We start from the raw sequence: 56,244 nt of genomic DNA, 5'->3' as shown, positions 1-56,244 counted from the left end.
CAGGGTGGCGAGCCCGCTGCCGCCGACCCCCTTGTCGGTGAGCAGCAGCGGACGGCGTGCCCCCAGCGCCATCAGCTCGTCCGGAAGTTGCTCCAGCGCCTGCTCCCCCGCCATCAACCTGACCGGACAGAAGAAATCGTAATAACGGCTCATGGTGTTCATCCTTCTCTTCAACCGGTCAGCAGACCCAGGTAGATGTGGCAGGCTCGCGTCAGCTTGTGGCGCGGGCTCGGGTAGTGGCGCAGCAGGGGCCGTGCGATGAAGGCCGGCAGGATCAGGGCTTGCAACTGCTCCAGCGCCCGCACCAGGTGCATGGCTGCACTGAGATCCCCCTCCACCAGCAGCCGGTTCTCGCAGAAGGCCTGATTGATGCCGAGGCGAAAGCTGAGGGCGCGAAAGGCGATGGCGGGGTGCTTGAAGCAGACGCGCAGCAGATGAGGGCTTGTTGCCCCCCGGGGCGCGGGGCCGCAGCGCCAGCGCCCGGCCCTCTTGTGCAGGGTCAGGCCATGAGGCAGCCCGTGAACCTCCAGCCGGATGCAGAGCCCCTCCGGCAGGGGGGCCAGCTCCCGGCGCACCGCCTCGTCGACCCGGGCGGCGCGGCACAGGGTGCGGCCGATGACCCAGAGCAGGCTCCCTATCCAGAGGCGCCTGCCGGTGGCGAGCAGGGGATCAAGCGTCATGAGGGCCTCCCGCTATGGCGGACCAGAAGAGGGCGAAGGCGCTGGCCTGCCAGTGGGGATCCTCCCCGAGCTCGGGTTGGTCCACAAAGAGGGAGGCGCAGGCCAGAAACTGGCTCTGGCACACCTCCAGCATCAGGACGGGGGGCGCCTGCATCAGCTCGCCGCTGGCCTGGCCCTGGCTCAGCAGGCGCGGCAGGAAGCGCAGTGTCTCCCCCAGGATCTGGCTGCGCAGGGATCTGGCCAGCAAGGGGGAGTGGAAGAACCCCAGCACGAACTTGAGTTCGTGGGGATGGGCCTGCATCCAGCTCATCGCCTGATGCCAGTAGTGGCGCGCCTGCTCCCTGAGGGGCAGGGCCGGATCCGCCTCGCTGATGGCGGCGCCAAGGCGCAGCTTGACGTCCTGATAGAGGCATTGGATCAACAGCTCCTTGCTGGGAAAGTGGTGAAACAGGGTGCCGTTGGCCACCCCGGCCGCCCGGGCGATGCGGGCGGTGGCGGCCCCCTGCAGGCCATCCTCGGCGCAGAGGGCAAGGGCGGCATCCAGGATCTGGCGGCGTTTGTCTGTCATGGGATCGCTCATGCTGCCTCCTAGCGCAGGAACAGGGCCATCATCAGCCGCTGGTACCAGCGCCGATAAGGGGGATGGATCAGGGTTCCGGCGCTGAAACGGCCGCGGCGCAGCACGGTTTTCGCCTTGGAGAAGGTGAGAAAGCCCTCGTGGCCGTGGTAGTGACCCATGCCGGAGGGGCCTATGCCGCCGAAGGGGGCGTCGTCCGCCGCCACCTGGAACAGGCACTCGTTGATGGCCATGCCACCGGCGTGGGTCTCCCGGATGAGGCGGCTCTGCAGCGCCGGATCCAGGCTCATCAGGTAGCAGGCGAGGGGGCGCGGGCGCGCCGCTATGTAGGCGAGGGCCTCGTCGATGCTGTCATAGGGCACCAGGGGCAGCAATGGGCCGAAGATCTCCTGCTGCATCAGCTGGCAGTGGCCGGGTACCTCGGTCAGCAGGTGGGGCACCAGGCGGCGGGCGCCGTCATCCCGGGCCGGCGAGGCGCAAGGGTGCACCTGGGCGCCCGCCTGCTTCGCCTCCGCCAGCCAGGCGGTGAGCCGCTCGTACTGGGCCCTGTTGATGATGGAGCCGTAATCCGGGCTATCCAGCCCCTTGGGATAGAGACGGCGAAAGTGCGCCTGATAGGCCTCGATAAAGGCCTGCTCCTGCCCCCGTGGCAGCAGCACATAGTCCGGGGCCACGCAGATCTGGCCGGCATTGAGGCTCTTGCCGAAGATCATCCGCTCCACCGCCAGGGCCAGCGGCATGTCGGGGGCGATGAGGCAGGGGCTCTTGCCACCGAGCTCCAGGGTGAGGGGGGTGAGCTGGGGGGCGGCGGCGGCCATCACCAGCCTGCCCACCGCAGTGGAGCCGGTGAACAGCAGATGATCGAAGGGGAGGGGGCTGAAGGCGGCCGCGAGTCCCGCGTCCCCCTCGATGACCACCACCTCGTCATCCCCAAACACCTGGGCCAGCAGGGTGCGCAATACGGCATTGGTATGGGGGGTGAACTCGGAGAGCTTGATCATGGCTCTGTTGCCGGCGGCGATGGCGCCGATGAGGGGCCCCAGGCTCAGCATCACAGGGAAGTTCCAGGGCACCATGATGCCGATGACGCCCAGAGGCTGATAGTGCACCTCGACCCTGGCGGGGGCCAGCAGCAGGCCGGGGTGGCGCCGTGCTGGCCTCATCCAGCCCTTGAGCCGTTTCAGGCTGTAGTTGATCTGCATGACGCAGGGCAGTATGTCGGCGACCAGGCTGTCGTAGTCGCTGCGCTGGCCATAGTCCAGGGCCAGGGCGTCGCACAGGGGTTGCTTGTGGGCGAGCAGGGCCCCCTTGAGTGCGCTCAGCCGGTTGCGGCGTTGCTCCAGGCTCGGCATGGGATGGGCCTGACAGGCCTGCTTGAGGCGGTTCACCTGCTCGGGCAGGGAGAACTTGTCTGGGGACTCTGTTCGTATGGCTTCCATGACATGCTCCGCACAAATATTGACCGACTGATTAGTCGGTCTAAGCCTACCGCCTTGTTGCCAGCTTGTAAACAAGGGCGTGCCAGAGCAAGGGCGGATGAGTGGGTTCTCCGATGGAACTGTGCTCGGCCACACAGTTTGGGGGTATCTCGATTGGTGAATTATCCAATAAGAGGTAGTTTTCAATCATCAACTCAAATGGAGAGCAGCACATGACCAGGGAATTGCACAGCCTGCTGGCCCGGCTGGACGATGTGATCGAGCGCATGCCGGACAGTTTCAACACCTATGAATTTGCCCAGAAGCTGGCGCTGCAACATCAGCGCGAGTATTTCGCCGCGGGGCACTCCCTGGCGGAGCAGGACAAAAACCTGCTGCGGCTGCTCCACGAGAAGATTGCCGAGGCGCTGGCAGCAAGCGATGGGCTGATCGAAGGGGCACTGCTGCCCTGCGTGACCCCCTGGGGCGAGCGGGCCACCTCGCCCCGCTGGCACCGCAAGCACTGAGCCTCTGCGCGTCACACAAAGAAGAAGGCCCCTCGGGGCCTTTTTGGTGTTCGTTGGTGGCGGCTACTGGGTCAGGCGGCGGGCCTGCCAGTAGCGGCTGTTCCAGTAGACGTTGTCGAGGCGCGAGCGGATCACCCCCTTGCTGGTGGAGGCGTGAATGAACTCCCCGGCACCGGTATAGACGCCGACGTGGTACTGCTGCCAGCCGGTCTTGAAGAACACCAGATCCCCGTGCTGCAGGCGGTATCTGTCCACCGGGCGGCCGAGGCTGGCCTGGGATTCAGTGGTGCGGGGCAGGGTGAAGCCCAGCACCTGCTGGTAGGCAAGCTGGGTGAAGGCGGAGCAGTCGAGGCCGGCGCGATTGGTGCCGCCCATGCGATAGGGGACGCCGCGCCACTGCTGATAGAAGCCGTCGAAGGCACTGGCCTGGCGGGCAGGAGGGGGCGGCTCCGGGGTGCTGGAGCAGGCGACGACAAGCAGGGCCAGCAGGGGCGGAAGCAAGGTGCGAAACATCTCAACTCCTTGATAGGGCACGGGATTCATCATAGACGATGTTCCTGCCTGGAACCTGAACAGCGATAGCATAAAAACTTGCCGAGGGCAGAGAAAGGGCCCCCGGCGAGCCAGTCGTCAGTCCGCCGCCTTGGGACTTATCAGCGGCGTGAGCAGCTCGGCAATCTTGTAGAAGGTCTGCACCCGGGTGGTGCTGGGGCGCCACACCAGGCCAATCTCGCGATAGGGCTTCTCCCCGGGCAGGGGGATGGCCACCAGATCCGAGTTGTCGAGGATGCCTGCATCTATGGCCATCTGGGGCAGGAAGGTGGTGCCAAGGCCGGCGCCCACCATCTGCACCAGGGTGTGCAAACTGGTGGCGGCGAAGGGGTTGATCTTGCTCTTGTCCCGCAGCCGGCAGGCACTCACCGCGTGCTCGGTCAGGCAGTGCTCCCGCTCCAGCAGGAAGATGCTCTGATTGGGCAGCTCCTTGTAGTCGAATGGCATGTGCAAAGTGGCAGCCATATCTGACGGCATCACCATATGGAAGGGATCCAGCCCCACCGTCTTGCTGTGAAAGCCGCCTATCTCCACCGGCAGCGCCAGGATCAGCAAGTCGAGCTGCCCCTGCTCCAGCTGCTTGAGCAGATTGGTGGTGGTGTCTTCCCGCAGCAGCAGCTCCAGCTCCGGATAGGCCTTGCCGCACACCTGCAGCAGCTTGCTGAGCAGGAAGGGGGCTATGGTGGGGATGCAACCCAGGCGGACTGTGCCGTGCATGACGCCCCCCTGCTGCTGGCCGAGCTCCATCAGATCCCGGGCATCGGAGAGCAGGTTGCGCGCTCGCGCCACTATCTCCATGCCGACCGGCGTCATGATGAAGCTCTTGTGGTCACGCTCCACCAGTTGCAGGTTCATCATGTCCTCCAGGGTCTGGATCCCGGTACTCAGGGTGGACTGGCTGACATGACAGGCCTTGGCGGCGCGATTGAAATTCTTGTGCTCGTCCAGAGCGACCAGATACTGCAGCTGTTTCAGGCTGGGCCAACGTTGCATAGGGGAAACCCGATCGATGCTATCTATTTGATTTGATTAATCTACCATCGAGAGACTGCTTTGTCGCCGAGATTAGGCGCCCTCCTGGCAGGGTCTGTGCATTGCGGGGCAAGCGGATGGGGATAAGCCCGCCATCCACCTGCCCGTCGCGGCAACTGCTGCCATGGGAGCTTATCCCCTTGTGCCAGCCCGTTGAAGGGGGGTTGCCATGGGATGTGACGGGGATCGGCCTTCCCCGGCATCTTGCGGGGCCGCCCATGGCCGGCCATAAAAAAACGCGCCTATTGGCGCGTTTTTGCAGGTGTGAGGGCAGGCTATTCGTCGAAGATACCGAAGTGATCCTTGGCGAAGTTGACCCGCTGCTCCACGTTCATCTTGACCTGACCCAGCTTCTCTATGGTCTTGAGGTTGGGCACCAGGCCGCGACCGTTGGCGATCTGGATGGCGAGACCGGGACGGGCGTTGAGCTCCAGCAGCATGGGGCCGCGGAACTTGTCGAGCACCATGTCGGTGCCGATGTAGCCCAGACCCGACATCTCGTAGCAGGAGGCGGCCAGGGTCAGCAGGGTATCCCAGTGGGGCACCTTGAGATCGTAGAGATCCAGGCCTGTGTCCGGGTGGTGGCGCAGCGGGTTGCCAAATTGCACCGCCCGCAGGGCGCGACCGGTGCGCAGGCACAGACCCACCCCCACGGCGCCCTGGTGCAGGTTCGCCTTGCCGTCCGAGGCGGCGGTGGAGAGGCGCATCATGGCCATCACGGGGAAGCCCTTGAAGATGATCACCCGGGCATCGGGGACCCCTTCGAAGGAGTAGCCGTCGAACACGTCATCGAAGTTGATGAGGCCTTCCACCAGCGCCACGTCGGGCTTGCCGCCCAGGGAATAGAGCCCCGCCAGTATGTTGGAGACATGGCGCTCCAGATCCTGACCGGTGGAGGCGCTGCCGTTGGGCTTGTAGAAGCTGCCCTCTTGCTGGCGCAGGATCACCAGTATCCCCTTGCCCCCCGAGCCGCGGGCCGGCTTGATGCAGAAGCCCGGCCAATCCTTCACCAGCTCGGTGATGCGGGTCACGTCGTGCTGCTCGCGTATGGTGCCGATGAGTTCCGGCACAGTCACCCCCGCATCCAGCGCTATGCGCTTGGTCTTGAGCTTGTCATCCACCAGCGGGTAGAGACGACGCGGGTTGTAGCGGCTGATGTAGGAGTGGTTGCGTTTGTTCATGCCGAGGATGCCTGCTTGGGACAGGCTCCACGGACTGGTGTATTTCTGCCAGAACCACATCTGTTACTTGTCCTTACCCGGGGTGGCACCGGACTTCATCTCGTCCACCAGCGGCTTGAAGCGCTTGAGCTCGCTCAGCTTGTAGCCGGTGTAGTTACCCATCACCAGCACGGTCGCCATCAGCACCAGTTGCAGGCCGAGGAAGTTGAAGGTGAGGTGACGAATGAGCTCGTTATCCATGGCCAGGTAGGCGATGACCGCCACCAGCAGGGAGCCGCCACCCTGACGGAACACCTCTTTGGGGCCCTCTTCTTCCCATAGGATGGACATCCGCTCTATGGTCCAGGAGAGGATGATCATCGGGAAGAAGGTGATCTTCATGCCGTCGGTCAGCCCCAGCTTGAAGGCAAAGGCCGAGAAGATGCCGATCATCGAGATCACCATGATGATGATCGCCGATATTCGGGCCACCAGCAGCAGGTTGAGCCTTGAGAGGTAGGAGCGGATCACCAGGCCGGTGCCGACGATCAGCAGGAAGCCGATGAGACCGGTGACCAGGGAAGTCTGGATGAAGGCGACCGCGATCAGCACCGGCATGAAGGTGCCCGAGGTCTTGATCCCCACCAGAACCCGCAGGAACACCACCATCAGCACACCGATCGGGATCAGCAGCAGCCCCTTGAACAGGGCCTGCTCTTCCAGCGGCAGGCTGTGGATGGAGAAGTTCATCATCTCTGATTTTTCGAACTTCTGCGCCAGGGCCACGTTCACCGGTTGCTCCTGCTCGATCATCGAGAAGGTGACGCGGGAGTTGTGACCGCCGGTGACGTCCAGCAGGGCGCCGGAGTTGTATTCCCACAGCAGCAGGTTGCCCGGTTGCCCCTGTTCGCCGGTTTGCGGGTTGAACAGCTTGTAGTCGGTCGGGCTGTTGAACACCTGCAGGTAGTCCACCAGCTCCTGACGACGGCGACCGTCTTCCAGGCTCAGGGCGTGCACCACGCGCGCCGGCACCTCGGCGTTGTTGAGCAGCTCGGCGATCAGGCTGGCGCGGCTCTTGTGAGATTTGAGCAGCTCGGCGTTCTGTTCCTGCTTCTCGATCTCCTTGATGATCTCGCGGGTCAGGGTGTAGCCGTCGGCGGAACGCTCCTGGGCGCGCTCGAGGATCTGCTTCATCGCGGTGGCGTAAGGCTCACTCTCGATCTGCTTCTCGATGGCGGGCGGCAGGGGGTTGGCGGCGGGCTTGGCATGGGCATCCGCCATCATGTCGACCCGGTAGTAGAGCTCCTGGCGGCCGGAGGCGCTGCGAATGGACCACTCGGCGCGGGCATCCCCGTCTTTTTCCACGAACGACAGGCCGTAGCCCGGGCTCGCGGCATTCTCGTTCATCAGGGTGAAGCCGGGCTGGGTGCCCGGAATGGCCAGGGAGGCGATCACCGGCTCGCCTGTCGCCTCGAACTCGAGCTTGGCTTCGATAGACCAGATCTGACGTTTTTCACCCGGCGTGAGGGGCACGTCCAGGGCGACATGGTGATAAAACGTCATTCCCAGGCCGACAATGAACAGCAGGGCGACCAGCAGATAGAACGGCTTACGGGAAACCATGGATTATTTTACATCCTTGAGCTTGGGTTTTGGTTGGATATACTCGCGGGCCACGTCGACCACGGCGATGTCTTTCAAGAATTCACGGCCCAGCAGCACGGGGAAGGTCATGTCGCTGCGATCTTTGAGGGTAAACTCGGCCTTCTCGGTCATGTCGCCGATGCGCACTGTGAGGCGCACCACGGGACGGCGGTCGAGGTCGTCGGCAGAAGCCTGACGCACCCGCACGTGACGCACCAGGGGCGCCTCGATCTGGATCTTGTCGTCCATCTCCTGGTGGCTCAGGAAGAAGCGCACCCAGTTCTTGCCGTTGCGCTCGAAGATGGTGATCTCCTGGGCGCTGATGGAGGAGGTGGTGGCGCCGGTATCGACCCGTGCCTGGAAGGCATCGTTGGCGGCATCGACCCAGATCCACTCGGCTTCACCCACCAGCAGCTTGCCGTCGACCGTGTGGCCCTGGCTCGGGGCCGGGCACTTCTCGGTCGGGATGGCCATGGGTTTGGGGGGCTCGGGTGGCAGGGTAGCCAGCTTGCTGTCGACTTTCTTCACGGACTCTTTCATGTTGGTGACATCGGTGTTGAGCTGAACCAGCAGGTGCTGTTGCTGCACATACTGCTTCTGTTGCTGTTCCATGGATGTTTGCAGGCGTTGCTCGCTCAAGCTTATCTCGTTGCGAAGCTCCGCCAGCGTCAGGGTCGGGACAGGGGGCGCTTTTTCCATACTGACACACCCGCCGAGACTGAGCAGGGAGAGCAGGGTCATTCCTTTTAATTTGCTTTTCATGTCATTCATTTAACTGTGCTTCCTGGAATTGGGTCAGTGTAACTTCCACAGCCGCCATCGGCTAGTCTTTGGCCTTTCTGGCGATCAGTACGGCACGCTTGGGTGCCGGGTATCCTTCGACCGTGAGTGCGGGATCATCGGGATCCAGATAGTCACTCAGGGACTCGTTAATCATCCAGTCGGTACGACGCTGTTCGTCGGTGCTGGTCATATTCTCGTCCACTATCCGCACGTCGCTGAAGCCGCAGCGCTCGACCCAGAGTTTGAGGGCCGCGCTGGAGGGGATGAACCAGACGTTGCGCATCTTGCCGTAGCGATCGGTGGGCACCAGCACTTCCCGCTCGTCGCCATCTATCACCAGCGTCTCCAGCACCAGCTCCCCATCGTCTTTGAGCTGGTTGCGCAGCTGTTCGATGTGTTCGATGGGGGACTTGCGATGATAGAGCACTCCCATGGAGAAGACGGTGTCAAAGGCACGCAGCTCCGGCAGCTCCTGGATGCCGAGCGGCAACAAGTGCGCCCGTTGATCGTTGCCGGCGAAGTGGCGAATGGCCTCGAACTGGCAGAGGAAGAGGGGGCTCGGGTCTATGCCGACCGCGAGCCTGGCCCCTTCCCCCACCATGCGCCAGAGGTGGTAGCCGCTGCCGCAGCCCACATCCAGCACGTAACGGCCTTCGAGGGGGCTGATGTGGGGCAGCACCCGATCCCACTTCCAGTCGGAGCGCCACTCGGTGTCGATGTGGATGCCGTGCACGGTAAAAGGCCCCTTGCGCCAGGGCATGAAGTGGCGCAGCAGGCTCTCGGTCTTCTTGCGCTCCCCCTCGTTCATGCTCTCAAGGCTGCCGATCTCGACCCGGCTTTTCAGCTCGACCTGGCCTGGGGCGACCGTGGGCAGCTTGTTGAGGGCACGGTTCCAGCGCGGCAGATCCCCGTGCAGGTTGTCGTGCTGCCAGGCGTGCAGCTGGGCGGGCAGGGTATGCAGCCAGTGGCTCAGCCGGTTCTTGGCGATCAGTTGATAAAAGTTGGCGAAATCGATCATGGCTGGGCGTCGCTTGATTTGATGGCAATCATGGAGCCGAAGTTGAAGCACTGGAACCAGAGATCCTGGTGAGTGAAACCGGCGTCTCGCAGGCGGGCGCGGTGGGTCTCCAGGCTGTCGGTGCGCATCACGTTTTCCAGCGCCGTGCGCTTCTGGCTGATCTCCAGCTCGCTATAGCCGTTGGCCCGCTTGAAGTCCAGATGTAAGTCGATGAGCAGTTCGTTGACCTGGGCATCCTCGAAGCGGAACTTCTCGCTCAGGATCAGGATGCCACCGGGGCGCAGGCCGTCATGGATGCGCTGGATGAGGGCGGCCCGTTTCTCGGGGGCGACGAACTGCAGGGTGAAGTTGAGCACCACCACTGAGGCGTTCTCGATGGCGATGTCGCAGATGTCCGCCTCCACCAGCTCCACCGGCACCTCGGACTTGAAGCCCGAAAGATGGGCGCGGGCGCGCTCTATCATGGGGTGGGAGAGATCCACCGCCGTGATCTGGCAGCCGGGCTGGTTGACATGGCGGCGCATCGCCTGGGTCGCGGCGCCAAGGGAGCAGCCAAGATCGTACAGGCGGCTCTGGGGCTGGGCGTAGCGGGCGGCCATCATGCCGATGGCGGAGATGATGTTGCTGTAACCCGGCACAGAGCGCTGGATCATGTCGGGGAAGACATCGACGACCTGTTCGTCAAAGCAAAAATCCCCCAATTGGGCGATGGGGGCGGCAAAAATCTGATCGTGCATGCTGGCGCAACCTGACAGCCGGTGCGCGAACCGACTGTGTGTTCAATGGAGTCGTTGGGTGACGCCCGTCCGGGTCGTCACCGGTTTACGAACGGGGTGGCTGGCCTTGAGATCCTTCGGGCCCGCCCCGTTCGCAATGGACCATCATCCTGGTCCTTTATGGGGATGAGCCGTCTGCGGCAGGTGTTGCCATGGACAGCGGTCAGAGCCCTTTACCGGGAGCCGGACGGTCGCCTGCAACACTATGCAATGGCGGGCGTCCGGGTCCTTACTTGGGGCGGTAGTGTAGAGGAAAGGTGGGCGTTTGTCTTGACGCCGAGCCCCGTGGGGCCACAAAAAAACGGCTTTTTTTAGCGGTGAAACAGGGGCGGGGAAGGGAGCGGCTAAAAGGGCAGCAGGCCCTGGCGCGCGCGATCGTTTTCCCCCGGCCAGGGAGCCATCTCCTGACCGAGCAGCCGACTGACCTGACGGGCCAATTCGGGGGCCCGGGCGTTGTCGGCGGTATGGATAAAGAGGTAGAGATCCTTCCCCTCTGCCAGCCATTGTTTCCAATGGGGCAACCAGGAGGGCAAAAAGGGGTGATTGTCCTCGGGATGAGGAAGGCCGATGAGGCGCACCACAGGGCTGTTGGCCGTGGCGAGCAGGTGCACCGGCAGGCGCGGCTTCTTGCCCTGGGCATCGACGAGGGCCGCATTTTTTGCGGCGAGGCTGGCGGGCACCGAGAACAGCGGCCGGCTGTCGAGCATGATGCGGTTGATGCCCTTGTCCATCAGCAGCCGGTTCAGGGCGCGCTCGGCTTCCCCCTTGGCGAAGAAGTCGGGGTGGCGCACCTCGAGGGCATAGGTGAAATCCGGCGGCAAGCCCTCGAAGAAGGCGGCGAGGCGCGGCAGGCCGGCGGGGCCGAAGCGGGCGGGCAGTTGCAGCTTGAGCAGCCCCAGCTTTTCGTGCAGGGGCGCCAGCAGGCTGATGAAGTCCGCCACCTGCTTGCCTGCGCTCACCAGATCGCTCTGGTGGCTGATGGCCTGCGGGAACTTGAAACTGAAGCGAAACTGGGGCGGTACCGCATCGGCCCAGCGGCGCACCGTTTCCGGGGTGGGGGAGGCGTAGAAGGTGGTGTTGCCCTCCACCGTATTGAACACCCGGGCATAGTGGGCGAGGTGTTCGGCAGGCTTGGCGCCCACCCCCAGCAGCTGGCCGGGCCAGGCCGGGTGTGACCACTGGGGCAGACCCAAATAGAGGCTCATGTTGGTTCCTGTCTGCGGATTTATGCTGTTTTGCTCCCCTTTTTGCGCCAGGACAACAAAAAACAGGGCAAAGGAGGCTGCGGGCCATTTTACCCAAATGGGGGTTTTCCTCTATAATGCCAGCCCTTTTGTTTGCCAAATCGTTGTGACTCACGGGGTTGTGCGCCTAAGGTGGCGATGACCGGGGTCACAAGGTTGCCAGACAACGACGCTTGCCGATGTTCTCGCCTCGCGCGTCGACCCCTCAAGGGGCCACTCGGCGCGAGCCGGCATTGGCGGCAAGTATCCGGCTCGGGGAGCCGGATGATATGAGACTGATTTCAAACCGGGTAAGAACCAGGATCTGGCCAGCTGTGAGACAGACGGTGCTTGCCAGTCGTGCCCGGCGACCCAAGGTGAACCGTCTCTCTACCATTTCGAAGGAAGAAGTCCATGCGCTCTATCTATTGCGGACAGGTCAATGAGGCCCATGCCGGGCAGACCATTACATTGTGCGGTTGGGTCCACCGTCGTCGCGATCTCGGCGGCCTCATCTTTATCGACATGCGCGACCGGGAAGGGATCGTGCAAGTCTTCTTCGACCCGGACAAGCCGGACGCCTTCGCCCTGGCCTCCGAGCTGCGCGGCGAGTTCTGCATCCAGGTGACCGGCGTGGTGCGTACCCGTCCGGACTCCCAGCGCAACAGCGACATGGCCACAGGTGCCATCGAAGTGTTCGCCCACGAGCTCACCATCATCAACCGTGCCGAGCCGCTGCCGCTGGACTTCAACCAGGTCAACAGCGAAGAGGTCAGCCTCAAGTATCGCTACCTGGACCTGCGTCGCCCCGAGATGGCCAAGTACCTGAAGACCCGTGCCAAGGCCAGCGCCTTCGTGCGTCGCTTCATGGACGAGCAGGGCTTCCTCGACATCGAGACCCCCATGCTGACCAAGGCGACTCCGGAAGGGGCCCGTGACTACCTGGTGCCGAGCCGGGTGCACAAGGGCAAGTTCTACGCCCTGCCGCAGTCCCCGCAGCTGTTCAAGCAGTTGCTGATGATGTCCGGCTTCGATCGCTACTACCAGATCGTCAAGTGCTTCCGCGACGAGGACCTGCGTGCCGACCGCCAGCCAGAATTCACCCAGATTGACGTGGAAACCTCCTTCATGACTGCGCCACAAGTGCGCGAAATCATGGAAGAGATGATCCGCAAGCTGTGGATGCACATCCTGAACGTGGATCTCGGCGACTTCCCCATCATGACCTTCGACGAGGCCATGCGCCGCTTCGGCTCCGACAAGCCGGACCTGCGCCTGCCCATGGAGCTGGTGGATGTGGCCGATCTGCTGACCGCCGTTGAGTTTGCCGTGTTCGCCGGCCCCGCCAACGACCCCAAAGGCCGCGTGGCTGCCTTGAAAGTCCCGGGCGGCGCCGAGCTGTCTCGCAAGCAGATCGACGAATACACCAAGTTCGTCGGCATCTACGGTGCCAAGGGTCTGGCCTGGATGAAGGTCAACGCCGCCGCCAACGGCCTCGAGGGCGTCCAGTCCCCGGTGGCCAAGTTCCTGTCCGACGAGATAGTGCGCGAGATCCTGGCCCGTACCGGTGCCGCCGACGGCGACATCCTGTTCTTCGGCGCCGACAGCAAGAAGGTGGTGTGCGACGCCATGGGCGCCCTGCGCCTGAAGGTGGGCCGCGATCTGGGTCTGGTGGAGAACGTCTGGAAGCCGCTCTGGGTCATCGACTTCCCCATGTTCGAGGAAGATGGCGAAGGTGGCCTGGCTGCCATGCACCACCCCTTCACCGCCCCGAGCAACCTGGGCCCGGCCGAGCTGAAAGCCAACCCGGTGAGTGCTTATGCCAACGCCTACGACATGGTGATCAACGGCTACGAAGTGGGCGGCGGTTCTGTGCGTATCCACAACAGCGAGATGCAGTCCACCGTGTTCGACATCCTGGGCATCACCCCGGACGAGCAGCGCCTGAAGTTCGGCTTCCTGCTGGATGCCCTGAAATACGGCACCCCGCCCCACGCCGGTCTGGCCTTCGGTCTGGACCGCCTCAGCATGCTGCTGACCGGTACCGACAACATCCGGGACGTGATCGCCTTCCCGAAAACCACGGCAGCGGCCTGCCTGATGACGGATGCTCCCAGCTTCGCCAACCAGGCCCAGCTGACCGAGCTGGCCATCGCCACCGTTGCCAAGGCCGATGCCAAGGCTGACGCCTGAGAAGATTGAAGAACGGGTCGCCATGCGACCCGTATCCCATTGATTTCAAAATTATAACGGAGAGTTTTTATGGCAGGTCACAGCAAATGGGCCAACATCAAACACCGCAAGGCGGCGCAAGACGCCAAGCGTGGCAAGATCTTCACCAAGCTGATCCGCGAAATCACCACCTCGGCTCGCCTCGGTGATGCTGATCCCGCCAACAACCCGCGCCTGCGCGCGGCGGTAGCGGCTGCCCTGACCGGCAACATGACCCGTGACACCATCAACCGTGCCATCCAGCGCGGCGCCGGTGGTGGCGATGGCGAGCAGCTCGAGACCATCGTTTATGAAGGTTACGGCCCGGCGGGCTCCGCCGTCATGGTGGAGTGCCTGACCGACAACCGTAACCGCACCGTGGCCGAAGTGCGTCACGCCTTCAGCAAGTGCGGCGGCAACCTGGGCACCGACGGCTCGGTGGCCTACCTGTTCAGCAAGAAGGGTCTGCTGACCTTCGTGGGCGTGGACGAAGATGCCCTGATGGACGCGGCCCTGGAAGCGGGCGCCGATGATGTTGTCACCGAAGAGGATGGCTCCATCGAGGTCTACACCACCCCGAACGATTTCGGCACAGTGCTCGATGGCCTGGAAGCCGCCGGCTTCAAGCCCCAGAGCGCCGAAGTGACCATGATCGCTTCCACCGAAGCCGAGCTGGACGCCGATACCGCCCCCAAGCTGATGCGTCTGATCGACATGCTGGAAGACCTGGACGACGTTCAGGAGGTCTACCACAACGGCTCCATCTCCGACGAAGTGGCTGCGCTGCTCTGATCGCACAGCCTCTAGCCCCTGACTGGGGATAAATACCAGACGGCAGCCTCAGGCTGCCGTTTTTTTATCTTACTGACTCTCCTCTGGCCCCATTTCCTTCGCTTTGCCTCCCTTAATGCCCGCTTAAGTTTGCCTTTCTAGGATCAAATTGCATCCGGGCCGCAGTGCCCATCACCGCGTTGTCTGCTCGGGAAGAGAGACGGGTGAAAGGGATGCCCACAACGGAGCCCCCATGCAGGGTCTCCAGATCATTGGTTTGTCGGAGTCTTCTTATGCGCCTCACTCTGGGAGTGATGAAGGTCAATCTGTTGCTGGTGCTGCTGTTTGCACTGGTGTTCAACTGGCCCATTTTCCTGCACTTTTACCGTATTCTCAGCGCCCTCGAGCACGTCAAGGCGGGGTTTGCCCTCTCTATCCCCCTGGTGCTGGTCGCCGCCCTCAATGCGGTCTTCCTGCCGTTCACCTTCCGCTATCTGCTCAAGCCTTTCTTCACCTTCCTGATCGTCACCGCCTCCCTGGTCAGCTACGCCATGCTCAAATACGGCATCATCTTCGATGTGGGCATGGTGCAGAACATACTCGAAACCAACAGCGGGGAGGCAAGCTCCTACCTCAATGGTTCAGTGGTGCTCTGGTTCCTGCTGACCGCCGTGCTGCCGGTGCTTGGCCTCTTGTGGCTGAAGATCGAATACCCAACCCCCTGGTACAAGGGGCTGGCCCAGCGTCTGGCGGGGATCGCCCTCTCCCTGCTGTTCCTGGTCGGCGTCGCCGCCCTCTATTACCAGGATTACGCCTCGGTTGGGCGCAACAACCATACCATCGTCAAAGAGATAGTCCCCTCCAACTACGTGCGCGGTCTCTATCGCTACGCCCGGGATATTCTCTTCGCCACCCCTGTCCCTTATCAGCCGATAGGCACAGATGCCAGGGTGGTGGATAAGGGCGGCAAGCCGACCCTGATGTTCCTGGTGGTGGGGGAGACTGCCCGCAGCCAGAACTACTCCCTCAACGGCTACCAGAAGCAGACCAACGGCTTCACCATGAAGGAGCCGGATCTCGTCTCCTTCAGGGACGTGCGATCCTGTGGCACCGCCACCGCGGTCTCGGTGCCCTGCATGTTCTCCAACCTCACGCGCCGTGGTTATGACGAGACCCTGGCCAAGTCCAGGGACGGCCTGCTGGACGTGCTGCAACACGCCGGTGTCTCTGTGCTGTGGAAGGAGAACGACGGCGGCTGCAAGGGGGTATGCAATAACGTGCCCACCCTGGAGATCGAGCCCAAGGCCTTCCCCGAATACTGTGAAGGGGACTCCTGCTATGACGAGGTCTTGCTGCAGGGGCTGGATCGGCAGATCGCCGGGATGAAGGGCAAGCAGGGCAGCAAGCTGGTGGCCTTCCACCTGATGGGCAGCCATGGCCCGACCTACTATCGCCGCTACCCGGCCGGGGATCGCGTCTTCCTGCCGGACTGCCCGCGCAGCGACATCGAGAACTGCAGCAACGAGGAGCTGGTCAACACCTATGACAACACCATCCGCTACACCGACAAGGTGCTGTCCCAGCTTATCGCCAAGCTCAAGACCCTGGAGAGCCAGTACAACGTGGGGTTGGTCTACCTGTCGGATCACGGGGAATCTCTGGGGGCGCTGGGGCTCTACCTGCACGGCACTCCCTACAAGTTTGCCCCGGACGATCAGACCCGGGTGCCCCTGCTGACCTGGCTCTCTCCCCAGTTGCAGCGGGATCGCGGGCTCAATCAGGATTGCCTGCGCCAGGAGGCGGGCAGCAAGCGCTTCTCCCACGACAACCTGTTCCACTCGATGCTCGGTATCATGGACGTGCAGACCCAGGTCTATGACGGCAAGCTTGATCTGTTCAAGCCCTGTAGGGCGGGGTGAGTCAGGCTAACCGAACGCGACAACCTGTTGCCCCGCACCATGCTCGGCATCATGGACGTGCAGACCCAGGTCTATGATGGCAAGCTTGATCTGTTCAAGCCCTGTAGGGCGGGGTAAACCGGCGAAAACAGACCATAAAAAACGGCAGCCACTGGCTGCCGTTTTTATTGATGCAAGGCGCGGCCTTACTTCTGCTCCATGATGATCTGCAGCAGATCCCCCTCCAGCAGGGAGCGCTTCACCAGGGCGAAGCCGCCTATGGTGGGCTGGTTCTGGAAGCGGGCCTTCACTATGGGCAGGCCACGGTGGAAGCTTGGCAGGGACTGGTGCTCGACGCAGCGACGGATGGCCGGGATCAGGATCTCTTCGGCGGCGGTGATTTCACCGGCGATCAGCACCTTCTGGGGGTTGAACAGGTTGACCGTGATGGCGATGGCCCGGCCCAGGTGTTCTCCCACGTTCTCGATCACGCTGCGGGCCAGTTCGTCACCGGCCACGGCGGCCTTGCACACCTCCTGGATAGTGATGTGCTTCTCCTGCAGCGAGCTCAGGTGACCGCGGCTGATGAGCTCCTTCACCTTGTCGACGATGGCCTCGTTGGAGGCTATGGTCTCGAGGCAGCCGAAGTTGCCGCAGTGGCAGCGCTTGCCGAGGGGCTCGACCTGGATGTGGCCTATCTCGCCGACGTTGCGGTTATGACCGAGGAATACCTGCCCCTTGGTGATGATGCCGGAGCCGGTGCCCTGGTGCACGCTCACCAGGATGGAGTCCATGCAGTCGCGGGACTCGCCGAAGAAGTGCTCCGCCAGCGCCAGGGAGCGGGTGTCGTTGCCCACGTAGCAGGGGAGGTTGAAATGGTGCTCCAGCAGCTTGGCGAGCCCCAGGTTGCGGATCTGGTAGGTGGGGGTATAGATGACCATGCCGGATTCCGGATTGACCAGGCCCGGCATGGTGAGCGCTATGCTGATGAGGTTGCGGCTGCGCTCGGTATTGGCGTCGATGAAGGCGCCAATCTCCCGCAGCAGCATGTCGACCACGGGCTGTTGCTCTATCTCTGTCACCTGGGTGATGTGCTGATCGAGCTCCTTGCCGTCGAGATCATACAGGGAGAGCTGCAGATAGCCGCGGCCAAGCTTGGCGGAGACAAACTGAAAGCGATGCTTGATGGTGGTCAGGGAGATGGCGCGTCGTCCGCCGGTTGACGCCTGGGGCGACGTCTCCCTGATCAGCCCATGCTCGATCAGTTGCCGGGTTATCTTGGTCACGCTGGCCGGGGCCAGCTGACTCAACTCGGCAATTTTGACCCGCGAGATGGGCCCCTGCAGGTCAATGAGTCGATAGACGACGGCACTGTTCACCTGCTTGATAAGATCTACGTTTGCTATTTGTCCGCCAGTCATAGTGTCACTGTGTTGTGTAGTGTCCGTTAACCACGGTCCCGCAGACCGTGAAGGCCTGATCAAAGACGGTGAGGTTGGCAATTTTTCCGACCTGGATACTACCGAGACGTGAGTCCCATCCAATGGCGCGAGCGGGGTAAAGGGTGGCCATTCTCAGTGCTTCATCGAGCGGTAATCCGACCTGTTTGACCAGATTCTCCACCCCTTCAATCATGGTGAGGGCGGAGCCGCCGAGTGTACCATTCTCATCGACGCACTGACCATCGCGGAAATAGACGGTTGCGCCACAAAAATCAAACTGCTCAAAGCCTTCCGGTGCACCGGCCGCGGCGGTGGCATCGGTGACCAGCACCAGTTTCTCGCCGAGGATCTTGTGTGCCAGGCGCACGTTGGCCCAGTGCACGTGGTGACCGTCGACGATGACACCGGCATAGACATCCTTGCGATCATAGATGGCGCCCACCACGCCAGGCTCGCGACCGTTGAGGGTCGGGGTCATGGCGTTGTAGAGGTGGGTGGCAAAGCGCATGCCGTTGTCAAACCCGGCCATGGCCTGGTCATAGCTGGCAGCGGTGTGACCGGCTGAGACCAGGATGCCGGCCTCCACCAGGCGACGGATGTGCTCCGGCTTGTTGCGCTCCGGCGCCAGGGTGATCTTGGCGATGGCGTCGCTGTTGGCGCAGAAGAAATCGATCATCTCGTCGACGGGCTGACGGATCTGCTCGGCCGGGTGTATGCCCTTGCGCTTGAGGTTGGTGTAGGGCCCTTCCAGATGGACCCCCAGCACCTCGTTCGGACGGGCGGCCATGTAGTCGCGGGTCACCGCCACCGCCAGCTTCATGTCGGCATCCGGACTGGTGATCAGGGTCGGCAGGAAGCTGGTGGTACCGGACTTGAGATTGGCCGCCTGCATGGTGGCCAGGGTCTCTATGGTGATGTGACCATTGAACATGACGCCACCGCAGCCGTTGAGCTGGACATCGATGAAGCCGGCGCTGAGGTTGGCGCCCTTGAGATCAATCTGCTCAATGCCCGCTGGCAGTTCGGCCAGGTGGGAGATGGCGACAATCTTGTCGCCTTCGATCAGTACGCCGTGGCCGGTCAGCACGCAGCTGCCGGTATAGAGGGTGCAATTAGTCAGTGCGTACATGACGGCTCCTTACAGGCGGTCGATGTTGGCGGCTTCCAACTGCTGGAAGTAACGGACCGTCTTGACTTTCAGCTCCATGGTGGAGGGCTCGTCGCACACCATCATGCCCTTGGGATGCAGTTGCAGGGTGGAGATGGTCCACATGTGGTTGACGCAGCCTTCCACCGCGGCCTGCAGGGCCAGGGCCTTGGCGTGGCCAGTCACCAGGATCATGATCTCCTCGGCATCCATCAGGGTGCCTACGCCCACGGTCAGCGCCAGCTTGGGCACCTGCTCCATGTCGCCACCGAAGAAGCGGGAGTTGGCGATGCGGGTGTCCTCGGTCAGGGTCTTGACCCGGGTACGGGAGGCCAGGGAAGAGGCCGGCTCGTTGAAGGCGATGTGGCCGTCGTTGCCGACGCCGCCCATGAAGAGGTTGATCCTGCCGTAGGACTTGATCTTGTCCTCGTAGCGCTTGCACTCGGCCACCAGATCCTCGGCATTGCCGTTGAGGATGTTGATGTTTTCCGGGCGAATGTCGACGTGATTGAAGAAGTTGTTGTACATGAAGCTGTGGTAGCTCTCCGGGTGCTCCTTGGGCAGACCCACGTACTCATCCATGTTGAAGGTCACCACGTGCTCGAAGCTCACCTCGCCGGCCTTGTGCAGCTCGATCAGGCGCTTGTAGGTCGTCAGCGGCGTGCCGCCGGTGGGCAGGCCCAGCACGAAGGGGCGGTCGGCTGTCGGTTTGAACGCATTGATGCGGTCAACGATGTAACGGGCAGACCAGAGACCCACCTGGCTGGCAGACTTCAACGGGATCAGGCGCATTTTCTATACCTCAGTACTGTTGCCGCACAGGATTGACGGCAAGGGACCAAACACGGATTCAAGTTGTTTTATAGCGTAAATAAAGATTGCGAACTAAGCCACATCTATCCGCTACCTTTATCTCTGTTGAGTGATAATGATCACGAAAGCCGGTTTATTAATTTGCGCAGCGAAATAAAACACATAGACTGCCAATCAAGCCTTGATGGCTTATGCGTCGAACGTGATAAGCACTTAATTTCTAGAAAAACATCAACTAAGGAGAGGAACCGTGAACATTCTCGGTTATTTGCAAAAGATCGGCCGTGCCCTGATGGTGCCGGTAGCGGTATTGCCTGCCGCAGCGATCCTGATGGGGATTGGCTATTGGATTGACCCGAACGGCTGGGGTGGTGGAAGTCCGGTCGCAGCTTTCCTGATCAAGGCGGGTGCCGCCATCATCGACAGCATGCCCGTGCTGTTTGCCGTGGGTGTTGCCTATGGCATGTCCAAGGATAAAGACGGTTCCGCCGCGCTGGCCGGTCTGGTCGGCTTCCTGGTGGTCACCACATTGCTGAGCCCGGGCGCCGTTGCCCAGATCAAGGGTATCCCGGCCGACCAGGTGCCGGCAGCCTTTGCCAAGATCAGCAACCAGTTCGTCGGCATCCTCTGCGGTGTCATCGCGGCTGAGCTGTACAACCGCTTCAGCAGCGTCGAGCTGCACAAGGCGCTGGCCTTCTTCTCCGGCCGTCGTCTGGTGCCGATCGTGACCTCCGTTGTCATGATCGTTGTCTCCTTCATCCTGATGGCCGTCTGGCCGGTTATCTATGGTGGCCTGGTGAACTTCGGTGAATCCATCGTCAGCATGGGCTCCACCGGTGCCGGCATCTACGCCTTCTTCAACCGTCTGCTGATCCCGGTCGGTCTGCACCACGCCCTGAACTCGGTGTTCTGGTTCGACGTGGCCGGCATCAACGACATCCCGAACTTCCTGGGTGGCCAATCCTCCATCGACGCCGGCAAGGCTGTCGTGGGCGTGACCGGCATGTACCAGGCTGGCTTCTTCCCCATCATGATGTTCGGTCTGCCGGGTGCAGCACTGGCCATCTACCACAGCGCGAAGAAAGAGCACAAAGAGAAAGTTGCCTCCATCATGATCGCAGCCGCCTTTGCCGCCTTCTTCACCGGGGTGACCGAGCCGCTCGAGTTCTCCTTCATGTTCGTGGCGCCTGTGCTCTACGTCATCCACGCATTGCTGACCGGCCTGTCCGTGTTCATCGCCTCCAGCATGCACTGGATCGCCGGTTTCGGTTTCAGTGCCGGTCTGGTGGATATGGTGCTCTCCAGCCGCAACCCGCTGGCGACCCAGTGGTACATGCTGCTGGTACAAGGCCTGGTGTTCTTCGGTCTCTACTACGCCATCTTCCGTGCCGTTATCGTCAAGTTCAACCTGAAAACCCCGGGTCGTGAAGATGACGAAGCCGTGCCGGTACAGGCCCAGACCACCGACCGCACCGAGCTGGCTCGCCAGTATCTGGAAGTGCTGGGTGGCCAGGACAACCTGGTGACCATAGATGCCTGCATCACCCGTCTGCGTCTGACCCTGAAGGATCGCAGCATCGTCGATGAGCGCAAGCTCAAAGCCCTGGGCGCGGCCGGTGTGGTCAAGCTCGGTGAGCAGAACCTGCAGGTGATTCTGGGCCCCTTGGCCGAAATCATCGCCGGTGAGATGAAAGCCCTGCGTTAATCGAGCGACTCGCTCACCTCAAGTCTAAGTCCATTGTTGACATAACTAAGGGCCCCGTTCCCGGGGCCCCATATAAAAAAAGCCAAGAAAATCCAACCTTTACTTCAAATGAGAGCAGCAGTTATGAACTTGAAACATTCTCTGTTAGCCATTGCCATGTCTACCGTTTTCGTCAGCCAAGTGCAGGCAGCCGATGCCGCCAAGCAAGCCGTGGTCGATTCCCTCGCCAGCAATCTGGTCGTCAAGTACGAAGTCGTCACCAATGACGGTGCCGGCGCCGGCCTCGACTGCCAGGCCCTGGGCTCCGAGTGGGCGAGCTGTGGTGTTGCCAAGCTGCACCTGACCAATACCGGTGCCGACGTCACCTCCAAGGACTGGAGCATCTATGTCTCCTCCATCCGCCGCATCCAGCGGGTGGACAACGACCAGTTCACCATCACCCACCTGACCGGCGACCTCTATCGTTTGACGCCAACCGAGAAGTTCCAGGGCTTTGCCAAGGACGCCACGGTCGAAGTGCCCCTGGTGGTGGAGTACTGGGTATTGTTCGAATCTGACATCATGCCGAACTGGTATGTCGCCAGCGAAGGGGCCGAGCCGAAAGTGCTGGCCAGCATGAGCAACATCGACGATGCCACCACCTATGAGAAGCCGATGCCGGCCGACGGCTGGAAGCGCACCAAGGATGACAACAACATCCTGATGAACAGCGAGACCCGTTTTGCCGCCAACCAGACCAGCACCCTGCTGCCTGCCGGCAAGATTGACGACCAGATACTGCCGACCCCGATGAAACAGGTGGTCAAGGCCGGTCCCCAGGTCGACTTCTCCACCATCAAGCTCAATGCCCTGGACCTGCCAAGCGATCGCGCCGAGGCCATCAAGGCTCAACTGACCAAGCTGGGTGTTACCCTCTCCGACACCGGCTACCCGGTCACCATCAAGCTCGGCAGCAAGCTCAAGCAGGCCGAAGGCTATGACATGACCATAGGCGCCAAAGGCACAGTGGTGCAGGGTCATGACATCGACGGGGCCTTCTGGGGCGCCCAGTCCCTGATCTCCCTCTTGGGGGTCAACGACAAGCTGGTGAGCCAGATGAGCGTTGAGGATGCACCGCGCTTCGAATACCGCGGCATGCAGACCGACGTGGCCCGCCACTTCAGAAGCACTGAGACCATGAAGAAGCTGGTTGACCAGATGTCTGCCATGAAGCTCAACGTGCTGCACCTTGGCCTGACCAACGATGAAGGCTGGCGCATCGAGATCCCGGGCCTGCCGGAGCTGACCGACGTCGGCAGCCAGCGTTGCCACGATCTCTCCGAGACCCAGTGCCTGATGCCGCAGCTCGGCTCAGGCCCGACCAGCGACAACATGGGCTCCGGCTTCTACAGCAAGTCCGACTACATCGACCTGGTGCGTTACGCCAAGGCTCGCGGCGTGACCGTGATCCCCGAGATCAACATGCCGGCTCACGCCCGTGCCGCCGTGGTCTCCATGGAGGCGCGCTACAAGCGTCTGCTGGCGGAAGGCAAGGAAGCGGAAGCGAACCAGTTCCGTCTGACTGACCCGGATGACACCTCCAACGTCACCTCGGTGCAGTTCTACGACAAGATGTCCTTCATCAACCCCTGCCAGCCGGGTGCTGCCACCTTCGTGGCCAAGGTGATGGATGAAGTGGCCCAGATGCACCAGGCCGCCGGTCAGCCCCTGACCGCCTGGCACTACGGTGGTGACGAGGCGAAGAACATCATGCAGGGCGGCGGCTATCAGGATCCGGCCGTCACCCAGAAAGCCGATCTGGTCGCCTGGAAGGGCAACGTCGACTCCAGCAAGCAGGACAAACCGTTCGGCAAGTCCCCGATGTGCCAGAAGATGATCGACGATGGCAAGATCAAGGACGTGGCCGAGCTGCCAGTTCATTTCGCCAAGGAAGTGAGCGAGATGGTCAAGGGCCACGGCTTCTCCACCCTGCAGGCGTGGGAAGATGGTCTGAAGTACGCCACGGACGCCAGCGTGTTCGCCACCGACAAGACCCGGGTCAACTTCTGGGAAACCCTCTACTGGGGTGGCTTCAACGAGGCGATGAAGTGGGCGCACAAGGGCTATGACGTGGTGCTCTCCAACCCCGACTACCTCTACTTCGACTTCCCGAACGAGGTACACCCGGCCGAGCGTGGCTACTACTGGGCGACCCGCTTCAACGACACTCGCAAGGTGTTCGCCTTCGCCCCGGAAAACCTGCCGCAGAACGCCGAGACCTCGGTTGACCGCGACGGCAACGCCTTCGTGGCCAAGGGTGACCAGGATCCGGTCAAGTTCAAGGGGATCTCCGGTCAGCAGTGGAGCGAAACCGTGCGCACCGACGCCCAGTACGAGTACATGGTCTACCCGCGGATCTTCTCCGTGGCCGAGCGTGCCTGGCACAAGGGCGGCTTCGAGCTGGATTACGTGAAGGGCCGCGAGTTCTCCGGTACCTCCAAGCACGTCAACAAGGCCACCCTGAACAAGGAGTGGAACCAGTTCGCCAACCTGCTGGGTCAGCGCGTGCTGCCGAAGCTGGATCAGGCCGGTGTTGAATACCGCCTCTCCGTGCCAGGCGCCAAGGTGGTGAACGGCAAGCTGGAAGCAAACGTGGATCTGCCGGGTCTGCCCATCCAGTACAGCCTGGACGGCACCACCTGGACCGCCTATGACGCCGCGGCCAAGCCGACCGTCAATGGCAAGGTCTGGCTGCGTACCACCAGCTTCGACGGCAAGCGCGCCAGCCGCGTCACCGAGCTGAACTGATAGCTTATCGTCACTGACACAGGGCGGGTCGCAAGACCCGTCTTTCCCAAGGCCGATATGTCATCGGATTTGGGAAAGGTTGACTGTGCGTGTGAACCTTTGTTGTGTGTGTATTGTCTGTTTTTCATCACTTGTGACCCCGCCTAGTGCGGGGCTTTTTTTGTCCGGCGATCAGGCAGGTCGCAGGCGGCATAGGGTGGGGAGGCAGGAACGGGGAGAGGTGGGTCGGACGGGCTGGCGGCTCAGAGCGGATCCTCTGGCCAGTCGATGTCTTGCACGCAGCCGGGATCGTCCAGTGACAGGGTGCGCAGGCGCCCCTGATGACGCAGCAATACGCCTTGCGCTCCCTGTTCCCCCTCCAGGCTCGCCAGCTCGGGGAGCAGATCGGCGGGGATGCTGACGGGATGGCCCGGCTGCCCCTGATGGAGGGGGCGCACTATCTCCCTGCCCGTCTGGGCGGCTTGCAGCGCCCGCAGGCTGGCGGGGGAGAGGTGGGGCATGTCGGCCAGGGTGATGAGCAGGCTGTGGATGGGGCGGCCGCTCGCCAGCAGAGTGCGCACTCCGTGGGCCAGGCTGTCTCCCAGACCGCCGTCCCGTGGCACCTGGGTCAGCTCGGCCCCGGAGTCCGCCAGCAGGCGGCGCAGTGTCTCGTCTCGCTGCCTGAGCACCACCAGCACGCTGTCATGACAGGGGAGCAGGGTGGCCAGAGTGCGCAGGATCAGGGGCGGGGAGCCCGCGAGGCGCTTGTCACTGCCGTAGCGACGGGAGAAGCCGGCCGCCAGCAGCAGGGCGACGCGCTCAGGCTGCATCTGTGGCGTCTCGCAATCTGATGCCCTGGCGCACGGCGATCACCTCGGCCAGCACGGCGATGGCGATCTCTATGGGGGTCTTGCTGCCGATGGGCAGCCCTATGGGGGCGTGGACCCGCGCAAGCTGGGTCTGACTCGCCTCGGCAATTCGCTGCAGCCGCTCCAGCCGACGGGCGCTGGTGCGCACCGAGCCCATGGCGCCGAGGTAGAAGGCGTCGGATTCGAGCCCCGCCATCAGCCCGGCATCGTCGATCCTGGGGTCGTGGGCCAGTGCCAGCACGGCGCTCCGGGCCGTGGCATGGCGCTCGACGAAGCGCTCGGGATCGCACCACTCCACGGCTATTCCTCCTTGCTCCGGCCCCCAGTGCCAGTCGCGGCGGTACGGCTCACGGGTATCGCACAGCCGCACCTCGAAACCGGCGGCCTGACCGAGCCGCGCTACCTGCTCGCTCACCTGGCTGATGCCGAGCAGCAGCAGGCGCCAGCGCTGGGCATAGCTCAGGCGTACCCGGCCTGGCGCCTCTTGCTCGCAGGGATCCGTCGTCTCTTCGTCCAGATAGCGGCGTTTCCCCTGCTCGAGCAGCACCTCCCGCACGAAGGGGTGGCCCCCTTGCAGTCTGGTGAGCCACTCATCGAGATCCGCGCTGGCCGCGTCCCCTTCGAGGCGCTCCACCAGCAGCCGGATGCGGCCGCCGCACGGCAGCTCGAACGCACTGCCATCGGGGGCCAGATGGGAGCCATAGTCCAGCAGGCTCAGGGGGGCGTCATGCTCCCCCCTGGCCAGCATGGCGACGAAGGCATCCTCGATGCAGCCGCCAGAGATGGAGCCGCTGCGGTGGAGGCCATCGGTGGCGAACAGGGCACCCTTGGGGCGGGGGGCCGAGCCGTAGGTCGCGACTATGCTGCACAGCCAGATGCCTTTCCCCTGGGCCAGCCAGGCGAGGCTCTGACGCAGCACCTCCAGCTGAGCGTCACTCATCGTGCGCCTCGACGATCTCCTTCTTGAGCGTCTTGATGTCGTCGGCACTCAGGGCGGAGGGCTGATGGGCCCAGGTCTGGCGCAGGAAGTTCACCAGATCCGCCAGTTGCTGGTCGTTGAGCTCTTTGGCGTAGCTGGGCATGGGGGCGAAGCGCTCGGTCTGGCTGTAGCTCTGGGCCGGGATCCCACGCAGCAGCACCGCCAGGGTGTTGGTCGCGCTCGCCTGATCCAGGGTGGCGTTGGTGTACATGGAAGGGGTCACGTTCGGCTTGCCCTGACCCTCCTGGCCGTGACAGCCGGCGCAGTAGTCCCGGTAGAGCCCGTAACCCGGGTGCGATGCGTCCATAGTGACCGGCTTGGGTGCAGGCTCCGGCAACGGGGTGTCGCTGCCCAGCAGGTAGCTGGTGACGGCATGCATGTCCTCGTCGGTCAGGTAGGCGAAGCTCTTCTCGACCACGGGATACATGCCGGCGAAGACGCCGCCCTTGACCGAGTAGCCCTTGCGCAGCAGCCGGGTCAGGGAGTCATGGGTCCAGCCCTGGCGCCTGAGCTCGGTGGCGGTGATCTCCGGGGCCATCACCCCCTCTATCATGGCCCCTTTCAGGTAGCGTGAGCCGTCCATCGCCATGAAGGTATCCCGCGGCGTGTGGCACTCGCCGCAGTGTCCCAGCCCATCCACCAGGTAGCGGCCACGGTTCCAGTTGCTGCTCTTGGCCGGATCCGGTTGGAAGGGGTTGTCCTCGTGGGCCACCAGGTTCCAGAACACCAGGCCGGTGCGCACGTTGAAGGGGAAGCCGACCTCGTTGTCGCGGTTCGGGGTGGCGGCCGGCCTGGTCTGCATGAAGTAGGCGTAGAGCGCCTTCATGTCCTCATCCGTGACCATGTGATAGGAGGTGTAGGGCATGGCGGGATAGAGGCGTCCCTTGGGGGCGTTGCCGTTGTGCATCACCTCATAAAAATCCTCATAGCTGTAGCTGCCTATCCCCTGGCGCTTGTCGGAGCTGATGTTGGTGGAGTAGATGACGCCAAAGGGTGTCTTGAACGCCAACCCACCGGCGTATTTCTGGCCCCCCTCTGCGGTGTGGCAGGCGGCGCAGTCACCGACCTTGGAGAGGTATGCCCCCTGTGCCACCAGCGGATCCTGGGTGTCGGCCGCGGATACGGCGCCTGCGCCCAGCAAGAGCGCGAATGTGAGTCTGGAGAGCATCATGTGCGTACTACCCCCTCCGAGATCAGCATGGCCTTGACCCCCTCGTAGTACTTCTTGTAACCGGTGCAGCGGCAGACGTGATCTTTAAGCGCACCCTCTATGGTGGATTCGAGATCGGCCATGGCCACCGGCTCTTTGCGCAGCCGCTCCAGCAGCACAGTGGTCTCGTTGACAAAACCCGAGGTACACCAGCCGCACTGGAAGGAGAAGTGATCCAGGAAGGTCTTCTGCACCGGACTCAGGGCGATGATCTTGCCCAGGTTGTTACGCTGGGCATGGCCTTCCACAGTGCGGATGCGCTGGCCGTTGAAGCGGCCCACCCCGTTGATGCAGGTGCGCACGCTCTCGCTGCTGCCATCCGCCCCGTCGACCACTATGGTGCAGGCATGGCAGACGCCGACGCCGCAGCCGAACTTGGTGCCGGTCAGGTTCACATACTCGTGCAGGAAGTCGATCATCATGGTGTTGTCATCCACTTCGATCGGGCCAATGAGACGGTCGTTGATGGTCATGTTTACGGTGATCATTGGATGGCCTTCTGAATGTCGGTTGCAGTGACGGGAAGATGATAGAAACGGGTGCCGGTCGCCTGATAGATGGCTTCGACCAGGGCGGCGACCACGGGGATCATCACCACTTCGCCTATGCCCTTGGTGGCATCGGTCGGCGAGAGGGGATCGAGCAGGGTGTGGGTCAGGTTCCACACCGGCAGCTGGTGCGCCAGGGGGACCTGATAGCGGTTCAGGTTCCAGGTGCCGTTGCCCGGCCCGTCCTGCCCGGCGGGCAGGTATTCATAGAGGGCGTGACCGACCCCCATGGCCAGGCCGCCCTGGATCTGCCCTTCCACCAGTTCGGGGACTATGACACGGCCGGCGTCCAGCCAGCTGTGGGCAGACAGTATGTGCACCTTGCCGGAGCCCTTCTCCAGCGCTATCTCGACCAGGGTGGCGCAGGGGGCGTAGTAGGTCACCATGGCGTTGTTCAGGCTGGTGCTGGGGTAGTGGGCCTGGGTGCGATCGAGCAGCTGGTAGCCGTTGGCATCCGCCTGTGCGCGTTTCTCGCTGCTGGCGCCGTCGCCGTAGCGCAACGCCAGCGCATCTATGGGCAGGCGCTGGCTCTGACCCTCTATGGTGAAGTCGCATTCGGCCCAGGCCCAGCGGTTGAAGCTGTGCACCATGGCGCCGGTAATCAGGCCGTTGGCGTGAGCGTGGGCCGCCAGCAGGGCGAGCGGCAGCGGCGGCATGCCACGGGTCGTCAGTCCCGCCGGGGTCCAGCTCGCCTCGCTGGCGGGGCCCAGATCCAGGCCTGCCTGGCCGACGAAGTACTGCTTGCGCCAGATGGCGGTTGCCGCCGGCCAGAGCGTCTGCTCGAACAGGATGCGGGCCGCGGTGACGGTGGCATGGCTCTGGAAGTAGGAGGAGATGGAGGCCGAAGAGGCCTGCGGAATGGCCAGGGTCCAGCGCGGGTTCTTCTGCATCTCGTCCTGGCGTTCCTGCGAGATGGTGTAGGGGTTGTCGGTCGAGACCAGCTTGAAGCTATCCCAGAGGGCGATTTCGGCGAGCGCTATGGTGTCGGCCGGTTGGCCCAGGTAGCGGCTGACGATCTCGGCCTGGGAGGTCTGGATCCCAGTGCCCATCTCCATGCCGCTGATCTTGAGGAGTATCTCCCCCTTGCTTGTCAGCTCGACGCAGGCGGAGGGGGCCACGGCACCGGTGCCATAGTCCTTGGTGGTGATGCCAAAGCCAGTGCCGTGCAGACGATCCGGATGCTGGGTCTCGTAAGCCTGCTTCCTGGCCTGGCGCTGGGCCCAGACCTCGTGCTGCTCGGCCATCGCCAGGATCTCGGGGTAACGGTTGTTGCCCTCGGGAATGGCCCCCTGGGTATTGGGCTGGCCGGGCTTGATCAGGTTGCGGCGCCGCAGCTCCAGCGGATCCATGTTCAGCAGTGCGGCGGCCTCGTTGACCATCATCTCCATGGCCGCCATGGTTTGCAGGGATCCATACCCTCGCATGGAGCCGCAATCCGGGTTCTCGGAGGGCAGGGCGACCGCGGTGATGTCGTTCCTGGGGAGGTAGTAGACTCCCTGGATGGCGCTGGCCCCCACGCTGGCCACCGAGCCGGTGAAGTTCAGGCGACCGCCGCCGTCCACTGTCATGGCGCTGATCAGGGCGCGGAACTGGCCGCTCTGCTTGTCGATCACCAGCTTGTTGTGCATGTTGAACGGATGACGCTTGAGGCCACCCTGGAACTGTTCGAAACGATCGTTGGCCAGGCGCACCGGGCCCTCGCCATAAAGGGTCGCGAGCAGGCCATAGAAGGGGAATATGGTGTGATCCTTGGCCCCGAAGCCACCCCCGATGAAGGGGGAGTGCACCACCAGCTTGTCGACCTTGCCGGCCAGCGGCCCCTTGGCCAGCATCTCGGCGGCTTCGTAGTAGAAGTCGTGAGGGGACTGGGTGCTCACCACTAGGTGCATGGTGCGCGCCTTGGCGTCGAACCAGCCGTTGAAGTTTTCCGGCTCCATCATCATGGGTTCGATGAACTGGGTCTGGTAGCTGCGATCCAGCACCAGGGCGTCCTCGGCCTCCAGCTCCTTGTGCACCTGCTCGGCCTGATACATCCCCTGCTCACCGGCGTTGCCATCGGCTCTGGCCGTCGGCCACACCGGCTGGTGGCTGACGATGGCCGGGAAGAAGAGGCCGTTCTTCAAGGTACTGTATTGATCTTCCCTGCCGAGCTTGCCCTCAATCCGGATGATGCGCCAGCAGGCCCAGGGATCCCGGGTGGTGGCGACCAGGGGGGTCACATCACCGTAGCGCACCACCTTGTTGTTGAACTGCAGGATCTGCTTGGCCCGGTTGAAGGTGGCGAAGTCCGCGAAGATAAGCATGGCGGCCGCATGACCCAGATAGTCCGGGGTGGCCCCTTCGCTGACCATCATGTTGATGCCGTAGAAAGAGGGCAGCTCGACGCCGTCGCGCACCAGGTCGGTGGCCGTGATCACTCGGCGGGGCTGGGCATTGGCGGGCAGCATGGAGAGATCCAGCCCCAGATAGACGCGATCCGCCTTGTCGAGCCGGATCAGCAGCGCATGTTGCTGCTGGGACGGCCAGCCAGCGAGATCCTGCGCGCGATAGTCCCGGCTGTAGATCTTCTGGCCTGTGACCTTGGCCAGGCCATCGCTGCGAAACTTGATCTTGCCCCCCTGCTTCCACTGGCCGAGCAAGGCAGGATCGAAGACCTCGTCTTCCATGCCGGACAGGGAGAGGTTGGCGAGGAGGGGGGCGCTGTAGACGGCGATGCCGGCGATGACGCACTGCTTGATGAAATCACGTCTTGATACGGAGTAGGACATGGCTCAGCTACCTGTGTGAGGATGAGGCGAGTGGCTCGGGGGAAAGGGAGGGGACAGGTGTTGTCGACCATCTTCCCTGATGTCGCAGCAAAAATGACAAAATTGTAAATAGGATACTAGGATGATGCAGTTTGGAAAATGCCTGGTTTCTGTTGGTTCCAACTCTGTTCAGCTTGGCGAGGTGATCCACCAAATGTTACAAGCTTGTTTCAAAACATTGAAGTGTGATCTCGCCGCAATATCAAGCAGCCATGTGTTTGTGCTCACAGGACACCTTTATGCCCAGGTGCGTCCCACGCTTCTCCGTGGGGAAGTCGCTTGCACGAGAGCCGATGGCGGCGAAATAAAGGAAGCCTGTGGCCGGGAAGCGACCCCGCGTCGGGCAAATGGCGTCTGGCGTAACGTCAGCCAGGGCGCGGCGGCAAATTCCTGTTGAGCCTCATGGATGAATAGTGGATCATTGTCGGTTTCTAAGCGGGGGCGCGCGGTTGCCCCATGAGCTGAGACATTCGAGGTGAATTCATGAGCGAGGCGAGCAGCCCAACCAACTTTATCCGTCAGATCATCGATGAAGATCTGGCCAGCGGTAAGCACAACCACGTGCATACCCGTTTTCCGCCGGAGCCGAACGGTTATCTCCATATCGGCCACGCCAAGTCCATCTGCCTGAACTTCGGCATCGCCCGTGACTATCAGGGCCAGTGCAACCTGCGCTTCGATGACACCAACCCGGCGAAGGAAGACATCGAGTTCGTGGAGTCCATCAAGCAGGACGTACAGTGGCTCGGCTTCCAGTGGAGCGGCGAGATCTGCTACTCCTCCGACTATTTCGACAAGCTGCACGGCTATGCCATCGAGCTCATCGAGAAGGGTCTGGCCTATGTGGACGAGCTCTCCCCCGAGCAGATGCGCGAATACCGCGGCACCCTGACCGCTCCTGGCAAGAACAGCCCGTTCCGCGATCGCAGCGTAGAAGAAAACCTGGCGCTGTTTGCCAAGATGAAGAGCGGCGAGCTGGCCGAGGGCAGCGCCTGCCTGCGCGCCAAGATCGACATGGCATCTCCCTTCATGGTGATGCGCGATCCCGTCATCTATCGCATCAAGTTTGCCCACCACCACCAGACAGGTGACAAGTGGTGCATCTATCCGATGTACGACTTCACCCACTGCATCTCGGACGCCCTGGAGGGGATCACCCACTCCCTGTGCACCCTGGAGTTCCAGGACAACCGCCGCCTGTATGACTGGGTGCTGGACAACATCAGCATCGACTGCCACCCCCGTCAGTACGAGTTCTCCCGTCTGAACCTCGAATACACCGTCATGTCCAAGCGCAAGCTGAACCTGCTGGTGACCGAGGGGCACGTCAGTGGTTGGGACGATCCGCGCATGCTGACCGTCTCCGGGCTGCGTCGCCGTGGTTACACGCCGGCCTCCATCCGCGAGTTCTGCCAGCGCATCGGCGTGACCAAGCAGGACAACATAGTCGAGATGAGCATGCTGGAAGCCTGCATCCGTGACGATCTCAACGAGAACGCCCCCCGTGCCATGGCGGTGCTGCACCCGGTGAAGGTGGTCATCGAGAACCTGGCCGGCGACGAGGTGCTGACCGCACCGGCTCACCCGAACAAGCCGGAGATGGGCAGCCGTACACTTCCCTTCACCCGCGAGATCTTCATCGACGAGGCGGACTTCAAAGAGGAAGCCAACAAGCAGTTCAAGCGTCTGGTGCTGGGCAAGGAAGTGCGCCTGCGCAATGCCTACGTCATCAAGGCAGAGCGAGTCGAGAAGGATGCGGACGGCAAGGTCACCTGCATCTACTGCTCCTACGATCCCGAGACCCTGGGCAAGGATCCGGCCGATGGCCGCAAGGTGAAGGGGGTGATCCACTGGGTCAGCGCCACTCAGTCTCTGCCTGCCGAGATCCGTCTCTACGATCGTCTGTTCAAGATGCCGAACCCCGGTGCCGAGGACGACTTCGAAGGGGCGCTCAACCCGGATTCCCTGGTGATCATCAAGGGTGCCCGGGTCGAGGCTTCCCTCAAGGACGCCAAGCCGGAGTTTGCCTACCAGTTCGAGCGTGAAGGGTATTTTTGCGCCGACAACAAGCTCTCCAGCCCGGAGCAGCTGGTGTTCAACCGCACCGTGGCCCTGCGCGACGTCTGGGGCAAGGCCGAGGCCTGATCGCTGCGGTCTGACAAGAAGAGGGCAGGGGAGACCCTGCCACTCTGGTCCGGATTGCGGACACAAAAAAAGCCAGCGTGATGCTGGCTTTTTCATGGCTGCTCGCGGCCGACGGCGTTATTCGTCGTGCTTGCAGTCACCGTTCGCGCAGTGACCATACAGATAGAGGCTGTGGTTGGTCAGGCGGATGTTGTGGTGTTTGGCGATATCGCGCTGACGCTGCTCGATCACCTCGTCGGAGAACTCGATCACCTTGCCACAATCGAGGCAGACCAGGTGGTCGTGATGTTCCTGGGTCGCCAGCTCGAACACCGACTTGCCCCCTTCGAAGTGGTGACGGGTGACGATACCGGCATCATCAAACTGGTTGAGAACGCGATAGACGGTAGCGAGACCAATCTCCTCACCCTGGTCGATCAGCCGTTTGTACAGATCTTCCGCACTGGTGTGCTGGCAGTCCGGCTGTTGCAGGATTTCCAGGATCTTGACGCGGGGCAAGGTGATCTTGAGCCCGGCCTTTTTTAACGCTTGGTTGTTGTCTGCCATATTCTATTTATTCGCATTCTCGAAGGTGTGGTTATTCTGATTGACTGCCGAAGGAATGGCAACCACGAACTCGTATGGCCTGACATTATAGGTCGTAGCCAAGTCAAAAATAAACCCAGTAATTCAAGGGGTTTAGCACATTTCCCCTCTGTGGAAGATTAATCTGGCCGGCCCGGACCGGGCTTGCTCCGCGAGGGAATGTTGATACTATGTCACTTCTCTATAGTCTGGTCGGATGAGATCCATGGATTGGCTTTTTGGCAACGCGGCCTGGGTGCGCCACGCCCTCAACGCCTGGCCCCCCTTCTGGGGAGCCGGCATCAAGATAGAAACATTGAGCCCCGATTTTCGTTTCTGTCGGGTCACCCTCAAGTCCCGCTGGTGGAACAAGAATGCCAACCGGACCCAGTTTGGCGGCAGCATGTTTGCCATGACGGATCCCATCTATCCGCTGATGCTGATGGGCCATTTCAAGAACCGCTATTACGTCTGGGACAAGGCGGGCAGCATCAATTTCATCAAGCCTGGCAAGGGGATGCTGGTGGCGGAGTTCAACCTGACCGACGCCAAGCTGGCATCCATAGTGGCGGCGACCGAGGGGGGCAACAAGCACTTCCCCGAGTTCGAGGTGCAGGTGCAGGACAAGCGGGGCGAGCTGGTGGCCCAGGTCAGGCGCACCCTGTATGTGAAACCCAAGCCGGAACACAGAACGCCGGGCCAGGCAGCGCCAGCTAGGAAGGAGTAGAAACAACAAGGGCCCCAGCGGGGCCCTTGTTGTCAGAGGAGGGAGATCACTCCAGCTCGCTCAGACACATCTCTTCGTGCAACTGCTTGCACCAGCCCTTGACGCGCTCGGCGGTCAGCTCCGGCTGGCGATCCTCATCGATCCCCAGACCGACGAAGTGCTTGTCATCCACCAGTGCCTTGGAGGCCTCGAACTCGTAGCTCGCGGTTGGCCAGTGGCCGATGATGATGGCACCTTTGGCTTCGACTATGTCACGCAGGGTGCCCATGGCGTCGAGGAAATATTCGGAATAGTCTTCCTGATCGCCGCAGCCGAAGATGGCGACCAGCTTGTTGTTGAAGTCGATCTCTTCGAGCTCTGGGAAGAAGTCATCCCAATCGGCCTGGGCTTCGCCGTAGTACCAAGTCGGGATACCGAACATCAGCAGATCGAAGCTGTCGATGTCGGCCTTGCTGCTCTTGGCAATGTCACGGACTTCAATCAGTTGTTTGCCCAGTTCTTTCTGGATCATCTTGGCGACAGCTTCGGTATTACCGGTATCGCTGCCGAAAAACAGACCTACACTAGCCATAGTGTTTAGTTACCCGTATCTGGTTAATGCTTAACGGTTCAGATTGCGATGCCTGCTGCATGCGCAGACTCAATCTGTTGCTTCAGGATAGATTGGATCAGCTCGGCTCGGCTGACGTTCTGTTGTAGCGCAAGTTGGTTCAGGCGCTCCAGCAATTCGGCCTCCACCTTTAACTCGACCCGCTTCAGGCCGTTCTCCCGATCGCGCTTGAGCTGGTTGCGCTTGTTGATCTTGAGTTGGGTCTCACGGGGGAGTGGATTGGTCTTTGGCCTGCCGGGGCGCTTCTCAGTTGCGAACAGATCCAGTGTTGTTCGATCAGTTTGCTGTTTGGCCATACATCACAGATGAAAAGTAGTTAGCCGATCCCAGAGCCTTCCCAGCCCATTTCGATCAGCCCCTTGGCGACAAAACCCGCGCAACCCAGAAACAGAACCAGCCAGACGATAAAGCGGCCGAAACGGGGCACGTTGCCGCGTTTGAGCACGTCGTGAATGGCCAGACCAATCAGCAGGAAGATGGCCACGAAGAACAGCTTCAGGCCCAGACTCTCGATCAGATCGATATGTTCATACAGCATGGATTGCGCACACTCCTTATGACGGGCGCACTATATCACAAAGGATTTGAAACTGTTAACCGCCTGTCGACAGGAAATCCACAACCAGTTTATTGAACAAAACCGGCTTTTCGGCGTGCAGCCAGTGGCCGGTTCCGGCGATGACACGGGCCTTGGCGGCCGGGAATTGTGCCATCACAGCCTCTGTATATTGAGGCTGCACATAGTCGGAATCCCCCCCCTTGATGAACAGGGTCGGCCCCTCGAAGCGGGTCTGGTCGTCGGGCCAGCCCATGATGTTGGCGTAGTTGCGCTCAAGGGCCGGCACATTGAAGCGCCAGGCCCAGCCCGCCTCGGTTTTGGCGAAGGACTTGAGCAGGAACTGGCGCACCCCGGGGATCTCGACGTACTGGGCCAGCAGGGCCTCGGCCTCGGCACGGCTCTGGGGGGGATTGGCCAGCGTGGCGTTGAGTCCGGCAAACACATTCTGGTGGCGGGCATGGGGGTAGGCCACCGGGGCTATGTCGGCCACCACCAGCCGGTCGACCCGAGCCGGGGCCAGCTTGGCGACCTGCATGGCGACCTTGCCCCCCATGGAGTGACCGACCAGGGATACCTTGTCCAGCGCCAGGTGATCCAGCAGGGCGATCACATCCGCTCCCTGCTGCGGGTAGCTCATCTCATCCGAGTGAAAGGAGGCACCGTGGTTGCGCAGATCGACGCTGATGACCCTGCAGTGTTCGCTCAGGGGACGGGCCAGCAGGCCGAGGTTGTCCAGGCTGCCGAACAGGCCGTGGATCAGCACGACGACAGGGCCTTGTCCCTGATCCTTGAAATTCAATAATGAGTTTTGTTGCAAAATGACACCTTGTCGGTCGTGGGCTGTTTCGCCTGATTTTTAACACACTGAAAGAAAAGGATTTCATTCCTCGCAGGGCATTTTTTTGTGGTTTTTTTCCAAAAAAACGGCCCGGGATCGGCTATCAGTGCGGATGATCACACACTTGGCCCGCCATTATGCCGTATTCTCACCGAGATTCATGCACATCTGCCAGCCCCTCCCTTGGGCTGCCGGGTCTGCCTATGTATAATCGCCGCATCCGAATTTCGACGAGTCCAGCGCATCCCTATGAAAACCATCGAGCTTGATGACGATCTCTACTTCTTTATCGCCAGCCAGACCCGGCACATCGGCGAAAGTGCTTCCGATATCCTGCGCCGTCTGCTGGAACAACCCGTCAAGGCGGGGACGACAGTGCCGGCCGCGCCTGTGGCCCAGCCTCAGCCCATGGCCGATGCCATGGGGCTGGAAGCCCTGCTCGATTCCGGCGAGCTGCAAAAAGAAGAGAAGTCCATCAACCGCTTCATGCTGGTGCTCAGCACCCTGTACCGGGACAACCCGGAGAGCTTCACTCAGGCGACCGAAATAAAGGGGCGCAAGCGCGTCTATTTCTCCCAGGATCCCGAGGCGCTGCGTGCCAGTGGCAGCACCACCAAGCCCAAGCAGGTGCCGGATACCCCGTTCTGGGTCATCACCAACACCAACACCAGCCGCAAGCAGAACATGGTGGCCCAGCTGATGGCCAGCATGGGTTATGACGAGGATTTGACCGCTCGGGTGTGCGGCACCGTTTAACGCATCAACGACTCAAGGCCTTGCCGGGCAAGGCTTCTGCTCAAGGAAAACGCCATGGCACAGCATCCCCACGCCGGTCAGCCGGCCCGTTTAAGCGACTTGACCAACATTCCCCGTCTGGTCAGCGCCTACTACCTCAACAAGCCGGACATGAGCCGCCCCGAGCAGCGGGTCGCCTTCGGCACCTCCGGCCATCGGGGCAGCGCCCTGCACAACGCCTTCACCGAATCCCATATTCTGGCGGTGACCCAGGCGCTGGTGGAGTATCGCCAGCAGGCCGGCATCACGGGCCCGCTGTTTGTGGGCATGGACACTCACGCCCTCTCTGAATCCGCCTTCTCCAGCGCGGTGGAAGTGCTGGCGGCCAACGGCGTCGAAACCCGCATCCAGGCAGGCCTCGGCTTTACGCCGACCCCTGTCATCTCCCACGCCATTTTGCGCCACAACGCGGGCAAGCCGGCTGCGCGAGCTGACGGCGTGGTGATCACCCCGTCCCACAACCCGCCGGAAGACGGTGGCTTCAAGTACAACCCCCCCCACGGCGGTCCTGCCGAAGGGGAGATCACCAAGTGGGTGGAAGACAGAGCCAACGCCATTCTGGAAGCCGGTCTGGCCGGCGTGAAGCGGATGCCGTTCGCCGAGGCCCTGGCCAGTGAGTTCGTGGTCGAACACGACTATGTCACCCCCTATGTGGATGATCTCGAGAACGTGCTGGATCTGGCCGCCATCAAGCGGGCCGGCATCAAGATAGGGGTGGACCCCCTCGGCGGCTCCGGCGTGGCCTATTGGGACGTGATCGCCAAGCGCTACGATCTCGACATCGAGGTGGTCAACTATCGCGTCGATCCGACCTTCTCCTTCATGACCCTGGATAAAGACGGCAAGATCCGGATGGACTGCTCCAGCCCCTTCGCCATGGCGGGCCTGATTGCCCTGAAAGACAAGTTCGACATCGCCCTTGGCAACGACCCCGACTACGATCGTCACGGCATAGTCACCAAGGCGGGTCTGATGAACCCGAACCACTACCTGGCGGTGGCCATCCAGTATCTGTTCACCCACAGGACCGGCTGGCCCAAGACGGCGGCCGTCGGCAAGACGCTGGTCTCCTCTTCCATGATCGACCGGGTTGCCGGCGAGATAGGCCGCACCCTGAAAGAGGTGCCGGTCGGCTTCAAGTGGTTCGTGGATGGCCTCTACAGCGGCGAGTTCGGCTTTGGCGGCGAGGAGAGCGCAGGCGCCTCCTTCCTGCGCAAGGACGGCACCGTCTGGACCACAGACAAGGATGGCTTCATCCTGGCGCTGCTGGCCGCCGAGATCCTGGCCGTGACCGGCAAGGATCCTCAGGCCCACTACGATGCGCTGGAAGCCAAGTTCGGTCGCTCCAGCTACCGCCGCATCGACGCTCCCGCCAACAGCGCCCAGAAGGCGGTGCTCTCCAAGCTGGATCCGGCGCTGGTGGAAGCCTCGACCCTGGCAGGTGAGCCCATCATCGCCAAGCTGACCAAGGCGCCCGGCAACAACGCCGCCATCGGTGGCCTGAAAGTGGTGACCGAGAACGGCTGGTTCGCGGCGCGCCCCTCCGGCACCGAGTCTATCTACAAGATCTACATGGAGAGCTTCAAGGGTGAGGCGCACCTGGATCTCATTCAGCAGGAGGCCCAGCAGATAGTCTCAGCAGCCCTGGCCAAGGCTGGCGTCTGAGCCTGAGGCAAGTCACTGAAGCGTATAAAAAGGAGCCATATTGGCTCCTTTTTGCTGGGTGTCTGGTGAGGTTCTGGTGCCCGATCAGCCATTTCCCGGCTGGTCGGGGCAAGCCTTGGCAGCCTGCCCGCCCTTGAAGAGAGGCCGGGTCGGCAGCTTCATCAGGAACAGAGAGAGCAGGATCACCGCGATACCGAGCCACTGGCGACCATCCAGCGTTTCTCCCACCAGCAGCACGCCGAAGGAGACAGCCACCATGGGGTTGGTGAGGGCCAGCATGCCCATCACCTCGGGGCCGTGGCGCTTGAGCCCCCAGAGCCAGGCCCAGTAGGCCAGCGCCGTGTTGAGCAGGACAAGCCAGAGCAGGCCGGGGGCACTCGCCGGTTGCGGTAGCGGCATGGGACCCGCCAGCCACCAGGCGAGCGGGATCAGCATCAGGCCCCCGAGCAGCAGTTGCCAAGCGGTCAGAGCCAACAGATCGCTCACCGGCCAGCGCTGCATCCAGCGGCTGGACTGGCCGATGAGCAGGGTGGCCAGCAGGGCGCACGCCACGCCGACGGGATCCAGGTTGGCGGAGGGGTTGAGCAGCAGGAGCACACCCGCGAGCCCCATCAGACCCAGCAGCAGCCACTTCAGGCTGGGTCGCTTGCCATCCTGCCACCAGGCAAGTCCCATCAGGATGAGGGGCAGGGTGGCGCCCAGGGTGCCTGCCACCGCCCCCGGCAGGCGATAAGCCGCCACGAACAGCAGGGCAAAGAAGGCGGTGATATTGCAAAACGCCAGCAGGAACTGCCGGCTCCAGGTGAGCGGTGGTCGACGGGGATGGAGCAGCAACAGCAGTATACCGGCCGGCAGTGCCCGCCACACGGCCACCCAGTAGGGGGAGTAGTCGGTCAGGTAGAGGCTGACGACGGCATAGGTACTGCCCCAGAGCAGGGGGGCGAGCAGGGCAATCAGCAGTGGCATGGTTGTCTCGCAATAAAGTATCTTGAAGTAAAGATAAATTAGCCGCGAGTTAGTTTATTATCAAGTATCTTTTTGAAAAGATAATGGAGCCGGAATGGATAGTGATCATGTAGACCTGTTGCTGGCCCAGTGGGCGCGGCAGCGACCGGATCTCGACTGCTCCCCCATGGGGGTGCTGGGGCGGGTGGCGCGGATGGCGGCCATCGCCGGGCGCGAGGTGAGTGAAGAGCTCAAGGGGTGCGGCCTGCTGGGCTCGGACTTCGACATACTGGCGACCCTGCGCCGGGCCGGTGAGCCGCTGACCCCGACCGCCCTCTACCAGTCCGCCATGCTGAGCTCGGGGGCCATGACGGCCAGGCTCGACAAGCTGGAGCAGCGCGGCCTCATAGTGCGTCAGGCGGCCCCCGATGACAGGCGAAGCCTCTTGGTCTGCCTGACGGAGCCGGGGCGGGAGCTGGTCGACCATGCGGTGGAGCGCCACGTGGCGAACGAGCGGCGTCTGCTGGCCCCGCTGACGGACGAGGAGCAGGGGCAGCTGGCCGCTCTGCTCAAGCGCTGGCTGCTGGAAAACGAATAGCAAAACGGGCCCCTGGGGCCCGTTTTGCATTGGCAAGGCGCGGTTTCAATAACCGCCTCTGGCATCCTTGACCGCCAGACCCAGCTGCCACACGGCCATGGCGTAGTGGGTGCTGTGGTTGTAGCGGGTGATGGCGTAGAAGTTCGGCAGGCCGTACCAGTACTGATAGCCGGTGCCCACATCCAGGCGCAGCAGGCTCGCCTCCTTGTGGTTGCCGAGCGAACCTGTGGGGGCAAGCCCGGCCCCGCGCAGGGTGGCGACCGGGTAGCGGGTCTGGAAGCCGTGCTCATAGCCGGGCAGCTGGCCCTGACCGCGCACCGCCACCGGTTGACCCTTCTCCCAGCCATGGGCCTTGAAGTAGTTAGCCACGCTGCCGATGGCATCCACCGGATCCCACAGGTTGGTGTGGCCATTACCGTTGAAGTCCACCGCATAGCTGCGGAAGCTCGACGGCATGAACTGGCCATAGCCCATGGCGCCGGCGTAGGAGCCCTTGGGTTCGGTGGGATCCATGCCCTCATCCCGGGTCATCACCAGGAAGGCCTCCAGCTCGCCGGTGAAGAAGGTCGCCCGGCGCGGGTAGTCGAACGCCAGGGTCGCCAGGGCATCCAGGATGCGGGTCTTGCCCATCACCCGGCCCCAGCGGGTTTCCACCCCTATGATGCCGACGATGATCTCGGGGGGCACCCCGTAGATCTGCTGCGCTCGATTGAGTTCGCTCTCGTACTCACGCCAGAAGCTGACGCCGTTTTGCACATTGTCCGGGGTGATGAACTTGGCGCGGTAGCGATTCCAGGCGCCGGTCGGCCCTGTGGGCGGCGTGGTGGTGGGCGCCTGGGCGTCCATCAGCCGGATGATCCAGTCGTAGCGCTCCGCCTGGGCCAGCACCCGGTGCAGCTCGGCGCCGTTGAAGCCGTGCTTGTCGACCATGCGTTGCACGAAGTTGTCCACGTTGGTGCGGTTGGCGAAGTCTCCCTTGCTGACTCCCTGGCCGCTCCCCTGCTGGTAGAAGGGTTTGCTCGGCGGCGTCTGATTGATGAAGGCGCTCTGGGGCTGCGGCTTGACCACGGGCTTGGGGGCCGGTGTGCTGCTGCAGCCATACAGCAGGGGGAACAGGGAGAGGGTGAGGAGAAGGCGACGCATACGGTTCTCGTGAGCCTGAAAAAGAGTGTCGTCATGGTAAAACATTGGCGTCCATGCGCAAGTGCTCAGTGCAGGGCCGGGGGCCCATATTCATCAGCCGCTGAATTCGCCGACAGGCCCGCCCCCTCTCAACGCAGGGTGTGGTAGCCGCTCCAGAGCCGGGTCAGGGTGGTGATGGCGCAGAGCAGGGCGAAGCTGTAGGCCAGCGGGGCGAAGGCGGTGGGCCAGAGGCACATCAGCACGAACAGGGCTATGGTCTCGCTCCCCTCGGTCAGGCCGCCCAGATAGTAGAGTGACTTGTGGTGGTAGACGGGATTCTCGATGCCGCGCTTGCCCGCCATGATGGCAAAGGCGAGGAAGCTCGAGCCCGTGCCCATGAAGGCGAACAGCAGGGTGGCGGCGGGCAGGGCGTTGGCGGGGTCGCTCAAGGCAAAGCCCAGCACCACGGCGGCATAGAAGATGAAGTCGAGGCTGATGTCGAGAAAGCCGCCGCAGTCGGTGATCCCCGTCTGGCGCGCCACGGCCCCATCCAGGCCGTCCAGCAGCCGGTTGATCAGGATGGCGAGCAGCGCCCAGCCGTGCCATCCCAGCGCCAGCAGCGGCAAGGCCAGCATGCCGATGGCAAAGCCGGTGAGGCTTATCTGGTTGGCGCTGATCCCGGCGCGGCACAGAGGGACGGCCAGCAGCTGGAGGGGGCGGCGAATGAGGGGGATCAGATGGCGGTCAAACAAGGTCGGTGTCCTCTTTGGCAAAACAGGGAGTGGTCAGGGTGAGGATAGCCCCCGGGGCATCCTCCTCGTCGTGGGTGACCAGCAGGGCGGGTATCCCCAGCGCCTTGAGCCGCTCGAACACCAGGGTTCTGAAGGCCACCCGCAGCGGCTTGTCGAGGCGTGAGAAGGGCTCGTCCAGCAGCAGGGCCTCTGGCTCTGCCAGCAGGGCCCGCAACAGGCTGACGCGCGCCTTCTGACCGCCGGAGAGCTGGCCCGGCAGCTTGTCCGCCTGTCCCTTCAGTCCCACCTCTGCCAGCGCCTCCAGGGCGCAGGCCCGCCTCGCCGCCATCCCCCTGAGATGAGCCGGCATGCCGAACATCAGGTTCTCAGCCACCGTCAGATGGGCAAACAGCAGGTCGTCCTGAAACAGCATGCCGATGCGCCGTGCCTGGGGCGCCAAGGGGGTGAGCAGCCGCTCGCCGAGCCGTATCTCCCCCGCCAGCCGGATAGGCCCCCCCGGGGGCAGCACCCCCGCCAGGGCCGCCAGCAGGGAGCTCTTGCCGCAGCCGCTCGGGCCCATCAGGGTCAGTACCTCGCCGGGGGCCACCGCCAGGGGGGGCAGCGTCAGCAGGGGCTGCTCATCCAGGTAGAGGGTGAGCGCGGTGGTATGCAGCATGATCAAGGCCTCAGTGCGGGATTGATACGGCGGGGCAGCCAGAGCACCAGGCCGTAGACGAAGAGTGGCAACAGCAGTTGCAGCAGGCCATAGAGGCCAGCCAGTCGCCGGTTGAGGCCGCTGCCAATGGCCACCGCCTCTGTGGTGATGGTGATCACGCGGCCCGCACCAAACAGCAGGGTGGGCAGGTATTGGGCCAGGCTCACCGCCGCCCCGACCCCGAAGGCGAACAGCAGCGGCCGCGCCAGCAGCGGCCCCTTCACCCGCCACCAGGCGCGCCAGGGGCTGGCCCCGAGGGAGAGTGCCGCCCGGGTGAGGCGATCGTCGAACTGGCGATAGGGGCCGTGCAGGCAGAGGTAGACATAAGGGAAGACGAACAGCAGCTGGCTCCAGAGCACCCAGCCAGGTCCTATGCCGTCGACGGCGTCGAGCCAGTCGATCTGCAGGCGCAGCCCGAACAGCAGACTGGCCTGGGGCAACAGCAGTGGCAGGCAGATGAGCCAGAGCGGCCACTGGCGGTCAGGGGTGCGGCGGCCCTGCTGTGCCTCCAGGGCGAGCACCGCCAGTAGCAGCGAGAGGGCGGCGCAGAGCAGGGCCAGCCACAGGCTCTGCCACAGCAAGGGCCCCAGGGTGGGTAGCAGCTCCAGCCAGTGACGGCCGCTCCATTCGCTGGGCCAGAGTGCGGGGAAGGACCAGCGCCGGGCCAGGGACCAGAGCAGCAGGGAGGCCAGCACCAGCAGATTGGTGAGGATCAGTCCCCACACGGCGGTGCTGGCGACTAGCGCAGGCCAGGGCGCGGCGGGGGCGCGTCGCCCATCCAGCCAGCGGGCCTTGCCAAGCGCCCCCTGGCCCCACTCCAGCAGCCGCAAGGCGGCGAGCAGCAAGAGGTTGAGCGCCAGCAGCAGCAGGGCACCGCTGGCGCTGGCCCCGCGCCACTGGAGGTCCGGGTCCTGATACCAGAGCCAGAGCCGCACCGCCAGAGGGGCAGGGGCATCTGGCCCCAGCAGCAGGGCGAGATCCACCACTCCCAGGCCATAGGCCGCCACTGCATAGAGGGGCAGGCGCAGGGCGGGCCAGAGCGCGGGCAGCAGCAGGCGCCACCAGATCTGCGGCCCGCTGAAGCCCATGGTTTGTCCCAGCCACTGCTGGCGGCTGACCCGGGCGGGGTCGAGAGCCGAGAGCGCCATCAGCAGCAGAAAGGGGGTCTCTTTCAAGATGAGCGCCAGGATGAGGCCGAGCCCCCAGGGATCTTTCAGGGTCTGCCAGTCGGGCGGCAAGTCAAAGCCGGTGAGGGCGGGGGAGATCAGGCGCAGCAGCCAGCCGGAGGGGGCGAGCAGAAAGGCCACGCCGATGGCGAAGGCGACGTGGGGCAGGGCCAGCAGGGGGGAGAGCAGGCGGCGAAGCCAGCGCATCCAGGGCCGCCCCTCCCCCTGGGCGAGCAGCAGGGCGGTGAAGATCAGGGCCCCCAGGGTGGAGGCGCCCGCTACCCAGAGGCTCAAGCCCGCCGAGTGCCAGAGCCCGGGCTGGGGGAGCAGCAGGCTGACATGGCCCCTGGTCAGCCCCTCGAGCAGCAGGAGCAGCAGGCCGCCGGCAACAGGGGCGGCCAGCGACAGGGCACACGGCAGGAGAAAGAGGAGGCGCCAGGGCCGGATGCTCATGGTTTAGTGGCCGTAGCGTTCGGCCCAGGCCGCTTCCAGCCGGGTCTGCCAGCTGGGGTGGGGTTCGGCCACCGCCTTGAAGCGCAGGGCCGGCTGACTGTTCCCGGGCAGGGCATCCTGGCGCAGCACGCTGGGGTCGCCCCAGAAGGCGGGATCCGCCTTGCGGGCCTGGGCGGTGGGGCTCAGCAGGAAGTTGGCCACCACCTTGGCACCGGCCCGGGCGCTGGCGTTGAAGGGGATGGCGAGGAAGTGGCTGTTGGTCAGGGCCCCCTTGCTCATGGCAACGGCCCTCACCGCAGGGGGCAGGGTGCCATTTTGCACCGAACTTTGGGCCTCGCCCGGGTTGAAGCTGATGGCCATGGCCAGCTCGCCATCATCGAGCAACTGCCTGGTCTCGGCGGCGCTGGTGGGGAACAGCCTGCCCTTGCGCCAGAGCGCGGGGTGAAGCGCATCGAGCCAGGCCCAGAGCGGGGCCGTGAGGCGGGTAAAGTCGGCGTCGTTCGCCTCCCGATACAGTGGCGCGGGATCATCGGTCAGCTCCAGCAAGATCTGCTTGAGAAAGCTGGAACCATGGAACTGGGGCGGCTTGGGGTAGGTGAAGCGCCCGGGATGAGCCTTGGCCCAGGCGAGCAGCTCGGCCGCCGAGCTGGGCGCTGTGGTGACTTCCTCCGTGTTGACCATCAGATTGAGCTGCCCTATGCCCCAGGGGGCCTCGAGCCCGGCGACCGGCAGGGTGAAGTCCTCGTGCACCGGCAGCTTGGTGTCCACCAGGGCCATGTTCGGCAGATCCTGGGTGAAGGGGGCCCCCAGCAGCCCCTGCTCCTTGAGCGCCTTGAAGTTCTCCCCGTTGACCCAGAGCAGGTCTATGGGGCCGCCCGACGTCTTGCCCGCCTGCTTGCTGGCCAGCAGCTGGCTGACGCTCTGGGCTATGTCATCCACCTTCACCTGCACCAGGGTGACCTGATAGTCGCGTTCCAGCTCCTGCCCGGCCCATACCAGATAGGCGTTGATCTCCGGGCTGCCGCCCCAGGCATTGAAATAGACGCGCTGGCCCTTCGCTTCGGCTAGGGTCTGCTGCCAGGCCGCCTCGGCGGCGTGGAGCTGGGTCGCCAGCAGCAGGGGGAGGGCTGCGACGAGAAGGGGGTGGAGCAGGGCGCTTAGCCGGGTCTTGAACATGATGAGGGTCTCGTGGGCTCAGGCGCCGCGGCGCCAACTGTGATAACGGGCCAGCAGGGCCAACAGGCGGGTGGGCTGGTGGGCCCGCTTCCACTCGCCGGCCAGGTACTTGTTCCCCTCCATCAGGGTGGGATAGGCGTGTATGGTGCCCAGGATCTTGCCAAGCCCCAGACGGTGGCGCATGGCGAGCACAAACTCGGCGATCCGCTCGCCGGCGTGAGTGCCCACTATGGTGGCGCCGAGGATCCTGTCCTTGCCCGGCACCGTCAGCACCTCGATAAAACCGTGGCGCTCGCCGTCGGCGATGGCGCGATCCAGCTCGGCCAGATTGAAGCGGGTCGCCTCGAAGGGAATGCCTTGCGCCTCGGCCTCCTTGCGATTGAGACCGACCCGGGCAATCTCGGGGCTGGTGTAGGTGGCCGCCGGGATCACGCGATAGTCCGCCTTGAAGCGCCTGAACTGGCCAAAGAGGGCGTTGACGGCGGCATACCAGGCCTGATGGGCGGCGAAGTGGGTGAACTGATAGGGGCCCGCTACGTCCCCCACCGCCAGTATGCTGGGGTAGTTGGTAGCCAGAAAACCGTCGACCTTGACGGTGCCACGGGGGGCCAGTTCCACCCCCAGCTCTTCGAGCCCGAAGCCGCTCACGTTGGCCACCCGGCCAAGGGCCAGCAGCAGCTGATCCCCCTCAACCACTTGCATCTCATCGCCCCGGCACAGCTGCAGCCGGATAGGCAGAGTGCCCTCGGCCGCGGGATCATAGTCGGCGCGCTCTGCCCGCCAGCCGGTGAGTAGCCGCACACCGTCGCGGGCCATCTGTTCGGCTAGCGCCTCGGCCACCTCCCGCTCTTCCCGGGGCAGCAGCTGATCGGCCAGCTCAACCAGGGTGACGGGAATGCCGAGCAGGGCAAGGCTCTGGGCCAGCTCGCAGCCGATGGGGCCGCCGCCGAGCACCAGCAGGTGGCGGGGAGGTTCGCGCAGTTGCCAGAGGCTGTCCGAGGTGAGGTAGGGCACCTGTTCAAGGCCCGGCAGCTTGGGCACCATGGGCCTGGCGCCGGTGGCGAGCACGATGTGACGACTGCTAAGGCGCCTGCCGTCCACCTCCAGCTCCCAGGGGGAGACGAAGCGGGCCCGGCCCTGAATGCACTCCACCCCCAGCCCCTGATAGCGCTCAACCGAGTCGTGGGGCTCGACCTCCTTGATCACCGTCGCCACCCGCTCCATCACGGCGGCAAAATCGGCCCGGGACTGGCTGGGGCTGAAGCCGAGTTCGCCAGCCTTGCGCTGATCAAAGGCGAAGCGGGCGCTTCGGATCAGCGCCTTGGAGGGGACGCAGCCGGTGTTGAGGCAATCTCCCCCCATCTTGTGCTGCTCGATGAGGGCCACCCTGGCCTTGACCGCGGCGGCTATGTAGCTGGTGACCAGGCCCCCGGCACCGGCGCCTATCACCAGCAGGTTGTAGTCGAAGCGAGCCGGTTTGCGATAGGGGGCGTGCAACCGGCGCAGGGCGAGCCGGCGTTGCAGCCCTCGCATCAGCCAGGGCATCAGGCCGAGCAGGGTCAGGGCCGCCACCAGGCCGGGGGAGAGGATATTGCCCGTGCTGGTGAGGCTGGCGAGCTCGCTGCCCGCCAGCACGTAGACGAAGGTGCCCGGCAGCATGCCGAGCTGGCTGACCCAGTAGTAGGTACTGACTCTGATGGGGGTGAGCCCCATCAGCAGGTTGATCAGAAAGAAGGGGAAGAGGGGGATGAGGCGCAGGCTCAGCAGGTAGAAGGCACCATCCTTCGCCATGCCGGCCTCAAAGGTGGCCAGCTTCTCCCCAAAGCGGCGGCTCACCCAGTCGCGCAGCAGGAAGCGGGCGCTGAGAAAGGCCAGGGTGGCCCCGAGCGAGCTGGCAAAGGAGACCAGCAAGAGCCCCCAACCGACGCCGAACAGGGCGCTGCCCCCCAGGGTCAGCAGGCTGGCGCCGGGCAGGGAGAGGGCTGTGGTGACCACGTAGAGGAAGGTGAACAGCAGGGCCGCCTGGCCGAAGTGGGCCTGCACCCAGGCCGAGGCTTGCTCCTGGTGTGCCTGCAACCGGGAGAGGCTGAGGTAAGCATCGAGATCCAGGGCGAAGAAGGCGCCGACCAGGCACCCCATCACCAGCAACAGCAGCAGGCGGCCCCGGCTCATTGGTGCTCCCTGTCGGAGGGCGCCGGGCGCTCGGGTTGCACCGGCAACTGGCAGAAGCCCTGGGGGGCTATGTCGAGGGCGGCATTGAACTTGGCCGACATGTTCTGGAAGGCGATGAGGCCGGTCAGCTCCACCAGGGCATCGTCATCGAACCAGGGCTTGAGCCGCGCGGCCTGCTCGTCGCTCACCCCATCCAGCCCGGTCATGGCCTCGGTGTAGTCGAGCACTGCTTTCTCCCGCTCGTCAAACAAGGGGCTGGTGCGCCACTGGGCCAGCGCCTCCACCTTCTCGCTGGAGCCCGCCCGCTTGATGAGGGTCATGGCGTTGATGTCGACGCAGAAGCGGCACCAGTTGAGCTGGGAGACCCGTACCGTCACCAGGGAGCGCAGCACGGGGTCTATGGGGGAACGCTTGCGGTTGATGACACCGTAGAGGGTGGCGACGGCGGCAAACAGGCGCGGCGAGCGGCCCCAGCACTTGCCCGGGATCAGCACCTGACCGTAGTTGCGTTGCTGCAGCCAGAAAAAGGGGCGGATAAACCAGGCATATTCCCGATCCGGCTTGACCTCAATGCGCATGTTGTTCCTCGTCGAGTCTCTGCATCTTGGGTTTGTAGGCACCTCCCAGCCGTTCGTTGAGCCGGTTCAGGAAGTTCAGGATCCGCCCCCGGTTGACCCCCAGATCGCTGCGCCCCTGGCGTGAGGCTGAGCGCATGTCGACCCGGGTCTCCTTGGGGCCCGTAAAGACCCGCAGCGCCACGTCATCCTCAAAGCCGAACCAGCCGGTGGTGACCACGGCATCGAGGCCGTCCGGGCCCGGACGTACCCGCCAGCCGAGCTCCGTCATCAGCTCCTCCGCCTCGGCGAGCACCTCGGCCGGGGAGGCGTGGGTATAGAGAGGACCGGGGTTGCCGGGAAAAACTTGCAAGGGGGGGACATTGACGGGGAGATCCTGCGCCGTCCTCAGCTGCTCTGCCCACAGCAGACGGGGCGGATGATGGGGATCCGTGCTGACGTCGTTGGTGAGCGGCGAGCGCAGCGCCTGAATGACAAACAGCAGGGGCAGCAGCAGCGGGGCTATGCCCCAGGCATCGGCCCACAGACAGGGGGAGCTGCGGTAGCGCCAGGGCAGGCGCAGCAGGAGCCAGAGGCTTATCAGGGCGCTCGCGAGGCAGAGGGCGAAACCGACCCACCAGGGCCAGAGATGAGCCCGGCTGCCGAGGGCGCCCCCCAGGGGCAGCAACCAGGCCAGCAGGGGCCACCACAAATAGCTGTGCATATGCAGGATCCACTGGTTATGATGGAGCAATGCCCAGAAGGATAAACTTAATTACCTGATAACGTTAGTAAATTATCTTTATCTTGGCGCTTTTTGCCGCCCTGCACGCCGGGGCTGCAGGGCGGTGGCCAGGGCCCGGCCGGGCAGGGAGCCGGCGGGCGCCCTTGTCAGGGCAGAGGGGACACGGGTAAGGGCTCCGGCCCTCAGTTGCGGTAGAGCACCTTGATGAGGTGGAAGCCGAACTTGGTGCGCACCGGCCCCAGCACGGTCAGCAGCTCCCCCTTGAAGACGGCATCGTCGAAGGACTTGACCATGTCCCCCTTGGAGAACTCCCCCAGATCGCCGCTGCGCTTGGCGGAGGCGCAGGTGGAGAAGCGCTTGGCCATCTGGCCGAAGTCGGCACCCTTGGCGAGTTTTTCCTTGATCTCGAGACACTCTTTCTCGGTCTTGACCAGGATGTGCTGGGCACAGGCTTTTTTCATCGGAACGCTCCTCGGCGAGGGTAAAGGGGGCGCAAGCGTACTCCAATTCGGCGCGCGCGTCAGCCCCGCCGGCGGCACATCAGCCGCGGGTATGGGTCGCCAGACGTGCCCTGGGGCGAGACTGCCAGAGGATCTCCAGTCCCAGCAGGGCGTAGAGGCTCCAGATGGCCAGGGGATTGAGCCAGTCGCCACCGAGCTGCAGGGTGAGCAGGGCGCCGCCGACCAGCAGAAAGGCTATCCCGGGCAGGCGCCAGTGGGCCGGCAGCGGCGCCAGTATGGCCAGCCCCAGCAACAGGGCGAGACCGAAGGGCAGGTTGAGGGCGGTGAAGGCCAGGGCCTGCTGGCCGTTCATGCCGGTCAACAGGGCCAGCAGGGCACTGCAACAGGCCAGGAAGGTGACGAATTCGAGTCTGTCGGCTATGTAGTCAGCCAGTTGTTCGCTACGTAAGGGCATGGGATCTCTCCTGCGATTGATGACATCAGTGTGGGGCAGGGAAGGAAGCAGTGGCAGCGGGATAAATCGATTGGATTGAACGAAGCTTTAGTGCCACCTATTCAAGTTGTTGATTTAAACTTATTTTCCTGTTCAATAGCAGGATATGGCAATGGGGGCCCCAGACGATGATGTCAAGCCTGCCAGGGCATCCGGGGTCTCAAGGTCCGGGGCCGTCCGACAGGGGTTGTCGCGTGGCGAGCACTGCAGCGCCGCGGGCTGCGACGGGAATGAACCGCTGGCATCGGACTTGAGTGCCGTTTTTTTGTACGCCCCTTGCCGGGAGAGTGCGCACTTTCCCCCGCTGGCGGGCTGTTTTCCCTGTCAGACCCCTGTGAAAGCCGGCCCCGGCAGAGGACGCCAGCCCCGGGGGAGAGGGGGATTTCGCGACTGCGGTTATGCTAGGATGAGCCGCGCTCGCCTGGGGTGAGCCCCATTATCATTCTAAATCGAACAGTTTTTTACTTATGTTATTCGGGGAAATTGACGTTTGACAGGATGCCATCCTATTTTGCCTGCCGGGTTCAGCTCACCCGGGCGAACCGGTCGCCGTGGGCTCGGTACCTTGCTGCCCGCCCTCTGTCTGTGGCTGCTGGTGACTCCCGCCATGGCGGCCAAGCTGACCTATCAGATCAAGGGCATCAAGGGGGAGCAGAAGGATAACGTCGAGGCCTACCTCAATGCCCTGCCGGTCTACCAGGAGCGCCAGTATCGTCCCGCCCGCGCCAAGATCACCGAGAGCGTGCAAAAAGCCCTGCAGGTCTATGGCTACTACCAGCCGAAGGTAACCCTCAAGCGCGACAAGAAATCCCCCGCCAAGGTGGTGATCGAGATAGTGCGGGGGGAGCCAGTGCTCATCTCGCGCCTCGACATTCTGCTGGAAGGGGAGGCGGGCAGCGACGAGGTCTACAGCGAGCTGCTGGACAAGCTGCCCCTGAAGGAGGGGGATCCCCTCAACCACGGCAAGTATGAGTCCATCAAGGCGGATCTCGGCAGCCTGGGGCTGGCGCGGGGCTACTTTGACGCCAAGATCAGCAAGAGCCAGGTGAAGGTCTTCCCGGATCAGGGCAAGGCCGAGATCTATATCCTGTTCCGCTCCGGTCCCCGCTATCACTTCGGCGAGATCCACTACGATGCGACGCCGGAGGCCCTGCGCCTCATCCGGCCGCTCATCAACATCAAGAGTGGCGACCCCTATCTGGCGATCCGGCTGGCCGAGATGTCCCAGGACGTCTCCTCCACCAAGCTGTTCAAGCAGGTGGACATCAAACCCATGATAAGCCAGGCCGAGGGCAATCGGGTGCCGGTGCAGGTGACCCTCTCGAACCGGGTCGACCACGAGATAGAAACCGGTATCGGCTATGCCACCGACGTGGGGCCGCGCCTGAGTGCCACCTGGGAGAAGCCCTGGGTCAACCGCTATGGCCACAGCCTCTCCAGCACCGCCAAGGTCTCGGCCCCGGAGGCGGAGCTCAGTTTCGATTACCAGATCCCGGTCGGCAACCCGCTGCGGGACTACTACTCCCTGCAGGCCGGTTACCAGTACACAGACAACAACGATACCCGCTCCGATCTGGCCACCTTGGGGGTGCACCGCTGGAAGCGGCGGCCGGAGAGCTGGGACAGGGACGTCTTCATCCGGCTGGAGAACGAGCGCTACGTGCAGGGGAACGACGAGGGGAACAGTCTGCTGCTGATCCCCGGGGTCTCCTGGTCGCGGTTGCGGGTGCGCGGCGGCCTGGTGCCGGACTGGGGGGATCGTCAGCAACTGACGACGGAATTCTCCAGCCCTTACTGGGGCTCGGACATCAACTTCATGCGGGTGTGGGGGCGCAGCAAGTGGCTGCGCACCCTGGGGCAGGATCACCGCTTCCTGATGCGGGTCGAGCAGGGGGCCATCATAGGGGATGACTTCTCGCTGGTGCCCCCCTCCCTGCGTTTCTTCACCGGTGGCGATCAGACCATACGTGGCTACGGCTATGAGACGGTCTCGCCGAAGGACGAGGATGGCAAGCTCACCGGCGGGCGCTACACCAGCGTGGGCAGCCTGGAGTACAACTACCGCTTCAGCGACAAGTGGCTCGGCGCCCTGTTCGTGGATGGCGGCACGGCCACCGTCGACTACAGCGAGGCCTGGAAGATAGGCACCGGGGTCGGGGTGCGCTGGGTGACGCCCATAGGTCAGGTCAGGCTGGATCTGGCGGTGGCCATCTCCGAGGAGGATAAGCCGTTGCGGCTGCATTTCGCGCTGGGGCCTGAATTATGATCCGGTTTGAACCCACTCATCCTCTTTGTTCTCTCTCCTGGCCGCTGCGGCTGCCTCTTTCTCGGGGGTCTGCGCTGTGATCTGGGTAAAGCGTATTTTCTTGTGGCTCATGGGGCTCTTCTTCCTGCTGCTCATCGGTGTCAGCCTGCTGGGCTTTACCCATCAGGGCAACAAGTGGCTGTGGCAGCAGGCCAGGGGGGCGCTGCCTTCTCTCAAGGGGGAACTGGTGGCGGGCCAGCTCGGCTATGGCTGGACCCTGGAAGGGGTTGGCTGGCAGGACGAGCTGGTGGATGTCACCGTCGAGCGGGCCGTGCTGGACTGGGATCTCGGCAAGCTGCTGCAGGGCAAGCTCTGGATCAAATCCCTGACGGTCACCCACCCTGTGGTGAAGGTCGCCGACGCTGAGCCTGTGCCAGAAGAGCCCACCGAGCCCTTCGTCTGGCGCCCGTTGCCACTGCGCATCCAGGTGGACAGCCTCAAGGTGACGGATCTGGATCTGGCCGTCCCCGGGGTGGGAGTGACCCTCAAGGATCTGGAGATAGGCGCCACCCTGGATCGCAAGGGGCTCATAGTGCGCGGGCCCGTGCTCGATGGCCTGAACGTGACCCTGGCCGAGGCCCCTCCTGCCGACGAGGCCGCCAAGCCGGCCGCCAGCAAGACGGCCAAGGCGCAGGGCGCAGCCAAGGCCAAAGCCGACCCCAAGGAGAGCGAGACCGCCAAGGCGAAGTCAGAGGCGGCCGCCCCCATAGCGCTGCCCGAGATCCGTCTGCCATTCCCCATCCAGCTGGAAGGCCTGGCGGCGACCCGGGTGCGCTATCAGCAGGGGGAGCTCATCGAGGGGCTCGACAAGTTGCTGCTGTCGGCCCGCGCTCAGGATGCGCGCATCGACGTGCGGGAGCTCTCCTTGCGCCACGCCATGGCGGATCTGGCGCTCAAGGGCCATGTCACTCTGACCTCGGATTATCCCCTCGCCCTGACCCTGGAGGCCAAGGCGCGCAAGGGGTTGCTGGACGGTGAGCTCAAGGGGGAGCAGGCGAACCTGACCCTGGATGGCTCCGTGGGCAAGCTGGGGCTGTTGCTCAAGGCCAAGGGGCCGGTGAGCGCCAACCTCAAGGGGACGCTGGCGACGCTGGATCCCGACTTGCCCTTCGATCTGGCGCTGGACTGGAAGAGCCTCGGCTGGCCGCTGCACAAACCAGCCAAAGACGAACCCAGCTATCGGCTGGACAAGGGCAGCCTGAGCGCCAAGGGCAAGCTCTCGGGCTATCAGTTTGCACTCAAGACCGCCGGCAAGGGCACGGATCTGCCCCCCTTCAAGCTGGCGCTCTCGGGCAAGGGGGATCTCGGCCAACTGAGCCGTGTCGAGCTGCTGCTGGGTGCCCTGAAGGGGGAACTCAAGCTCGATGGCAAGCTGGCGTGGCGCAAGGGCGTCCAGTGGCAGGGGACCACAGAGTTCAAGGAGATCAACCCGGCCGAGCTGGTGCCCGAGATCAAGGGCAAGCTGGCGGGCAAGATAGCCAGCCGCTTCGAACTTGACGAGGCAGGTCATTGGCAGCTGGCGCTGCCGGAGCTCAGGGTCGAGGGCAAGCTCAACCAGTATCCCTTGGCGCTCAAAGGCGCCCTCAGCGGCAACGACAAGATGGAGTGGACCATCCCGGCCCTGGCGCTGCAAAGCGGCCCCAACCAGTTGCAGGCCAAGGGGGCGCTCACCGCCCAGGCCTGGAAGCTGGATGCGCAGATAGATGCCCCCAAGCTTGGCGGCATCTACCCCGGCCTTGGCGGCGACCTTAAAGGGCAGGTGCGTCTTAGCGGCAGCCAGCAGGCGCCGAGGGTGAATGCGGATCTGGTTTCGAGCCGCCTCTCCTATGCCGGAACCGTGCTGAAAGAGACTGTCATCAAGGGCAACGCCCTGGTGGGGGACAAGCCGGCCGGCGAGCTGGCCCTGACGGTGGCGAGCCTGGTGCAGGGGACGACGACGCTCTCCCAGATAGCCCTGAACCTGAGCGGCGATCTAGATCGCCACGGGCTCACCTTGACCATGAAGGGGGATCCGGTGGCCGCCGATCTGAGCCTGAATGGCAGCCTGCGCGGGGATCGCTGGCGCGGTGCCCTCTCTGAGCTCAAGGTGAAGACCCCGTTCAAACGCTGGACGCTGGCCGCCCCCTGGTCCCTGGATCTGGACTTGCCCAGACAGCAGCTGACCATGGGGGATCTCTGCCTGGGCTCCCAGGGGGCCAGCCTTTGCGTCAAGGGCAGCCAGGTCTCCGCCGCCCAGGGTAGCCTGGAGTTTGCCCTGAACGAATTCGATCTCAAGCGGCTGCGCCCCTGGCTGCCGGACAACTTCCGCTGGCAGGCGGTGCTGTCGGCCGACGGCCGCGCCAGCTGGCGCGGCAATCAGCCGACACTGCATGCCAGGGTGAGCACCACGCCGGGTACATTGGTGGCCGACGAGATCAAGACCGAGTACCAGCGCCTGGAGCTCGGGGTCGATTTCGAACGCCAGCAGGCCGCCATCCGGCTCGATTTCGCCTCCAGGCAGATAGGCAACATAGACACAGATCTGCTGATAAAGGAGCCTGCGGGCCCTGGCCTGCTGTCGGGGCAGCTCAAGTTTGACGACCTCAAGCTGGCGACCTTTGCCCCTCTGATCCCTGAGGTGCGCTCCCTGCAGGGCTTCATCTCGGCGGATGCCCGCTTCGATGGCACCCTGGCCGCGCCCCTGCTGTACGGTGAGCTGAACCTGCTGGAGGGGGAGGTGCAGACCCACTCCGACATGGTGACGCTCTCCAAGCTGGTGACCCGCCTCAAGATAAACGGCAACCGGGCCGAACTCGACGGCTCCATGCTGGTGGGCAAGGGGCCGCTCGCGCTGGGGGGATGGCTGAGCTGGGCCAAGCTGCCGGTGACCGGCAGCCTCACCATCCAGGGCAAGGATCTGGAAGCCCAATATCCGGGCATGGGTCGGGTCAGGGTGACACCTGACATCGCCATCTCCCTGGGGGAGGAGACCAGGGTGAGCGGTCAGGTGGACATCCCCTGGTCGCGGATCCTGGTCAAGACATTGCCGGAGAGTGCGGTGGCGGTCTCAGATGACGTGACCGTCATCTATGACGATCTGCCGCCCGTGCCCAAGACGGCGCCCCTGCCGATGGAGATCAAGCTCGCCATCCGGCTCGGTGACGATGTCCGGCTGGAGGCCATGGGGCTCAAGACCAAGGTGACGGGGGCGCTCGGTATTCGCCAGGAGCCCTCCAAGCCGCTGTCGGGCAATGGTCAGCTGGAGCTCAAGGATGGGCGCTTCAAGGCCTACGGTCAGAACCTCATCATCAAGGAGGGGCGGATCCTCTTCTCCGGCCCCATCGATCAGCCCTATCTCAACATAGAGACCTACCGGGATCCTGACACCATAGAGGACAACGTCACCGTCGGGGTCCGGGTGACGGGGCCGGCGGCCAAGCCGAAGATCACCGTCTATTCCGAGCCGCAGATGGCGCAGTCCGAGCAGCTCTCTTATCTGCTGCGTGGCAAGGGGTTGCAGACCAGTGGCGAGGATGGCGGCTTCAACGGCCTGCTGGTGGCGGGGGCTGTGAGTCAGGCGAGTGGCGTGGTCTCCAGTATCGGGGAGTCCCTTGGCATGAGCGATGTGGCACTCGACACCGCAGGGAGCGGCGACGATACCCAGGTGACCCTGTCGGCCTATCTGCTGCCCGGCCTGCAGTTCCAGTACGGCGTCGGGGTGTTCAGCCCCATCGCCGAGTTCAAGCTGCGCTACGAGCTGATGCCCAGACTCTATCTGCAGGCCATGAGCGGGGTGGCCCAGGCGGTAGACATCTTCTACCGCTTCACTCTGTGAAGCGGATGAGCACGAAAACGGGAGGCCTTGGCCTCCCGTTTTTCATGGTGCTGTCTGGCGGGTGGAGAGCGAGATGGCCCGGAAAAGCAAAAACCCGGCGCCAGGCCGGGTTTTCTGAATGATGGTGGAGGGAGAAGGATTCGAACCTTCGAAGGCAGAGCCGTCAGATTTACAGTCTGATCCCTTTGGCCGCTCGGGAACCCCTCCACGGGGTATTTTCCTGATTGTTCGCACTTGAATGGTGGAGGGAGAAGGATTCGAACCTTCGAAGGCAGAGCCGTCAGATTTACAGTCTGATCCCTTTGGCCGCTCGGGAACCCCTCCCCAAGTGCGAG

The 56,244-nt window shown here is 63.3% G+C and carries 50 protein-coding genes and 2 tRNA genes (1 of these 52 only partly in view); 14 read left to right on the top strand and 38 right to left on the bottom strand.

What is annotated here, in order from left to right; translation table 11 throughout:
- The 4 genes in view from AB5Y91_RS18240 to AB5Y91_RS18225 are tightly spaced (at most 17 nt apart) and all read right to left on the bottom strand, a layout consistent with a single transcriptional unit that may run on beyond the window.
- Window positions 1–153 carry the beginning of an iron-containing alcohol dehydrogenase gene (locus tag AB5Y91_RS18240; protein ID WP_368170455.1) on the bottom strand. The gene continues 1,032 nt to the left of window position 1, outside the view, so the window shows 153 of its 1,185 coding nt (coding positions 1–153); the start codon lies at window positions 151–153; the stop codon falls past the left edge of the window.
- A gap of 17 nt (window positions 154–170) precedes the next feature.
- A complete protein-coding gene (locus tag AB5Y91_RS18235; protein ID WP_111911239.1) occupies window positions 171–680 on the bottom strand; it encodes an SCP2 sterol-binding domain-containing protein in 510 nt (169 codons plus the stop codon).
- On the bottom strand, window positions 670–1,260 hold the full coding sequence (locus tag AB5Y91_RS18230; protein ID WP_368170454.1) for a TetR/AcrR family transcriptional regulator: 591 nt from the start codon (window positions 1,258–1,260) through the stop codon (window positions 670–672). Before AB5Y91_RS18230 ends, AB5Y91_RS18235 begins: the two co-directional genes overlap by 11 nt.
- 8 nt (window positions 1,261–1,268) lie before the next feature.
- Window positions 1,269–2,696: a coniferyl aldehyde dehydrogenase gene (locus AB5Y91_RS18225; protein WP_368170453.1), complete on the bottom strand. Its 1,428-nt coding sequence runs from the start codon at window positions 2,694–2,696 to the stop codon at window positions 1,269–1,271.
- 212 nt (window positions 2,697–2,908) lie between these two features.
- Between AB5Y91_RS18225 and AB5Y91_RS18220 the strand changes: the two genes are divergently transcribed.
- Window positions 2,909–3,202, top strand: a complete 294-nt coding sequence (locus AB5Y91_RS18220; RefSeq protein ID WP_106887398.1) for a hypothetical protein — start codon at window positions 2,909–2,911, stop codon at window positions 3,200–3,202.
- 63 nt (window positions 3,203–3,265) lie between these two features.
- Here AB5Y91_RS18220 and AB5Y91_RS18215 read toward each other — a convergent pair whose 3' ends face one another.
- From AB5Y91_RS18215 to AB5Y91_RS18180, 8 genes are all read right to left on the bottom strand, one after another.
- Window positions 3,266–3,715, bottom strand: a complete 450-nt coding sequence (locus AB5Y91_RS18215; protein WP_025326338.1) for a C40 family peptidase — start codon at window positions 3,713–3,715, stop codon at window positions 3,266–3,268.
- A 117-nt stretch (window positions 3,716–3,832) separates the two neighbouring features.
- Window positions 3,833–4,747 (bottom strand): hydrogen peroxide-inducible genes activator, encoded by a 915-nt coding sequence (locus AB5Y91_RS18210; protein ID WP_163135960.1) that lies wholly within the window; start codon window positions 4,745–4,747, stop codon window positions 3,833–3,835.
- Window positions 4,748–5,061: 314 nt separating this feature from the next.
- On the bottom strand, window positions 5,062–6,027 hold the full coding sequence (locus tag AB5Y91_RS18205; RefSeq protein WP_106887395.1) for an alpha-L-glutamate ligase-like protein: 966 nt from the start codon (window positions 6,025–6,027) through the stop codon (window positions 5,062–5,064).
- Between the two features lie 3 nt (window positions 6,028–6,030).
- Complete coding sequence (locus tag AB5Y91_RS18200) at window positions 6,031–7,569, bottom strand: inactive transglutaminase family protein (RefSeq protein WP_106887394.1); 1,539 nt, start codon at window positions 7,567–7,569, stop codon at window positions 6,031–6,033.
- A gap of 3 nt (window positions 7,570–7,572) precedes the next feature.
- Window positions 7,573–8,331, bottom strand: a complete 759-nt coding sequence (locus tag AB5Y91_RS18195; RefSeq protein WP_025326342.1) for an ATP-dependent zinc protease — start codon at window positions 8,329–8,331, stop codon at window positions 7,573–7,575.
- An 82-nt stretch (window positions 8,332–8,413) separates the two neighbouring features.
- Window positions 8,414–9,391: a tRNA 5-methoxyuridine(34)/uridine 5-oxyacetic acid(34) synthase CmoB gene (gene cmoB, locus AB5Y91_RS18190; protein WP_171275750.1), complete on the bottom strand. Its 978-nt coding sequence runs from the start codon at window positions 9,389–9,391 to the stop codon at window positions 8,414–8,416.
- The gene (cmoA, locus tag AB5Y91_RS18185) at window positions 9,388–10,128 is read right to left on the bottom strand and encodes a carboxy-S-adenosyl-L-methionine synthase CmoA (RefSeq protein WP_171275751.1); all 741 of its coding nucleotides are present in this window, start codon (window positions 10,126–10,128) and stop codon (window positions 9,388–9,390) included. The genes cmoB and cmoA overlap by 4 nt, the downstream gene beginning before the upstream one ends.
- A gap of 383 nt (window positions 10,129–10,511) precedes the next feature.
- Window positions 10,512–11,372, bottom strand: coding sequence for a DUF72 domain-containing protein (locus AB5Y91_RS18180; protein ID WP_368170452.1), 861 nt, complete (start codon window positions 11,370–11,372; stop codon window positions 10,512–10,514).
- Between the two features lie 432 nt (window positions 11,373–11,804).
- Here AB5Y91_RS18180 and aspS point away from each other — a divergent pair, with 432 nt between their 5' ends.
- From aspS to AB5Y91_RS18165, 3 genes are all read left to right on the top strand, one after another.
- Window positions 11,805–13,583: an aspartate--tRNA ligase gene (aspS, locus tag AB5Y91_RS18175; RefSeq protein ID WP_106887390.1), complete on the top strand. Its 1,779-nt coding sequence runs from the start codon at window positions 11,805–11,807 to the stop codon at window positions 13,581–13,583.
- A 69-nt stretch (window positions 13,584–13,652) separates the two neighbouring features.
- A complete protein-coding gene (locus AB5Y91_RS18170; RefSeq protein WP_005325689.1) occupies window positions 13,653–14,393 on the top strand; it encodes a YebC/PmpR family DNA-binding transcriptional regulator in 741 nt (246 codons plus the stop codon).
- Window positions 14,394–14,665: 272 nt separating this feature from the next.
- A complete protein-coding gene (locus AB5Y91_RS18165; RefSeq protein ID WP_368170451.1) occupies window positions 14,666–16,291 on the top strand; it encodes a phosphoethanolamine transferase in 1,626 nt (541 codons plus the stop codon).
- Window positions 16,292–16,476: 185 nt separating this feature from the next.
- Here AB5Y91_RS18165 and AB5Y91_RS18160 read toward each other — a convergent pair whose 3' ends face one another.
- From AB5Y91_RS18160 to nagB, 3 genes are read right to left on the bottom strand one after another with little or no spacing between them, the layout of a single operon-like run.
- Window positions 16,477–17,691 carry an ROK family protein gene (locus tag AB5Y91_RS18160; protein ID WP_162519201.1) on the bottom strand — a complete coding sequence of 405 codons (1,215 nt, stop codon included), beginning with the start codon at window positions 17,689–17,691 and terminating at the stop codon, window positions 16,477–16,479.
- Window positions 17,692–17,695: 4 nt separating this feature from the next.
- Complete coding sequence (gene nagA, locus AB5Y91_RS18155; RefSeq protein WP_368170450.1) at window positions 17,696–18,841, bottom strand: N-acetylglucosamine-6-phosphate deacetylase; 1,146 nt, start codon at window positions 18,839–18,841, stop codon at window positions 17,696–17,698.
- Window positions 18,842–18,850: 9 nt separating this feature from the next.
- Window positions 18,851–19,651 (bottom strand): glucosamine-6-phosphate deaminase, encoded by an 801-nt coding sequence (nagB, locus tag AB5Y91_RS18150; protein ID WP_025326350.1) that lies wholly within the window; start codon window positions 19,649–19,651, stop codon window positions 18,851–18,853.
- Window positions 19,652–19,922: 271 nt separating this feature from the next.
- On the opposite strand from nagB, the gene nagE reads away from it, so the two are divergent.
- Together nagE and AB5Y91_RS18140 are read left to right on the top strand one after the other, a co-directional pair.
- Window positions 19,923–21,377 (top strand): N-acetylglucosamine-specific PTS transporter subunit IIBC, encoded by a 1,455-nt coding sequence (nagE, locus tag AB5Y91_RS18145; protein WP_106887386.1) that lies wholly within the window; start codon window positions 19,923–19,925, stop codon window positions 21,375–21,377.
- Window positions 21,378–21,500: 123 nt separating this feature from the next.
- Window positions 21,501–24,164, top strand: coding sequence for a beta-N-acetylhexosaminidase (locus AB5Y91_RS18140; RefSeq protein ID WP_106887385.1), 2,664 nt, complete (start codon window positions 21,501–21,503; stop codon window positions 24,162–24,164).
- A gap of 242 nt (window positions 24,165–24,406) precedes the next feature.
- Here the strand turns inward: AB5Y91_RS18140 and AB5Y91_RS18135 are convergent, their stop codons facing one another.
- The 5 genes from AB5Y91_RS18135 to AB5Y91_RS18115 are packed head-to-tail and all read right to left on the bottom strand — an operon-like array spanning window position 24,407 to window position 30,517.
- Window positions 24,407–24,973, bottom strand: coding sequence for an NTP transferase domain-containing protein (locus tag AB5Y91_RS18135; RefSeq protein ID WP_368170449.1), 567 nt, complete (start codon window positions 24,971–24,973; stop codon window positions 24,407–24,409).
- Entirely contained in the window at window positions 24,963–25,952 is a 990-nt protein-coding gene (locus AB5Y91_RS18130) for an XdhC family protein (protein ID WP_368170448.1), read from the bottom strand. The genes AB5Y91_RS18135 and AB5Y91_RS18130 overlap by 11 nt, the downstream gene beginning before the upstream one ends.
- Window positions 25,945–27,162: a cytochrome c gene (locus AB5Y91_RS18125; protein WP_368170447.1), complete on the bottom strand. Its 1,218-nt coding sequence runs from the start codon at window positions 27,160–27,162 to the stop codon at window positions 25,945–25,947. The genes AB5Y91_RS18130 and AB5Y91_RS18125 overlap by 8 nt, the downstream gene beginning before the upstream one ends.
- Entirely contained in the window at window positions 27,159–27,689 is a 531-nt protein-coding gene (locus tag AB5Y91_RS18120; RefSeq protein WP_163135940.1) for a (2Fe-2S)-binding protein, read from the bottom strand. Before AB5Y91_RS18120 ends, AB5Y91_RS18125 begins: the two co-directional genes overlap by 4 nt.
- Window positions 27,686–30,517 (bottom strand): xanthine dehydrogenase family protein molybdopterin-binding subunit, encoded by a 2,832-nt coding sequence (locus AB5Y91_RS18115; RefSeq protein ID WP_368170446.1) that lies wholly within the window; start codon window positions 30,515–30,517, stop codon window positions 27,686–27,688. The genes AB5Y91_RS18120 and AB5Y91_RS18115 overlap by 4 nt, the downstream gene beginning before the upstream one ends.
- Window positions 30,518–30,638: 121 nt before the next feature.
- Here AB5Y91_RS18115 and AB5Y91_RS18110 point away from each other — a divergent pair, with 121 nt between their 5' ends.
- Together AB5Y91_RS18110 and glnS are read left to right on the top strand one after the other, a co-directional pair.
- On the top strand, window positions 30,639–30,953 hold the full coding sequence (locus AB5Y91_RS18110; protein WP_368170445.1) for a hypothetical protein: 315 nt from the start codon (window positions 30,639–30,641) through the stop codon (window positions 30,951–30,953).
- An 86-nt stretch (window positions 30,954–31,039) separates the two neighbouring features.
- Window positions 31,040–32,701 carry a glutamine--tRNA ligase gene (gene glnS, locus AB5Y91_RS18105; protein ID WP_106887379.1) on the top strand — a complete coding sequence of 554 codons (1,662 nt, stop codon included), beginning with the start codon at window positions 31,040–31,042 and terminating at the stop codon, window positions 32,699–32,701.
- Between the two features lie 117 nt (window positions 32,702–32,818).
- On the opposite strand, the gene fur is transcribed toward glnS, so the two are convergent.
- On the bottom strand, window positions 32,819–33,247 hold the full coding sequence (fur, locus tag AB5Y91_RS18100; RefSeq protein ID WP_111911275.1) for a ferric iron uptake transcriptional regulator: 429 nt from the start codon (window positions 33,245–33,247) through the stop codon (window positions 32,819–32,821).
- A gap of 244 nt (window positions 33,248–33,491) precedes the next feature.
- Between fur and AB5Y91_RS18095 the strand changes: the two genes are divergently transcribed.
- Entirely contained in the window at window positions 33,492–33,992 is a 501-nt protein-coding gene (locus tag AB5Y91_RS18095) for a DUF4442 domain-containing protein (protein WP_162520198.1), read from the top strand.
- A gap of 46 nt (window positions 33,993–34,038) precedes the next feature.
- Here the strand turns inward: AB5Y91_RS18095 and fldA are convergent, their stop codons facing one another.
- From fldA to AB5Y91_RS18075, 4 genes are read right to left on the bottom strand one after another with little or no spacing between them, the layout of a single operon-like run.
- Window positions 34,039–34,563 (bottom strand): flavodoxin FldA, encoded by a 525-nt coding sequence (fldA, locus tag AB5Y91_RS18090; RefSeq protein WP_005325673.1) that lies wholly within the window; start codon window positions 34,561–34,563, stop codon window positions 34,039–34,041.
- Between the two features lie 38 nt (window positions 34,564–34,601).
- Window positions 34,602–34,898, bottom strand: coding sequence for a LexA regulated protein (gene ybfE, locus AB5Y91_RS18085; RefSeq protein WP_005325670.1), 297 nt, complete (start codon window positions 34,896–34,898; stop codon window positions 34,602–34,604).
- Between the two features lie 20 nt (window positions 34,899–34,918).
- On the bottom strand, window positions 34,919–35,140 hold the full coding sequence (locus AB5Y91_RS18080; protein WP_106887376.1) for a DUF2788 domain-containing protein: 222 nt from the start codon (window positions 35,138–35,140) through the stop codon (window positions 34,919–34,921).
- 55 nt (window positions 35,141–35,195) lie between these two features.
- A complete protein-coding gene (locus AB5Y91_RS18075) occupies window positions 35,196–35,960 on the bottom strand; it encodes an alpha/beta fold hydrolase (protein ID WP_368170463.1) in 765 nt (254 codons plus the stop codon).
- Between the two features lie 288 nt (window positions 35,961–36,248).
- Here AB5Y91_RS18075 and seqA point away from each other — a divergent pair, with 288 nt between their 5' ends.
- A complete protein-coding gene (gene seqA, locus AB5Y91_RS18070; RefSeq protein WP_368170444.1) occupies window positions 36,249–36,755 on the top strand; it encodes a replication initiation negative regulator SeqA in 507 nt (168 codons plus the stop codon).
- Between the two features lie 54 nt (window positions 36,756–36,809).
- Window positions 36,810–38,459: a phosphoglucomutase (alpha-D-glucose-1,6-bisphosphate-dependent) gene (gene pgm / locus AB5Y91_RS18065; protein ID WP_368170443.1), complete on the top strand. Its 1,650-nt coding sequence runs from the start codon at window positions 36,810–36,812 to the stop codon at window positions 38,457–38,459.
- Between the two features lie 84 nt (window positions 38,460–38,543).
- On the opposite strand, the gene AB5Y91_RS18060 is transcribed toward pgm, so the two are convergent.
- The gene (locus AB5Y91_RS18060; RefSeq protein WP_163135928.1) at window positions 38,544–39,425 is read right to left on the bottom strand and encodes a DMT family transporter; all 882 of its coding nucleotides are present in this window, start codon (window positions 39,423–39,425) and stop codon (window positions 38,544–38,546) included.
- Between the two features lie 94 nt (window positions 39,426–39,519).
- Here AB5Y91_RS18060 and AB5Y91_RS18055 point away from each other — a divergent pair, with 94 nt between their 5' ends.
- Window positions 39,520–40,002, top strand: coding sequence for a MarR family winged helix-turn-helix transcriptional regulator (locus AB5Y91_RS18055; RefSeq protein ID WP_205641381.1), 483 nt, complete (start codon window positions 39,520–39,522; stop codon window positions 40,000–40,002).
- Window positions 40,003–40,047: 45 nt separating this feature from the next.
- Here the strand turns inward: AB5Y91_RS18055 and mltB are convergent, their stop codons facing one another.
- The 10 genes from mltB to AB5Y91_RS18005 all read right to left on the bottom strand — a co-directional run bounded on the left by mltB (window position 40,048) and on the right by AB5Y91_RS18005 (window position 49,751).
- The gene (mltB, locus tag AB5Y91_RS18050; RefSeq protein ID WP_139745993.1) at window positions 40,048–41,145 is read right to left on the bottom strand and encodes a lytic murein transglycosylase B; all 1,098 of its coding nucleotides are present in this window, start codon (window positions 41,143–41,145) and stop codon (window positions 40,048–40,050) included.
- A gap of 128 nt (window positions 41,146–41,273) precedes the next feature.
- Complete coding sequence (locus AB5Y91_RS18045) at window positions 41,274–41,876, bottom strand: CDP-alcohol phosphatidyltransferase family protein (protein WP_368170442.1); 603 nt, start codon at window positions 41,874–41,876, stop codon at window positions 41,274–41,276.
- Window positions 41,869–42,531: an ATP-binding cassette domain-containing protein gene (locus tag AB5Y91_RS18040; RefSeq protein WP_368170441.1), complete on the bottom strand. Its 663-nt coding sequence runs from the start codon at window positions 42,529–42,531 to the stop codon at window positions 41,869–41,871. The genes AB5Y91_RS18045 and AB5Y91_RS18040 overlap by 8 nt, the downstream gene beginning before the upstream one ends.
- Before the next feature lie 2 nt (window positions 42,532–42,533).
- Window positions 42,534–44,189: an ABC transporter permease gene (locus tag AB5Y91_RS18035; protein WP_368170440.1), complete on the bottom strand. Its 1,656-nt coding sequence runs from the start codon at window positions 44,187–44,189 to the stop codon at window positions 42,534–42,536.
- A 3-nt stretch (window positions 44,190–44,192) separates the two neighbouring features.
- Window positions 44,193–45,365, bottom strand: a complete 1,173-nt coding sequence (locus tag AB5Y91_RS18030) for an ABC transporter substrate-binding protein (protein WP_368170439.1) — start codon at window positions 45,363–45,365, stop codon at window positions 44,193–44,195.
- 18 nt (window positions 45,366–45,383) lie between these two features.
- Window positions 45,384–47,537: an FAD-dependent oxidoreductase gene (locus AB5Y91_RS18025; protein WP_368170438.1), complete on the bottom strand. Its 2,154-nt coding sequence runs from the start codon at window positions 47,535–47,537 to the stop codon at window positions 45,384–45,386.
- Entirely contained in the window at window positions 47,534–48,115 is a 582-nt protein-coding gene (locus AB5Y91_RS18020; RefSeq protein WP_111911301.1) for a carboxymuconolactone decarboxylase family protein, read from the bottom strand. The genes AB5Y91_RS18025 and AB5Y91_RS18020 overlap by 4 nt, the downstream gene beginning before the upstream one ends.
- On the bottom strand, window positions 48,105–48,815 hold the full coding sequence (locus AB5Y91_RS18015; protein WP_106887363.1) for a DUF1499 domain-containing protein: 711 nt from the start codon (window positions 48,813–48,815) through the stop codon (window positions 48,105–48,107). The genes AB5Y91_RS18020 and AB5Y91_RS18015 overlap by 11 nt, the downstream gene beginning before the upstream one ends.
- Window positions 48,816–49,018: 203 nt before the next feature.
- On the bottom strand, window positions 49,019–49,297 hold the full coding sequence (locus tag AB5Y91_RS18010) for a peptidylprolyl isomerase (protein WP_005325619.1): 279 nt from the start codon (window positions 49,295–49,297) through the stop codon (window positions 49,019–49,021).
- Between the two features lie 79 nt (window positions 49,298–49,376).
- Window positions 49,377–49,751 (bottom strand): hypothetical protein, encoded by a 375-nt coding sequence (locus tag AB5Y91_RS18005; RefSeq protein ID WP_163155948.1) that lies wholly within the window; start codon window positions 49,749–49,751, stop codon window positions 49,377–49,379.
- A 646-nt stretch (window positions 49,752–50,397) separates the two neighbouring features.
- On the opposite strand from AB5Y91_RS18005, the gene AB5Y91_RS18000 reads away from it, so the two are divergent.
- Window positions 50,398–52,056: an autotransporter assembly complex family protein gene (locus AB5Y91_RS18000; RefSeq protein WP_368170462.1), complete on the top strand. Its 1,659-nt coding sequence runs from the start codon at window positions 50,398–50,400 to the stop codon at window positions 52,054–52,056.
- Window positions 52,057–52,132: 76 nt separating this feature from the next.
- Window positions 52,133–55,909, top strand: a complete 3,777-nt coding sequence (locus AB5Y91_RS17995) for a translocation/assembly module TamB domain-containing protein (RefSeq protein ID WP_368170437.1) — start codon at window positions 52,133–52,135, stop codon at window positions 55,907–55,909.
- Between the two features lie 122 nt (window positions 55,910–56,031).
- Here AB5Y91_RS17995 and AB5Y91_RS17990 read toward each other — a convergent pair.
- Window positions 56,032–56,116 (bottom strand) — tRNA-Tyr (locus AB5Y91_RS17990).
- Between the two features lie 32 nt (window positions 56,117–56,148).
- Window positions 56,149–56,233 (bottom strand) — tRNA-Tyr (locus AB5Y91_RS17985).
- Between the last annotated feature and the right edge of the window lie 11 nt (window positions 56,234–56,244).

It is taken from the genome of Aeromonas sp. R4-3 (assembly GCF_040908275.1).
Classification (GTDB): Bacteria; Pseudomonadota; Gammaproteobacteria; order Enterobacterales; family Aeromonadaceae; genus Aeromonas; species Aeromonas rivipollensis.
This window is presented reverse-complemented; position numbering and strand designations above follow the sequence as displayed.

Bases quoted from the DNA above. Each gene is read 5' to 3' on its own strand.
- AB5Y91_RS18235 (WP_111911239.1), bottom strand. From the start codon at position 680: ATGACGCTTGATCCCCTGCTCGCCACCGGCAGGCGCCTCTGGATAGGG.
- AB5Y91_RS18230 (WP_368170454.1), bottom strand. From the start codon at position 1,260: ATGAGCGATCCCATGACAGACAAACGCCGCCAGATCCTGGATGCCGCC.
- AB5Y91_RS18225 (WP_368170453.1), bottom strand. From the start codon at position 2,696: ATGGAAGCCATACGAACAGAGTCCCCAGACAAGTTCTCCCTGCCCGAG.
- AB5Y91_RS18220 (WP_106887398.1), top strand. From the start codon at position 2,909: ATGACCAGGGAATTGCACAGCCTGCTGGCCCGGCTGGACGATGTGATC.
- AB5Y91_RS18215 (WP_025326338.1), bottom strand. From the start codon at position 3,715: ATGTTTCGCACCTTGCTTCCGCCCCTGCTGGCCCTGCTTGTCGTCGCC.
- AB5Y91_RS18210 (WP_163135960.1), bottom strand. From the start codon at position 4,747: ATGCAACGTTGGCCCAGCCTGAAACAGCTGCAGTATCTGGTCGCTCTG.
- AB5Y91_RS18205 (WP_106887395.1), bottom strand. From the start codon at position 6,027: ATGTGGTTCTGGCAGAAATACACCAGTCCGTGGAGCCTGTCCCAAGCA.
- AB5Y91_RS18200 (WP_106887394.1), bottom strand. From the start codon at position 7,569: ATGGTTTCCCGTAAGCCGTTCTATCTGCTGGTCGCCCTGCTGTTCATT.
- AB5Y91_RS18195 (WP_025326342.1), bottom strand. From the start codon at position 8,331: ATGACCCTGCTCTCCCTGCTCAGTCTCGGCGGGTGTGTCAGTATGGAA.
- cmoB (WP_171275750.1), bottom strand. From the start codon at position 9,391: ATGATCGATTTCGCCAACTTTTATCAACTGATCGCCAAGAACCGGCTG.
- cmoA (WP_171275751.1), bottom strand. From the start codon at position 10,128: ATGCACGATCAGATTTTTGCCGCCCCCATCGCCCAATTGGGGGATTTT.
- AB5Y91_RS18180 (WP_368170452.1), bottom strand. From the start codon at position 11,372: ATGAGCCTCTATTTGGGTCTGCCCCAGTGGTCACACCCGGCCTGGCCC.
- aspS (WP_106887390.1), top strand. From the start codon at position 11,805: ATGCGCTCTATCTATTGCGGACAGGTCAATGAGGCCCATGCCGGGCAG.
- AB5Y91_RS18170 (WP_005325689.1), top strand. From the start codon at position 13,653: ATGGCAGGTCACAGCAAATGGGCCAACATCAAACACCGCAAGGCGGCG.
- AB5Y91_RS18165 (WP_368170451.1), top strand. From the start codon at position 14,666: ATGCGCCTCACTCTGGGAGTGATGAAGGTCAATCTGTTGCTGGTGCTG.
- AB5Y91_RS18160 (WP_162519201.1), bottom strand. From the start codon at position 17,691: ATGACTGGCGGACAAATAGCAAACGTAGATCTTATCAAGCAGGTGAAC.
- nagA (WP_368170450.1), bottom strand. From the start codon at position 18,841: ATGTACGCACTGACTAATTGCACCCTCTATACCGGCAGCTGCGTGCTG.
- nagB (WP_025326350.1), bottom strand. From the start codon at position 19,651: ATGCGCCTGATCCCGTTGAAGTCTGCCAGCCAGGTGGGTCTCTGGTCT.
- AB5Y91_RS18140 (WP_106887385.1), top strand. From the start codon at position 21,501: ATGAACTTGAAACATTCTCTGTTAGCCATTGCCATGTCTACCGTTTTC.
- AB5Y91_RS18135 (WP_368170449.1), bottom strand. From the start codon at position 24,973: ATGCAGCCTGAGCGCGTCGCCCTGCTGCTGGCGGCCGGCTTCTCCCGT.
- AB5Y91_RS18130 (WP_368170448.1), bottom strand. From the start codon at position 25,952: ATGAGTGACGCTCAGCTGGAGGTGCTGCGTCAGAGCCTCGCCTGGCTG.
- AB5Y91_RS18125 (WP_368170447.1), bottom strand. From the start codon at position 27,162: ATGATGCTCTCCAGACTCACATTCGCGCTCTTGCTGGGCGCAGGCGCC.
- AB5Y91_RS18120 (WP_163135940.1), bottom strand. From the start codon at position 27,689: ATGATCACCGTAAACATGACCATCAACGACCGTCTCATTGGCCCGATC.
- AB5Y91_RS18115 (WP_368170446.1), bottom strand. From the start codon at position 30,517: ATGTCCTACTCCGTATCAAGACGTGATTTCATCAAGCAGTGCGTCATC.
- AB5Y91_RS18110 (WP_368170445.1), top strand. From the start codon at position 30,639: ATGATGCAGTTTGGAAAATGCCTGGTTTCTGTTGGTTCCAACTCTGTT.
- glnS (WP_106887379.1), top strand. From the start codon at position 31,040: ATGAGCGAGGCGAGCAGCCCAACCAACTTTATCCGTCAGATCATCGAT.
- fur (WP_111911275.1), bottom strand. From the start codon at position 33,247: ATGGCAGACAACAACCAAGCGTTAAAAAAGGCCGGGCTCAAGATCACC.
- AB5Y91_RS18095 (WP_162520198.1), top strand. From the start codon at position 33,492: ATGGATTGGCTTTTTGGCAACGCGGCCTGGGTGCGCCACGCCCTCAAC.
- fldA (WP_005325673.1), bottom strand. From the start codon at position 34,563: ATGGCTAGTGTAGGTCTGTTTTTCGGCAGCGATACCGGTAATACCGAA.
- ybfE (WP_005325670.1), bottom strand. From the start codon at position 34,898: ATGGCCAAACAGCAAACTGATCGAACAACACTGGATCTGTTCGCAACT.
- AB5Y91_RS18080 (WP_106887376.1), bottom strand. From the start codon at position 35,140: ATGCTGTATGAACATATCGATCTGATCGAGAGTCTGGGCCTGAAGCTG.
- seqA (WP_368170444.1), top strand. From the start codon at position 36,249: ATGAAAACCATCGAGCTTGATGACGATCTCTACTTCTTTATCGCCAGC.
- pgm (WP_368170443.1), top strand. From the start codon at position 36,810: ATGGCACAGCATCCCCACGCCGGTCAGCCGGCCCGTTTAAGCGACTTG.
- AB5Y91_RS18060 (WP_163135928.1), bottom strand. From the start codon at position 39,425: ATGCCACTGCTGATTGCCCTGCTCGCCCCCCTGCTCTGGGGCAGTACC.
- AB5Y91_RS18055 (WP_205641381.1), top strand. From the start codon at position 39,520: ATGGATAGTGATCATGTAGACCTGTTGCTGGCCCAGTGGGCGCGGCAG.
- mltB (WP_139745993.1), bottom strand. From the start codon at position 41,145: ATGCGTCGCCTTCTCCTCACCCTCTCCCTGTTCCCCCTGCTGTATGGC.
- AB5Y91_RS18040 (WP_368170441.1), bottom strand. From the start codon at position 42,531: ATGCTGCATACCACCGCGCTCACCCTCTACCTGGATGAGCAGCCCCTG.
- AB5Y91_RS18035 (WP_368170440.1), bottom strand. From the start codon at position 44,189: ATGAGCATCCGGCCCTGGCGCCTCCTCTTTCTCCTGCCGTGTGCCCTG.
- AB5Y91_RS18030 (WP_368170439.1), bottom strand. From the start codon at position 45,365: ATGTTCAAGACCCGGCTAAGCGCCCTGCTCCACCCCCTTCTCGTCGCA.
- AB5Y91_RS18025 (WP_368170438.1), bottom strand. From the start codon at position 47,537: ATGAGCCGGGGCCGCCTGCTGCTGTTGCTGGTGATGGGGTGCCTGGTC.
- AB5Y91_RS18020 (WP_111911301.1), bottom strand. From the start codon at position 48,115: ATGCGCATTGAGGTCAAGCCGGATCGGGAATATGCCTGGTTTATCCGC.
- AB5Y91_RS18015 (WP_106887363.1), bottom strand. From the start codon at position 48,815: ATGCACAGCTATTTGTGGTGGCCCCTGCTGGCCTGGTTGCTGCCCCTG.
- AB5Y91_RS18010 (WP_005325619.1), bottom strand. From the start codon at position 49,297: ATGAAAAAAGCCTGTGCCCAGCACATCCTGGTCAAGACCGAGAAAGAG.
- AB5Y91_RS18005 (WP_163155948.1), bottom strand. From the start codon at position 49,751: ATGCCCTTACGTAGCGAACAACTGGCTGACTACATAGCCGACAGACTC.
- AB5Y91_RS18000 (WP_368170462.1), top strand. From the start codon at position 50,398: ATGGCGGCCAAGCTGACCTATCAGATCAAGGGCATCAAGGGGGAGCAG.